Annotated in this window: 55 protein-coding genes (2 of these 55 only partly in view); 29 read left to right on the top strand and 26 right to left on the bottom strand. The window is 63.7% G+C overall.

The window, feature by feature from the left end; translation table 11 throughout:
* A protein-coding gene (locus ACSVIE_RS05060; protein WP_442423205.1) for an acyl-CoA thioesterase crosses the window boundary here: on the bottom strand, nt 1-819 show its 5' portion. The gene continues 156 nt to the left of window position 1, outside the view; only the first 819 of its 975 coding nucleotides appear in the window; the start codon lies at nt 817-819; its stop codon lies beyond the left edge, outside the window.
* 95 nt (nt 820-914) lie between these two features.
* Here ACSVIE_RS05060 and aztD point away from each other — a divergent pair, with 95 nt between their 5' ends.
* The gene (aztD, locus tag ACSVIE_RS05055; RefSeq protein WP_442423204.1) at nt 915-2,210 is read left to right on the top strand and encodes a zinc metallochaperone AztD; all 1,296 of its coding nucleotides are present in this window, start codon (nt 915-917) and stop codon (nt 2,208-2,210) included.
* Between the two features lie 342 nt (nt 2,211-2,552).
* Here aztD and ACSVIE_RS05050 read toward each other — a convergent pair whose 3' ends face one another.
* Nucleotides 2,553-2,987 (bottom strand): DoxX family protein, encoded by a 435-nt coding sequence (locus ACSVIE_RS05050; protein ID WP_426004920.1) that lies wholly within the window; start codon nt 2,985-2,987, stop codon nt 2,553-2,555.
* A 40-nt stretch (nt 2,988-3,027) separates the two neighbouring features.
* Nucleotides 3,028-3,609, bottom strand: coding sequence for an antibiotic biosynthesis monooxygenase (locus ACSVIE_RS05045; RefSeq protein ID WP_426004919.1), 582 nt, complete (start codon nt 3,607-3,609; stop codon nt 3,028-3,030).
* Between the two features lie 41 nt (nt 3,610-3,650).
* Between ACSVIE_RS05045 and ACSVIE_RS05040 the strand changes: the two genes are divergently transcribed.
* From ACSVIE_RS05040 to ACSVIE_RS05030, 3 genes are all read left to right on the top strand, one after another.
* Nucleotides 3,651-4,991 (top strand): MATE family efflux transporter, encoded by a 1,341-nt coding sequence (locus ACSVIE_RS05040; RefSeq protein ID WP_442423203.1) that lies wholly within the window; start codon nt 3,651-3,653, stop codon nt 4,989-4,991.
* Nucleotides 4,992-5,000: 9 nt separating this feature from the next.
* Nucleotides 5,001-5,573, top strand: coding sequence for a hypothetical protein (locus tag ACSVIE_RS05035; RefSeq protein WP_426004915.1), 573 nt, complete (start codon nt 5,001-5,003; stop codon nt 5,571-5,573).
* Nucleotides 5,574-5,648: 75 nt separating this feature from the next.
* Nucleotides 5,649-5,999 carry a hypothetical protein gene (locus tag ACSVIE_RS05030; RefSeq protein WP_426004914.1) on the top strand — a complete coding sequence of 117 codons (351 nt, stop codon included), beginning with the start codon at nt 5,649-5,651 and terminating at the stop codon, nt 5,997-5,999.
* 97 nt (nt 6,000-6,096) lie between these two features.
* On the opposite strand, the gene ACSVIE_RS05025 is transcribed toward ACSVIE_RS05030, so the two are convergent.
* The gene (locus ACSVIE_RS05025) at nt 6,097-6,645 is read right to left on the bottom strand and encodes a CGNR zinc finger domain-containing protein (protein ID WP_426004913.1); all 549 of its coding nucleotides are present in this window, start codon (nt 6,643-6,645) and stop codon (nt 6,097-6,099) included.
* Between the two features lie 71 nt (nt 6,646-6,716).
* Between ACSVIE_RS05025 and ACSVIE_RS05020 the strand changes: the two genes are divergently transcribed.
* The gene (locus ACSVIE_RS05020; protein WP_426004912.1) at nt 6,717-7,763 is read left to right on the top strand and encodes an EamA family transporter; all 1,047 of its coding nucleotides are present in this window, start codon (nt 6,717-6,719) and stop codon (nt 7,761-7,763) included.
* A gap of 99 nt (nt 7,764-7,862) precedes the next feature.
* On the opposite strand, the gene ACSVIE_RS05015 is transcribed toward ACSVIE_RS05020, so the two are convergent.
* Nucleotides 7,863-8,126, bottom strand: coding sequence for a WXG100 family type VII secretion target (locus ACSVIE_RS05015; RefSeq protein ID WP_426004911.1), 264 nt, complete (start codon nt 8,124-8,126; stop codon nt 7,863-7,865).
* 158 nt (nt 8,127-8,284) lie between these two features.
* Here ACSVIE_RS05015 and ACSVIE_RS05010 point away from each other — a divergent pair, with 158 nt between their 5' ends.
* The gene (locus tag ACSVIE_RS05010; protein ID WP_426004909.1) at nt 8,285-8,557 is read left to right on the top strand and encodes a DUF2277 domain-containing protein; all 273 of its coding nucleotides are present in this window, start codon (nt 8,285-8,287) and stop codon (nt 8,555-8,557) included.
* Nucleotides 8,558-8,584: 27 nt separating this feature from the next.
* Here the strand turns inward: ACSVIE_RS05010 and ACSVIE_RS05005 are convergent, their stop codons facing one another.
* The 4 genes from ACSVIE_RS05005 to ACSVIE_RS04990 form a co-directional block, all read right to left on the bottom strand.
* On the bottom strand, nt 8,585-10,963 hold the full coding sequence (locus ACSVIE_RS05005; RefSeq protein ID WP_442423202.1) for a heavy metal translocating P-type ATPase: 2,379 nt from the start codon (nt 10,961-10,963) through the stop codon (nt 8,585-8,587).
* Between the two features lie 9 nt (nt 10,964-10,972).
* Entirely contained in the window at nt 10,973-11,206 is a 234-nt protein-coding gene (locus ACSVIE_RS05000) for a heavy-metal-associated domain-containing protein (RefSeq protein WP_426004906.1), read from the bottom strand.
* A gap of 49 nt (nt 11,207-11,255) precedes the next feature.
* On the bottom strand, nt 11,256-11,618 hold the full coding sequence (locus tag ACSVIE_RS04995) for a metal-sensitive transcriptional regulator (protein WP_442423201.1): 363 nt from the start codon (nt 11,616-11,618) through the stop codon (nt 11,256-11,258).
* 81 nt (nt 11,619-11,699) lie between these two features.
* Complete coding sequence (locus ACSVIE_RS04990) at nt 11,700-13,568, bottom strand: FG-GAP-like repeat-containing protein (protein WP_442423200.1); 1,869 nt, start codon at nt 13,566-13,568, stop codon at nt 11,700-11,702.
* Nucleotides 13,569-13,763: 195 nt separating this feature from the next.
* Between ACSVIE_RS04990 and ppk2 the strand changes: the two genes are divergently transcribed.
* From ppk2 to ACSVIE_RS04975, 3 genes are all read left to right on the top strand, one after another.
* Nucleotides 13,764-14,699: a polyphosphate kinase 2 gene (ppk2, locus tag ACSVIE_RS04985; RefSeq protein ID WP_426004902.1), complete on the top strand. Its 936-nt coding sequence runs from the start codon at nt 13,764-13,766 to the stop codon at nt 14,697-14,699.
* Between the two features lie 162 nt (nt 14,700-14,861).
* Complete coding sequence (locus tag ACSVIE_RS04980; RefSeq protein ID WP_442423199.1) at nt 14,862-15,134, top strand: RNA polymerase sigma factor; 273 nt, start codon at nt 14,862-14,864, stop codon at nt 15,132-15,134.
* Entirely contained in the window at nt 15,131-15,877 is a 747-nt protein-coding gene (locus ACSVIE_RS04975) for a hypothetical protein (RefSeq protein ID WP_442423198.1), read from the top strand. The genes ACSVIE_RS04980 and ACSVIE_RS04975 overlap by 4 nt, the downstream gene beginning before the upstream one ends.
* Before the next feature lie 49 nt (nt 15,878-15,926).
* Here the strand turns inward: ACSVIE_RS04975 and treS are convergent, their stop codons facing one another.
* A complete protein-coding gene (treS, locus tag ACSVIE_RS04970; protein WP_426004899.1) occupies nt 15,927-18,224 on the bottom strand; it encodes a maltose alpha-D-glucosyltransferase in 2,298 nt (765 codons plus the stop codon).
* Between the two features lie 185 nt (nt 18,225-18,409).
* Here treS and ACSVIE_RS04965 point away from each other — a divergent pair, with 185 nt between their 5' ends.
* On the top strand, nt 18,410-19,723 hold the full coding sequence (locus ACSVIE_RS04965) for an LssY C-terminal domain-containing protein (RefSeq protein WP_442423197.1): 1,314 nt from the start codon (nt 18,410-18,412) through the stop codon (nt 19,721-19,723).
* Between the two features lie 562 nt (nt 19,724-20,285).
* Entirely contained in the window at nt 20,286-20,387 is a 102-nt protein-coding gene (locus ACSVIE_RS04960) for a GntT/GntP/DsdX family permease (RefSeq protein ID WP_442423196.1), read from the top strand.
* Nucleotides 20,388-20,691: 304 nt separating this feature from the next.
* Here ACSVIE_RS04960 and ACSVIE_RS04955 read toward each other — a convergent pair whose 3' ends face one another.
* From ACSVIE_RS04955 to ACSVIE_RS04945, 3 genes are all read right to left on the bottom strand, one after another.
* Nucleotides 20,692-21,198 (bottom strand): universal stress protein, encoded by a 507-nt coding sequence (locus tag ACSVIE_RS04955; RefSeq protein ID WP_442423195.1) that lies wholly within the window; start codon nt 21,196-21,198, stop codon nt 20,692-20,694.
* Nucleotides 21,199-21,303: 105 nt separating this feature from the next.
* On the bottom strand, nt 21,304-21,666 hold the full coding sequence (locus ACSVIE_RS04950) for a CU044_2847 family protein (protein ID WP_426004894.1): 363 nt from the start codon (nt 21,664-21,666) through the stop codon (nt 21,304-21,306).
* The gene (locus ACSVIE_RS04945; RefSeq protein WP_442423194.1) at nt 21,663-24,251 is read right to left on the bottom strand and encodes a CHAT domain-containing protein; all 2,589 of its coding nucleotides are present in this window, start codon (nt 24,249-24,251) and stop codon (nt 21,663-21,665) included. Before ACSVIE_RS04945 ends, ACSVIE_RS04950 begins: the two co-directional genes overlap by 4 nt.
* A gap of 138 nt (nt 24,252-24,389) precedes the next feature.
* On the opposite strand from ACSVIE_RS04945, the gene ACSVIE_RS04940 reads away from it, so the two are divergent.
* The gene (locus tag ACSVIE_RS04940) at nt 24,390-24,590 is read left to right on the top strand and encodes a hypothetical protein (RefSeq protein WP_426004892.1); all 201 of its coding nucleotides are present in this window, start codon (nt 24,390-24,392) and stop codon (nt 24,588-24,590) included.
* Here ACSVIE_RS04940 and ACSVIE_RS04935 read toward each other — a convergent pair whose 3' ends face one another.
* From ACSVIE_RS04935 to ACSVIE_RS04910, 6 genes are all read right to left on the bottom strand, one after another.
* Nucleotides 24,591-25,613, bottom strand: coding sequence for an LLM class flavin-dependent oxidoreductase (locus ACSVIE_RS04935; RefSeq protein ID WP_442423193.1), 1,023 nt, complete (start codon nt 25,611-25,613; stop codon nt 24,591-24,593).
* Between the two features lie 120 nt (nt 25,614-25,733).
* Entirely contained in the window at nt 25,734-26,513 is a 780-nt protein-coding gene (locus ACSVIE_RS04930) for an isocitrate lyase/PEP mutase family protein (RefSeq protein WP_442423192.1), read from the bottom strand.
* A 264-nt stretch (nt 26,514-26,777) separates the two neighbouring features.
* Nucleotides 26,778-27,362 carry a hypothetical protein gene (locus tag ACSVIE_RS04925; RefSeq protein WP_442423191.1) on the bottom strand — a complete coding sequence of 195 codons (585 nt, stop codon included), beginning with the start codon at nt 27,360-27,362 and terminating at the stop codon, nt 26,778-26,780.
* A gap of 13 nt (nt 27,363-27,375) precedes the next feature.
* Nucleotides 27,376-28,524, bottom strand: a complete 1,149-nt coding sequence (locus ACSVIE_RS04920) for a zinc-dependent alcohol dehydrogenase (RefSeq protein WP_442423190.1) — start codon at nt 28,522-28,524, stop codon at nt 27,376-27,378.
* Nucleotides 28,525-28,571: 47 nt separating this feature from the next.
* Nucleotides 28,572-29,720: a glutathione-independent formaldehyde dehydrogenase gene (locus ACSVIE_RS04915; protein WP_442423189.1), complete on the bottom strand. Its 1,149-nt coding sequence runs from the start codon at nt 29,718-29,720 to the stop codon at nt 28,572-28,574.
* A gap of 385 nt (nt 29,721-30,105) precedes the next feature.
* Nucleotides 30,106-32,325 carry a catalase gene (locus tag ACSVIE_RS04910; protein ID WP_442423188.1) on the bottom strand — a complete coding sequence of 740 codons (2,220 nt, stop codon included), beginning with the start codon at nt 32,323-32,325 and terminating at the stop codon, nt 30,106-30,108.
* Between the two features lie 227 nt (nt 32,326-32,552).
* Between ACSVIE_RS04910 and ACSVIE_RS04905 the strand changes: the two genes are divergently transcribed.
* Nucleotides 32,553-32,774, top strand: a complete 222-nt coding sequence (locus ACSVIE_RS04905; RefSeq protein ID WP_426004885.1) for a hypothetical protein — start codon at nt 32,553-32,555, stop codon at nt 32,772-32,774.
* Between the two features lie 49 nt (nt 32,775-32,823).
* On the opposite strand, the gene ACSVIE_RS04900 is transcribed toward ACSVIE_RS04905, so the two are convergent.
* From ACSVIE_RS04900 to ACSVIE_RS04890, 3 genes are all read right to left on the bottom strand, one after another.
* Nucleotides 32,824-33,339: a flavin reductase family protein gene (locus ACSVIE_RS04900; protein WP_442423187.1), complete on the bottom strand. Its 516-nt coding sequence runs from the start codon at nt 33,337-33,339 to the stop codon at nt 32,824-32,826.
* 132 nt (nt 33,340-33,471) lie between these two features.
* Nucleotides 33,472-34,788 (bottom strand): MFS transporter, encoded by a 1,317-nt coding sequence (locus tag ACSVIE_RS04895; RefSeq protein WP_442423244.1) that lies wholly within the window; start codon nt 34,786-34,788, stop codon nt 33,472-33,474.
* A gap of 70 nt (nt 34,789-34,858) precedes the next feature.
* Nucleotides 34,859-35,605, bottom strand: a complete 747-nt coding sequence (locus ACSVIE_RS04890; protein WP_442423186.1) for an aspartate dehydrogenase domain-containing protein — start codon at nt 35,603-35,605, stop codon at nt 34,859-34,861.
* A 131-nt stretch (nt 35,606-35,736) separates the two neighbouring features.
* Here ACSVIE_RS04890 and ACSVIE_RS04885 point away from each other — a divergent pair, with 131 nt between their 5' ends.
* The gene (locus ACSVIE_RS04885; RefSeq protein ID WP_442423185.1) at nt 35,737-36,504 is read left to right on the top strand and encodes an IclR family transcriptional regulator; all 768 of its coding nucleotides are present in this window, start codon (nt 35,737-35,739) and stop codon (nt 36,502-36,504) included.
* Nucleotides 36,505-36,654: 150 nt separating this feature from the next.
* Here ACSVIE_RS04885 and ACSVIE_RS04880 read toward each other — a convergent pair whose 3' ends face one another.
* Together ACSVIE_RS04880 and ACSVIE_RS04875 are read right to left on the bottom strand one after the other, a co-directional pair.
* Nucleotides 36,655-36,975, bottom strand: coding sequence for a hypothetical protein (locus tag ACSVIE_RS04880; protein ID WP_442423184.1), 321 nt, complete (start codon nt 36,973-36,975; stop codon nt 36,655-36,657).
* A 112-nt stretch (nt 36,976-37,087) separates the two neighbouring features.
* Complete coding sequence (locus ACSVIE_RS04875) at nt 37,088-38,095, bottom strand: amidase domain-containing protein (RefSeq protein ID WP_442423183.1); 1,008 nt, start codon at nt 38,093-38,095, stop codon at nt 37,088-37,090.
* Nucleotides 38,096-38,493: 398 nt separating this feature from the next.
* Here ACSVIE_RS04875 and ACSVIE_RS04870 point away from each other — a divergent pair, with 398 nt between their 5' ends.
* Complete coding sequence (locus ACSVIE_RS04870) at nt 38,494-39,738, top strand: WD40/YVTN/BNR-like repeat-containing protein (RefSeq protein ID WP_442423182.1); 1,245 nt, start codon at nt 38,494-38,496, stop codon at nt 39,736-39,738.
* 7 nt (nt 39,739-39,745) lie between these two features.
* The gene (locus ACSVIE_RS04865) at nt 39,746-40,033 is read left to right on the top strand and encodes a MoaD/ThiS family protein (RefSeq protein ID WP_387439476.1); all 288 of its coding nucleotides are present in this window, start codon (nt 39,746-39,748) and stop codon (nt 40,031-40,033) included.
* 41 nt (nt 40,034-40,074) lie between these two features.
* Here ACSVIE_RS04865 and ACSVIE_RS04860 read toward each other — a convergent pair whose 3' ends face one another.
* Nucleotides 40,075-40,311, bottom strand: coding sequence for a hypothetical protein (locus ACSVIE_RS04860; RefSeq protein WP_426004858.1), 237 nt, complete (start codon nt 40,309-40,311; stop codon nt 40,075-40,077).
* Nucleotides 40,312-40,562: 251 nt separating this feature from the next.
* On the opposite strand from ACSVIE_RS04860, the gene ACSVIE_RS04855 reads away from it, so the two are divergent.
* Nucleotides 40,563-43,295 (top strand): FG-GAP-like repeat-containing protein, encoded by a 2,733-nt coding sequence (locus ACSVIE_RS04855; RefSeq protein ID WP_442423181.1) that lies wholly within the window; start codon nt 40,563-40,565, stop codon nt 43,293-43,295.
* Nucleotides 43,296-43,410: 115 nt separating this feature from the next.
* Here the strand turns inward: ACSVIE_RS04855 and ACSVIE_RS04850 are convergent, their stop codons facing one another.
* Nucleotides 43,411-44,733, bottom strand: a complete 1,323-nt coding sequence (locus ACSVIE_RS04850) for an MFS transporter (RefSeq protein WP_442423180.1) — start codon at nt 44,731-44,733, stop codon at nt 43,411-43,413.
* Nucleotides 44,734-44,934: 201 nt separating this feature from the next.
* On the opposite strand from ACSVIE_RS04850, the gene ACSVIE_RS04845 reads away from it, so the two are divergent.
* The 12 genes from ACSVIE_RS04845 to ACSVIE_RS04790 all read left to right on the top strand — a co-directional run.
* Nucleotides 44,935-45,705: an IclR family transcriptional regulator gene (locus ACSVIE_RS04845; protein WP_442423179.1), complete on the top strand. Its 771-nt coding sequence runs from the start codon at nt 44,935-44,937 to the stop codon at nt 45,703-45,705.
* Nucleotides 45,706-45,914: 209 nt separating this feature from the next.
* Nucleotides 45,915-46,811 (top strand): shikimate dehydrogenase, encoded by an 897-nt coding sequence (locus tag ACSVIE_RS04840; protein WP_442423178.1) that lies wholly within the window; start codon nt 45,915-45,917, stop codon nt 46,809-46,811.
* Nucleotides 46,811-48,682 carry a bifunctional sugar phosphate isomerase/epimerase/4-hydroxyphenylpyruvate dioxygenase family protein gene (locus ACSVIE_RS04835; RefSeq protein WP_442423177.1) on the top strand — a complete coding sequence of 624 codons (1,872 nt, stop codon included), beginning with the start codon at nt 46,811-46,813 and terminating at the stop codon, nt 48,680-48,682. The genes ACSVIE_RS04840 and ACSVIE_RS04835 overlap by 1 nt, the downstream gene beginning before the upstream one ends.
* Nucleotides 48,683-48,723: 41 nt before the next feature.
* Nucleotides 48,724-49,593 (top strand): protocatechuate 3,4-dioxygenase subunit beta, encoded by an 870-nt coding sequence (gene pcaH / locus ACSVIE_RS04830; protein WP_442423176.1) that lies wholly within the window; start codon nt 48,724-48,726, stop codon nt 49,591-49,593.
* Between the two features lie 4 nt (nt 49,594-49,597).
* Nucleotides 49,598-50,188 carry a protocatechuate 3,4-dioxygenase subunit alpha gene (pcaG, locus tag ACSVIE_RS04825; RefSeq protein ID WP_442423175.1) on the top strand — a complete coding sequence of 197 codons (591 nt, stop codon included), beginning with the start codon at nt 49,598-49,600 and terminating at the stop codon, nt 50,186-50,188.
* Nucleotides 50,185-51,603, top strand: a complete 1,419-nt coding sequence (locus tag ACSVIE_RS04820; RefSeq protein WP_442423174.1) for a class-II fumarase/aspartase family protein — start codon at nt 50,185-50,187, stop codon at nt 51,601-51,603. Before pcaG ends, ACSVIE_RS04820 begins: the two co-directional genes overlap by 4 nt.
* A complete protein-coding gene (locus ACSVIE_RS04815) occupies nt 51,596-52,399 on the top strand; it encodes an alpha/beta fold hydrolase (protein WP_442423173.1) in 804 nt (267 codons plus the stop codon). Before ACSVIE_RS04820 ends, ACSVIE_RS04815 begins: the two co-directional genes overlap by 8 nt.
* Nucleotides 52,396-52,863 carry a 4-carboxymuconolactone decarboxylase gene (gene pcaC, locus ACSVIE_RS04810; protein ID WP_442423172.1) on the top strand — a complete coding sequence of 156 codons (468 nt, stop codon included), beginning with the start codon at nt 52,396-52,398 and terminating at the stop codon, nt 52,861-52,863. Before ACSVIE_RS04815 ends, pcaC begins: the two co-directional genes overlap by 4 nt.
* Nucleotides 52,864-52,943: 80 nt before the next feature.
* Nucleotides 52,944-54,161, top strand: a complete 1,218-nt coding sequence (locus tag ACSVIE_RS04805) for a thiolase family protein (protein WP_442423171.1) — start codon at nt 52,944-52,946, stop codon at nt 54,159-54,161.
* Between the two features lie 5 nt (nt 54,162-54,166).
* Nucleotides 54,167-54,871, top strand: a complete 705-nt coding sequence (locus ACSVIE_RS04800; protein ID WP_442423170.1) for a 3-oxoacid CoA-transferase subunit A — start codon at nt 54,167-54,169, stop codon at nt 54,869-54,871.
* Between the two features lie 2 nt (nt 54,872-54,873).
* Complete coding sequence (locus tag ACSVIE_RS04795; RefSeq protein ID WP_442423169.1) at nt 54,874-55,542, top strand: 3-oxoacid CoA-transferase subunit B; 669 nt, start codon at nt 54,874-54,876, stop codon at nt 55,540-55,542.
* 24 nt (nt 55,543-55,566) lie between these two features.
* Nucleotides 55,567-55,982: the 5' portion of an IclR family transcriptional regulator domain-containing protein gene (locus tag ACSVIE_RS04790; RefSeq protein ID WP_442423168.1), read on the top strand. Its footprint extends 382 nt past the window's final position; only the first 416 of its 798 coding nucleotides appear in the window; the start codon lies at nt 55,567-55,569; its stop codon lies beyond the right edge, outside the window.

Here is a 55,982-nt window from a genome sequence, read left to right as displayed (position 1 = left end):
ACGGGCCACCATGACTGTCAGGCAGTAGGTGGTGAGGTTCATGTCCTTGGTCTTTGGATCACCGGAGCGGACATGTACCGCGATGTGCATACCTTTGGCACCCGTGTAGACGAGCCGTGCTTCGACCTCCACCACGTGTCCGATCAGGAGGGGACGGTAAAAGCGGACGCCTCCCGAGAACACGGCCACCGTGTCCTTGCCGCAGTAGCGTGAGGCGCATACGTAGGCGGCCTCGTCAATCCACTTCATGACGATGCCGCCGTGGACTTTGCCGCCCCAGTTCACATCGGTGGGGGACGCCATGAACCGCAGCGTGACGCGCTCGGCGGTACCGGCGTCGGTATATTCCTGAGCGTTCATGGCATTGACGATCTGCTCGCGGACTTCGATACGCGCCAAGGCATGGTCCCGGGCTTCGATTTCACCGGGTGTCTTTGGTTCGAACTGGGGGACGGGGATCGGCTTGCCGTCCGGGCCAACTGCCACGAAGATCACCATGCACTGGCTGTGCATCGTTTCCGGTCCGCCCTTGGGATCGTGGGAACTCACCACGGTGTGGATGTGCATTGAGGAGCGCCCCGTGTAAACGATGGTGGAGGTTACCTCCACCATGTCGCCGCTGTTGACGGGATCAGCGAAGTGGATGTTGCCCACGTACGCCGTCACGCAATACGACTTTGCCCAGCCCACAGCCGCCGCGTAGGCCGCTTTGTCCACCCACTCAAGGACGGTTCCGGCGTCGACGGAGCCGCTGTGGCCCACGTCCATGGGGGCCGCGAGGAAGCGGAGGGTCACAGAATTCGCGGGGGACTCGCTCATGCTGGAAGTTTACTGGCGGGGTGGGTTTGTTACGGCTCTGCTCCTTGGTCGGCAGCGGATTTGCCCCTTACATGAGAATGAATATCATTTAATTCATGTCACTCCCTTCATTTCCTTCCTTGAGCCTGCCCGGACGCCGCCCCGGGACCAAGTCCATGATCGCCGTCGGGCTTTCCGCGCTTCTCCTGGCCGGCTGTGCCGGACCGGCCGCCAACCCGGGCGCCGCCCCCACTGAGACTTCGGCCTCCAACGCGAAGGAGGCCGGCGCGCCTACGCCCCGCCTCGTGTACACCTACGACGGCGGTGTGGCCGTCCTCGACGCAAAGTCGCTGGAGCCGGTAGGTGCCGCTGCGGAACTGGACGGATTCAACCGGCTGAATCCAGCCGGCGACGGACGCCATGTCTTCATCTCCACCGGCGATGCGTTCCGCGTGTTCGATGCCGGATCCTGGAGCGAACCCCATGGCGATCACAGCCACCATTACGTGGCCGATCCCAAGCTCACCGATCTCTCCTTTGAAGCGAACAAGGCTGGGCACGTAGTGCGTCATGCCGGCAAGACGGTCCTGTTCAGCGATGGATCAGGCAAGGTGGAAACTTTCACGTCAAGTGAGCTCTCGGACGCGGCAGAAGAGGGCAAGCTCCCCGCCACGGACGTCTACACCACGCCTGAAGCCCATCACGGCGTGGCGGTGGAGCTGGAGGACGGCAAGCTGCTGGTCACCCTGGGAAATGAGGAAGGCCGCTCCGGGATCGCCGTCCTGGATGCCGGAAAGGGACAGGAGCGCAAGGAAATTCTCCGGAATGAGGAGTGCCCAGGCGTCCATGGTGAAGCTGTTGCTGCCGACGAGGCCGTGGTGGTTGGCTGCGAAAACGGCATGCTGATCTACAAGGACGGCAAGATCACCAAGGTGGCCAGCCCGGATGCCTACGGGCGAATGGGAAACCAGGCCGGCTCGGAAGAATCGCCGGTCATTCTGGGCGACTACAAGGTAGACAAGGAAGCCACCCTGGAACGGCCCACGCGCATCTCCTTGGTCAACACGGAAACCGCGACGCTCCAGCTCGTTGACCTGGGTGCGAGCTACTCCTTCCGTTCCCTGGGCCGTGGTCCGGCGGGCGAGGCCTTGGTGCTGGGAACGGACGGCGCGCTTCGAGTGATCGACCCTGCTTCCGGAGTCATCACGTCCACCATCCCGGTGGTTGGCGCCTGGGAAGAGTCCGAGACATGGCAGGACCCGCGGCCCACGCTCTTCGTCCAGGGCTCGACGGCGTTCGTCACCGAGCCTGCCACGCAGACCCTTCACGCTGTGGACCTGAAGGTTGGAAAGGTCGCCAAGTCGGCCAAGCTCGAGCACGTGCCCAACGAGCTGACCGGCGTTAAGGGCTAGCGTCCCTCTCTCACCTATCGGCAGCGTGAGCCGGATGCTCTCTCACCTATCGGCGCCGTGAGCCGGATGCTCTCTCACCTAACGGCAGCGTGAGCCGGATGCTCTCTCACTTATCGGCAGCGTGAGTCGGATGCTCTCTCACTTATCGGCAGCGTGAGCCGGATGCTCTCTCACTTAACGGCGCCGTGAGCCGGATGCTCTCTCACTTATCGGCAGCGTGAGCCGGATGCTCTCTCACTTTCTTCAGGTAAGTGAGAGAGCATCGGCGTTTTCGCGGTGTTAGGTGAGAGAGCGTCGGTGGAAAGGGGGTGTTAGGTGAGAGAGCGTCGGGGGGTGGGGTGGTTAGGCGAGGACGCGGAGCTTGGAGCCCGGGCGGCCGAACAGGGCGTTGTCGGCGGAGATCCGGCCTGCGCCTGCCAGGGCGAGTGCCAGGGCAGCTCCTGCGAAGAGTAGCACCAGTTCGTATCCGCCATTGGTGACGAAGACGCCGGCGGGGGCGTGCACCAGGAACAAAGCGCCCAGCATGTTGACGGTCAGGAGCGCCGCGAAGACCCTGGTCAGAAGGCCGACGATCAGCGCGATCCCGCCCACGAGTTCCAAAGTGGCGACGATGGGTGCTACCGCGGAAGCTCCGGGGACGCCCATCTGCGTGAAGGCTGCCTGCGTGCCGGCGATGGTGAATTCGTTGAACTTCTGCCAACCGTGTGCGGCGAAGAGAAATCCTGCAACAACACGCAGGATGGTCAGGGCTGTGGTGGTCAGGGTGGACTTGTTCATGTCTTCAACCCTCCCGAATAAAAGTTGAAGAGTCAACCAATCACGACTTAAAGTGACGCTTCCCACGCGGCCTTTGCAACCACGGCTGTAACAAACGGGTGGTGATGGGTAGGAAAATGTACGTCATCAGCGGCGTCAGAATCACGATCGTCAGCAGTACTTGCAAAACCAAGGGCCAGTCCTGTGTGAGCGGATGCAGGAGGAAGTTGGCCAGCAGGCTCAGCGGGAAAAATGGCAGGAAGATACTGACGGCCTGCTTCCAGCGCGGAGGCACCACGGTCTCCGGAACCACAACAGAGACATCCCCCGGCTGCGAGAACCAGCCCTCGATGCCGGTGCGGCGCTCCACCCGCGTGGTCTCCATCATGTCCCGGGCACTGTCGATCCACCACCGGCGTTCCTCCGACTGCTCCCAAGCCTGCAGGGTGTCAGCACTGGAGAAGCGGTACAGCATGTGCCATTCCGTGGAATCGTCGCCATTCCGAACCCAGCCCGACCCCAAGTATCCGGGCCATTCGCGGGCCAGCTCCTGGCCGGCATGTGCCCAAGCGTTGGCCTGCCGTGTATAGCCGGGAAGGATGGTGCGGGCTACGGAAACAGTGACGGGATGCTCGTGTGACACGCCCCAAATGTACCCGCCGTCCAGCGGTCTACCCTTGTTTAGTGCCTGAAACCACAACCACTCCCGCCCGATCCAATGCCCGCGAAATCCTGCGCCTTGCCGTCCCGGCCTTCGGAGCCCTCATTGCCGAGCCGCTGTTCCTGTTGGCTGACTCCGCGATCGTGGGCCATCTGGGCGTGGCAGAGCTGGCCGGCGTGGGGCTCGCATCCACTGTGCTGCATACGGCTGTAGGCCTGATGGTTTTCCTGGCGTACTCAACCACACCTGCGGTCGCCAGGGCGATCGGTGACGGGAAGCTCGGCAAGGCTTTGGCTGCAGGGCGCGACGGCGTGTGGCTGGCTGTGCTGCTGGGCGTGGTGCTGGCGGTCGTGGGGTGGATCATGGCCGGGCCGCTTGTTGGCCTGATGGGCGCCACTGGACAGGTGCGGGACTTCGCTGTCGATTATCTGCGCTGGTCCATGCCCGGACTGGTGGCAATGCTCCTGATCTTCGCCGGAACCGGTGTGCTCAGGGGTTTGCAAGACACCCGCACGCCGCTGTTGGTGGCAACTGCGGGGTTTGCCCTCAACATCGCCCTCAACTGGTTCCTGGTTTATGGGCTCGATCTGTCCGTGGCCGGTTCGGCAATCGGTACCAGCATTGCGCAGTGGGCCATGGCGGCGGTGTACCTGGTCATGGTGGGCCGCAATGCACGGAACCATGGCGTCTCCCTCAGGCCCGACTGGCGCGGCATCCGCGCCCTGACGAGGGTGGGCTCGTGGCTGATGCTCCGAACGTTGAGCCTGCGCCTGGCGATCCTGGCGACGGTGCTGGTTGTGACCGCCCAGGGCGAGGTGAACCTGGCGGCGCACCAGCTGGCCATGACCATTTTCTCGTTCCTGGCCTTCGCGCTTGATGCACTCGCCATTGCGGCCCAGGCCCTGATCGGCAAGGAACTGGGCGCGGGGAACGCGGTGCGGGTCCGGGAGCTGACCCGGACCATGGTCCGTTGGGGCCTCGGGTTCGGAGTGATCACTGGCGTCTTGCTGGCGATCGCTGCACCGTGGGCAGGATACGTCTTCACCTCCGACGCCGGCGTCATCAGCGCCCTGACTTTTGCCCTGTGGGTCCTCGCGGCGGGCCAGCCCCTCGCGGGGTACGTGTTCGTGCTGGACGGGGTGCTCATCGGGGCAGGTGACGCACGCTATCTGGCGATTGCCGGCGTCGTGAATCTTGCTGTTTACTTGCCGCTGTTGGCGCCGGTCCACTTGACGCAGCCCGACGGCGCGGCGGGGCTGGTGTGGCTGTGGCTCGCGTTTGCGCTGGGCTACATGCTGGCGCGGGGAGTGACCCTGGGGGTGCGTGCGAGGACCGATCAGTGGGTGGTGCTGGGTTCGCACTAAACTGGACGGGTGACTCTCCCCGCAAATTCGTCCCGGACTCCTTCTGCTCCTGCAGCTGATCTCTGGAAGCCCGTGCTGCTCCGGGCCGTGATTGCGCTGGTTTTTGGCGTGGTGACAGCTTTTTGGAGCAGCCCGTCGGTGCAGGTCCTTGCCTGGGCTGCGGGTCTCTACCTGCTGGCCACTGCCGGTGCCGTGTGGATGCTGCGCTCTCTTCCGGTTGTAGTTCCGGTGGTTGTAGCGCTGGGCGGAGTGGGTGCCTTGGTGACCCAGTCAGACGCCGGTGTTGCGTTGTCCGCGGTTGTTGCCCTGGGCGTCCTTGGCGTGGCCGAACTCGTGCAGGGGCTGCGCAAGCGCGATCAGCTGGCCCGCGACTGGCTGATCTCCGGCATTGTGGGTGTGGGCACGGCGGTGACTTTACCGTTCTTTATCGGGCTTGGTGCGCACGCGCTTCTGGGTGTTGCCGGGGGCGGCGCCATCATTGCCGGTGTGCTGTGGATACTGTCCGGGCTGAGCCTGCGGCACGATATGCGGTCGCGTAGCGGACACCATGCGCCCGGCGCTTCCCCGGAGGCCGTAAACTAGTAGCTGGACGTTCTACTGGCTGTAGAACTATTGCAAAACGGGCGGGAACCGAACAGTCCCGCCATCATTGGAGGAATGACCGTGGCTGACCAGACACCAGGAGAACCGCGCAAGATGCGGACCTCGGTCAAGGGACCGCTCATGTTCTCCGCGTTCTTCGGCGTCCTCGCGTTCTTCGCCGTGCTGATCTTCGCGTCCGGCGGCAGCGCCCGGGCTCCGCGGTTCGACCTCGCCTTCACGGGCGCGGGAATCGCGTTTATCGTGAGCCTCGTGATCGCAGCGATGTTGTCCATGAGCCACAAGGAGAACGCCGAGCACCTTGGCAAGGGGTCCGGCGTCAACCTCAGCTCCAAGCGTCCGGGCCATGGCGGTTCGCCCGCGCCTGGTGCCGCGGACCAGCCGGAAAACCCCGACGCCGACCGCTGAGTCCCAGCGCTTCTCCACTTCTGGTGGGGGAGCGCTTTTGTTTTCCCGCCAGCCTTGGTTGCTCCGGTAGCGCAGTCTGCCGGCCGTCAATGCGGAGCTAGTCCCCCTGGGCGGCTTTCCTTTTGCGGTAGGCCGCCACGTGGGCCCTGTTGGCGCAGTTGCCGGTATCGCAGTAGAGCTTTGAGCGGTTCCGGCTGAGGTCGAGCAGAATGGCGTCGCAGTCGTCGGCAGCACAGACGCGCATCCTGTCCATTTCCTTGCTGCGGATGACGTCGATGATGGCCATGGCGGCTTCCGTGCCCATGCGGTCCGCGAGTGGTGCTTCCGGGGTTGTGGCGTGAAGATGCCAGTCCCAGTGATCGTGTTTGACCAATTGGGGAAGGGCTTTGGCATCGGCCAGGAGCTTGTTCACTGACTTGGCGGCGGTATTTTCCTCGGCGGCCCAGAGTGCTGCCAATTCGCTCCTGAGGCGTTTGATGCTGCGGAGCTCGGCAGCGTCGTGGGTGCGTGAACCGGAGAATTGCTCGGCTGCAAGGAACGCATCCAGGTCGGCAGGGGTGGCCAATGCTTCTTCGCCGTTCGCGGCAGTGTTGACCAGGTTGACGACGCTGCGGAGGGCAACCTCAGTGTCAGGCGCAAAAAGCACTTTGACTCCTTACATGGTTCGGGAGTAATGTCATGACCATAAGCCCACTTTACTCCTGACAGGAGGCTGCTGTGTCAGCTGCAATGACCCCGGCTGATGCAAAGGGTTTCCTCGCATCGGGACTCGGCATCGCCCTCTTCTCATCCGCTGTCTTCGGCACCTCCGGTTCGTTCGCAAAGTCCATGCTGGAAACCGGCTGGTCACCCGGCGCGGCCGTTGCCGTGCGCCTCACAGGTGCGGCACTGATCCTGGCGATTCCCGCCGTCGTGGTTTTGCGCGGCCGCTGGCACCAGCTCAAGGACAACTGGCTCACCATCCTGCTGTTTGGCCTGATCGGTGTAGCGGGCTGCCAGCTCTTTTACTTCAACGCCGTGGCCCGGCTTTCCGTAGGTGTTGCGCTGCTGCTTGAGTACCTGGCACCGGTGATGATCGTGCTGTGGCTGTGGATCTCGAGCCGGCGCCGTCCCCGCGCCCTCACGTCCATCGGCGCGCTGCTTTCCCTGGGCGGCCTGGTCCTGGTTCTCGACCTGACGGGTGCCGTGAAGGTGGACTTCATCGGCGTGCTCTGGGGGATGGCCGCGGCTGTCTGCCTGGTGATCTACTTCTTCATCACTGCCAAGGAAAACGACACACTGCCGCCATTGGTGCTCGCTTCGGGCGGGCTGGTGGTGGGTGCCGGCGTGATGTGGTTGGTGGGCCTGGCAGGGCTGCTGCCCATGTCTTTCAACACTGCCGACACCAAGCTCGGCCCGTGGACCACGCCGTGGTGGGTCTCGGCCGCGGGATTGATCATCCTTGCCACCGTGCTGGCCTACGTCTCAGGCATCATGGCAGCCCGCAGCCTGGGTTCCAAAGTCGCTTCGTTCGTGTCGCTGACCGAGGTTTTGTTCGCAGTCGTGTGGGCCTGGCTCCTGCTGGGTGAGCTGCCCGGGCCGATCCAGCTGATGGGTGGGGCGCTGATCGTTGGGGGCGTTGTCCTGGTCCGTGTTGACGAACTACGGGGTGATCGGCGCAGTGGTGTGTCCCTGGCCGACACGGAGGCGTCGCGGGTGCTTGACCACGCCAACGACGTCGAACCGGTCCCATCCGGGCCCGTCACCAAGGGACCGCGCACTTAGCTCGCAGCGGCCTGAGCCACGAAACGCGGTTTCAAGCCAAGAACGCTTAAAAGGCAAAATGCCCCGGACGACCATGCGTCCGGGGCATTCCCAACTGTCTTAGTTGGAAGCCTGCTGCTGCTGCTCGGCGTTCTTCTGAGCGCGGTCGCCGGCTTCGCGGAGGGCGTCAGCCACCTTCTTCAGGTTGGAAGCGTGCTGGCTGTCCCACTCGCCGCGGAACTTGTCAGCGTCCGGGCCCTTCCAGTCGGTGCCGTCAAGAGCGCCCTTGAGCTGGGAGCGCTGCTGCTCGATGTTCTCGGCACCGGCCTTCAGCTTGTTGCCGAGCTGGCGAAGCTGTTCAACGTCTGCACCCCAAATAGCCATGAGATATCTCCTTCTTTGTTCGGACCCGAGCTCTTCGGCATCCCCAGCGGCCTCCGGCTCATCCGGAAGATCCAATACCTAAAACCTATCCCGGGATTCCGAACATCGTCGATGGGCACCCCTCCCCATGCACGTCTGCCCATGGTTAGCATGGGTTTATGTGCCGCAATATCCGGACCCTCCATAACTTTGAACCGCGTGCCACCACGGAGGAAGTGGAGGCCGCAGCGCTGCAGTACGTGCGCAAGATCAGCGGTTCCACCAAACCTTCCAAGGCCAATGAGGAAGCCTTCGCCGAGGCTGTCCACGAGATCGCCCACATTACGCAGCACTTGCTGGACTCCCTGGTGAGCCACGCACCTGCCAAGAACCGCGACGACGAAGCGGCCAAGGCGAAAGCCCGGGCGGCCGTCCGTTTTGGAACGGCCTAGCCCGGACCTCTGTTTTTGCAGTGGCTGCTACTTCCCGAAGGAGCGCAGCCGCAGGGAGTTGGCGACCACCAGCACCGAGCTTGCAGCCATTGCTGCGCCCGCGATCATCGGATTCAGCAGACCGACCGCTGCCACCGGGATGCCGATCGCGTTGTAGAAGAAGGCCCAGAACAGGTTGGTGTTAATGGTGGCCAGCGTCTTCCTGGACAGCTCGATGGATTGCACCAGTTGGTGCAGATCGCTGCCCATCACCGTAAGGTCCGAGGCCTCGATGGCCACATCCGTGCCTGAGCCCATCGCGATGCCGAGATCCGACTGTGCCAACGCTGCGGCATCGTTCACGCCGTCGCCGGCCATAGCCACGGTAGCGCCGGTTGATTGGAGCTTCCGGACGGCTTCCACTTTGCCTTCGGGCAGCACTCCTGCGAACACGTCCCCTTGCGGGATTCCGACGGCGGCCGCCACCTGCGCGGCCACTGCAGCGTTGTCGCCGGTCAACAGCATGGGGCGGATTCCAAGGTCCTTGAGCCGCTGAATGGCGGCGGCCGAACCGGGCTTGATGGTGTCCGTCAGGCTGATGATTCCAGCCGCTTGACCATCCACCGCTACCCAGATGGCGGTAGCTCCGAGGTTCTCCTGCTCCGTCAGGGCTTCACGCTGTTGGGCGTCCACGGTGATGGAGTTTTCCTCGAGCCACCCGGTACGTCCAACGACCACGCTCCTCGTGGTGCCATCAAGGGCGACGGTGCCGCGGACGCCACCGCCCGGTGCGGAGGTGAATCCGTCCACGTGCGGGAGGGTTGCGGACCCGGGAATCGCGGCGTGGGCGGCAGAAGCGATCGCCTGCGCAATGGGGTGTTCCGAGGCGGCTTCCACAGCGCCCGCCAGTGTCAGGACATCGGCGGGGGAGTGGCCGTTCAAGGCAGTGGTGTGGTCCACGGCCAGTTGGCCGGTGGTGACTGTCCCCGTCTTGTCCAGCAGGATCGTGTCAACATGGCGGGTATCCTCAAGGACCTGTGGCCCCTTGATGAGGATCCCCAACTGGGCTCCCCGCCCCGTGCCCGTCAAAAGGCCCACTGGTGTAGCCAGGCCCAAGGCGCAGGGGCAGGCAATCACCAGTACCGCGACTGCGGCGGTGAACGCTGCATTAGGATCGCCGGTCAGGATCAGCCACGCCAGGAAAGTGACGAGGGCGATGGCCAGTACGATCGGCACGAACACGGAACTGATCCTGTCAGCCAGTCGGGCGATAGGTGCCTTTCCCGTCTGGGCCTGGCTGACCAGGCGTCCCATCTGGGCCAGCGTGGTGTCAGCCCCGACGCGGGTGGCCCGCACCAGGAGACGGCCCGAGGTGTTGATGGTGGCTCCGGTGACCGAACTGCCGGGTCCCACGTCCACTGGCACGGATTCACCAGTGACCAGGGAGGCATCGACGGCTGAAGCACCTGCTGTGACAACCCCGTCCGTGGCGATCTTCTCGCCCGGGCGGACAACGAAGACGTCGTCCACCAGAAGCTGGTCGGCAGGGATTTTCTGCTCACGGCCGTCCACCAGGAGGGTGGCATCCTTGGCGCCAAGGTTCAGCAGTGCCTTCAGGGCATTGCCTGCTTTGGCTTTTGCGTTGGCTTCAAGATAGCGGCCCAGAAGCAGGAAGGTGGTGACCACAGCGGCAACCTCAAAGTACAGGCCTCCTCCGGACATGCTCTCCATGCCTGGGTGCTCGGTCATCCGGGGATCACTGAACAACTGCCACGCTGAGTAGAGATAGGCCGCGATGACACCAATCGACACCAGGGTGTCCATGGTGGAGGCGAGGTGCCGGGCATTGACTGCAGCGGCCCGGTGGAAGGGCCATGCCGCCCAGCTCACCACAGGCAGGGCGAGTGCTGCGGCAACCCATCCCCAGTGCGGGAACTGGAAGGCCGGAATCATGGACAAGGCAAAGACCGGGACTGTGAGGATCGCGGCAAGGACGAGCCTGGGGCGCAGGGTGGACGCCGCGGGGCCGTGGTCCATGTGGTTCTGGTGTGCTTGGTGGTCTGTGGGTTTGTGTCCCGCATGTTCGGGCTGGTCAGGGTAATCGGACTGCTCAGGCTGCCCAGGCTGCGGAGGCTGCTCAGGGTGCGGAGGCTCCCCAGGCTGCGGGCGCGCATGCGCGGCAGGGGTTTGGCGGATGGTGGCCTTGTAGCCCGTGGCGTTGACCGTGTCTACGAGTTGCTGATCCGTGACGGTCGACGGGACGGTGACATGGGCTGACTCCAGGGGAAGATTGACGGTTGCTTCGACGCCCTCAAGCTTGCCGAGCTTCCGTTCTACTCGATTGACACATGAGGCACACGTCATGCCTTGGATGTCGAGTTCAACGACCCGGGTATCGGGTTTGCTGAAAATCTCCTGGTTGGTCAACAGAAACTCCTATGCCTGGTTGGCTACCACCACGTAGCCGGCTTCAGCCACGGCCTCGCCGATTTCCGACGGCGAGAGCTCGCTGGTGGATGTGATGGTCACGGCGGACAGGCCGCCGGGATTGAGGTCCACCTTGACGTCCTGGACGCCGCTGAGTGCCTCGAGTTCTTCACTGACGCTGGATACGCAGTGACCGCAGGTCATGCCGGAAACGTTGATGTTGGTCTGGATGGGCTCGCTCATGATGCGCTCCTTGGTTGAGAGTTGGATGGAGTGGTGTGTTCCGGCGGAGTTACCGCAGCAGGCGCCCGATGGCATCGGTAGCCTCCTTCACCTTGGCGTCGATATGTTCGGCCCGAAGGTCGGGGTCCGGCTCAGAGGCGGCACCCACCACGCAGTGGCCGATGTGCTCCTCAACGAGTCCCAGGCTCACCGCATGCAGCGCCTTGGTGGCTGCAGCCACCTGCGTGAGGATGTCGATGCAGTACTTGTCTTCATTGACCATGCGGGCGATGCCCCGTATTTGGCCTTCTATGCGCTTCAGGCGGCGCAGGTAGGCGTCCTTGTTGCCCGTGTAACCGTGGGGTGCTGCATGTTCAAGATCCACCTCCACGGTGGGCAGCGCACCCGGTTGGGTGAGGTCTGCGTTGGTCATGTAAACCAACATATACCCCCAGGGGGTACCGGATCAAGTACCCCCGGGGGGTATATTCCCAGCTGTGGCCAAGAAGTGAGATCACAAAAGGAACCGCATGAACTCCCAGCCTTGCCCAACCCGGGAAACGGGAAGCCATCCGCCCGCACCAGCTCCCGGATACAGGATCAGCGCACCGCCGGCATCCCGTGCCAGCACGTCCGGCCGGCCATCTCCGTTGAAGTCACCAGGCGCAACGAGTGCATTCATCACATTCCAGCCCTGGCCGACCTGCCGGCGTTCGCTGAGCCATCCTCCCTTGCCGTTCCCGGGGTGCAGCCACAACGTTCCCGAGCCGTCGCGGGCCAGGACATCAGGCGCACCGTCCGTGTCGAAGTCACCCGGCCCCAGAATCGCGGTCGTTGCATTCCAGCCCGTACCAAGGCTGGCCCGCGGCAACCATCCTCCCTTGCCGTTTCCGGGGTACAGCCACAATGTTCCCGAGCCGTCGCGGGCCAGGACATCCGGGTGGCCGTCGCCGTTGAAGTCGCCCGGTGCGGCAAGGGCAGACATGTCATTCCAGCCTGAACCGACCTGCAAGCGCGGCAGCCATCCGCCGGAACCATTGCCCGGATACATCCACAGATAGCCGGCACTGTCCCGGGCCAGCACGTCAGGTTTCCTGTCGCCGTTGACGTCGCCGGGACTGACGACGGCGGTCATCGGGTTCCAGTCGGAGCCCACCTGGGCGCGGGGGAGCCATCCGCCGGCGCCGTTGCCGGGATAAAGCCACAGCAAGCCCTGGGGGTCGATGGCAAGGAGGTCCGATGTGCGGTCCCCGCTGAAGTCGTTTTTCAGTGGGGTGGGCATGTCGCCGTCGATCACTGCCATGGGACCCTGGGACGTGGTGATGTATGCCTTGTTGGTGACGTAGTTGACCGCGAGATCATTGACGGGGCCTGTGCTGAACGTGGACAGCGCCGACGTCGCGGGGTCGTAGACTCCAGCCCCTGCGCCCAATTTGAGGTATGCCTTCTTTGTCATGCGGTTGACGGCAACATCCCCGGGAGCCGACCCGGTGGGCACGTGCTTGGTGCCTGACCCGCTGAAGATCGACAGCACGCCTGTCTGCGGCAAGGCTGCGGACCCGCTGTTCTGTGAGCGGCCAAGGTACACGGTATTCGCCGTCTCGTCGACAGCCAGTGCGGTCGGGTAGGAGTTGGAGTCGGAATAGAGGACAGTGGCGGCGTTGGTGGCGCCGTCGACAACCTCCAGCACCATGGTCGACCGGAGGCTTGAGGCGACATAGACCTTGTTGTTTGACTGGGTGAGTGCAAGCTCCCTGATGGGCAGCACGCTGTTGCCCAGCGGGATGGACGTCACCGCGTGGGTGATGCCGTCTATCGCTTTGAGCCCGCCGGCCACGGCATACACCCGGTTGCTTGCTTGATTGACCACCAGCTGGGACGGCCGGTCCATGCCGATGGCGACGGTGGAGTTGGTGTTTCCGTTAATGACGGAAACACCTGCGTTGGTAGCTACATATATCTTGTTGGTGAGCTGGTTGACGGCGACGGTTTTCGGCTCCGGACCTACGGCCACTTTGGTGACGGAGAGTGTGGCGCCGTTGAGCACCGCCACCGTTCCGCTGCCGGTCATGCTGGCGTAGATCCTGTTGCTGGCCGCATTCACGGCTATCGCCGCCGGCGCCCCACCCAGCGCCACTGTCCTGGTGGCGTGGGTCTTACCATCCACCACGGTCACCCCGGTCCGGGTGGCAACGTACACCGTGTTGGTGAGCGGATTGACCGCAACCCCTGCGGCACCGGACCCGGCGTTCACCCGGTGAGTGACGTCGTCGGCGTTTGCAGGACCGCCGGTAAGGCTGGAAGCCAGCAACAACGCCGTGGCCAATGCGCCAAGCAGGACACGCCTGAAGCCGTGGCCCGCGCCCCTTGTAACAGGTTTCACCGCAATCCCCCCACCGCGCCGGTTACCGTGGTCGTGGCCCGGATTCTACCGGGAGTCGGAAGGCAGGAACAGCCCCGACGGCGGTACCAGCCCCGGTGCGCCCCGCGCCGGGGCCCGTTCATGTTTCCTTCACCATCAGTTGCTAGGCTGCCGCGCACAAGCCTGACGCAGAGATCGGCCGACCAGGAGGAACGCATGACGGACGCTACCCCGCCAACTACGGAACTTGACGATTGGTGGGTCCGGGACAACCTGCGTGAAACCATCGACCACCTGGTGGAGCTGGGTTACACCATCAACGGCGGGCAGGGCGAGGACCCGGACCTCATTGATCCCGGCGGATCCGCAGTGCAAACGTGGCACGAGGACTATCCGTACGAACAACGGATGACCCGCGAGGAGTACGAGATCGAAAAGTACCGCCTGCAGATCGAGCTGTTGAAGTTCCAGTACTGGGGGCAGGACCTGGGACTTAAGCACGTGATCGTGTTCGAGGGCAGGGACGCGGCCGGCAAGGGCGGAACCATCAAACGGTTTACCGAGCACCTGGATCCCCGGTCCGCGCGCACGGTGGCACTCGGGAAACCGTCCGACCGTGAGCAAGGCCAGTGGTACTTCCAGCGCTACGTCCAGCACCTCCCCACGGCCGGTGAGATCGTGATGTTCGACCGCTCTTGGTATAACCGCGCCAACGTTGAACGCGTCATGGGTTTCTGCACCGAGGACGAATACACCACGTTCATGGGTCAGGCGCCGGTCTTCGAAAAGATGCTGGTGGATGCGGGAATCCACGTCACCAAGTTCTGGTTCTCCGTGACGCGCCAGGAGCAGCGGACCCGTTTTGCCATCCGCCAGATCGACCCGGTGCGTCGGTGGAAGCTCTCGCCCATGGACCTCGCTTCGCTGGATCGGTGGCACGAATATACGGACGCGAAGGAACAGACCTTCCTCCACACTGACTCCGACCACGCGCCCTGGACCACCATCAAGTCCAACGACAAGAAGCGGGGCCGCATCAACGCCATGCGCTACTTCCTCAACCAGTTCGACTATGAGGACAAGGACACGTCCGTGGTCTACGCTGCCGATCCCCTGATCGTCCGCCGCGGCCGCGACGCCGTAGGCGACTGACGCCAGGCCGCGCCTTGGCCGGCCACCGGTAAACCACGACGCCGGCACTCAACGCGAGTGCCGGCGTCGAGCCTTGGCGGGTAGATCTGGAAAGTCCGTTACATTTTTCGGATTGCCGGACATTAACCGGTTATGAGCTTGCAAACGGGCCAAGGAGATCGCGTGGAGACAGCGAGGGAGAAGCGCTTTCTCGCAGCCCACACAGCCTGCCATGACGAGGTTTACCGCTACTTCCGGCGTCGGACAGAAGGAATAACAACAGCCGAGGACCGCGAGGTTCTCCTGCTGACGTACTGGGACGGATTCACCTCCGCCGAGGTGTCCCACCTGCTCAATGTCACCGCGCCGGCGGTAAGGATGCGCCTGCACAGGGCACGGAAGGAACTCAGCCGACTGCTGCTGTCGGATCAAGCCACGGAGGAACGCCAGCAATGAGCAGTAAGAAGATGTCAGCGCTTGACCGCCTCACGGCAGCCGATCCGGCCATGTTGGTCACCGAAGAAGACCTGGTCCGCAGCCGCCGGAAAAGCCTGGCCGTCATGCACAGTGATGCTGACCAGCTCACCGTGAACGCCTCCGGGGCGGATCTTCACCACCGGCCTTCGTCCCGCCGTTTTCGGGTGACGGCGGGGATTGGGCTGGTGGCGGCCACGGCTGCGGTGTTTGCCGGAGTCGTTATGTCAGCCGTGCCGGCACCGCTGGCCGGAGTGCCCGCGCCGGGTGTGGCAGAAACTCCTGCCACGGAGCCTGGTATTGCCCCGGAAACAGGATCCACCGACCTTCCGCCGATGCCCGTGGTGACGCCCGCCCCTTTGCCGACAGTTGAGGCCGGGATCGTTACCGGCCGTGCAGGGACGGTGGCCGTTTCCACGCCGGACATCGACCGTCAAATGACCGAGGGCATTCAGATGCGTCCGGATGTTCTTCGGCACCTGAAACTTGGCGCGGACCAGAACGGCTGCATCGGTCAGGGCTTCCTATTCCCCACCGGCACCAAAGTCTCCGACAAAGGCTTGGTGATGCCCGACGGAAAATCCTTCAGCATGGGTGACGTCATCCAGTTCGGAGGGATCGAGCTGGAATCAAAGGCCGTGGGAGTGTGCTCGGACGGCCGTCCGCTCGTCTATGTCGAGGATGTGCGGGCTGCCGACCAGGGCATGCCAGGACTTGGCGGGTGACGCCAAAACCCGACGCCGGCACCCGGCTTGAGTACCGGCGTCGAGCGCTTTATTCGGCGGGCTCGTCCTCTGCGACCGGCTCCCTCAAGACCAATGCCGTCCCCTGGAAGGCACCCAGTTCCAGGAAGAAGCTGTGGAGATCGTCCACCTGGCCCACGTCCTCGCCGCTGAAGAGGTCGTGGACGATGGATCCTGGCACAAGGTGCGGGGACTGGATGCTGCCGGAGATGTCCTGGTCCGAGAAATTCAGGACCGTCACCTCCAACGCCCCGGAACCAAGCTGGTTGACCAGGACCAGAAGGCCGCGATGTGAAACGTCCGGGACATCCAGGAGCGTGCTGGTGGCGATGCCCGATTCCTCACGCACCGTGAGGATCTTCTGCAGCCGCCGCGCGTAGGACTCCGGGTCCTTGAGCTGGTCAGGCAGTGAACCATAGAGGCTCCGGGCGCGGGGCATGCCCGCCAGTGAGGTCTTGGCTTCCGGGCTGGTTCCCATGAGGTCGTGTGCGCCGCGGTTGATCCAGCGGGTGTCACCCTGTGAGGTCAGTTCGGCCACCCTGTTGCGATCCAGGGCGGTGACACCGGTCAGGTCCCAGCCGGAGAGCGCGAACACGCCCGGCTGCAGGGCGTTGTACATGGACAACAGCACGTGCGCGTCGAGAATCCGGGCTTCCTGCTCCTTGGTGATGGCCTCGGGATCCTTGATGCCCAGGGCCGCCATGATGAAACTGACGGTGGTGCAGGCGATGCCGTTGGTGGTGAAAACGGCGTTGTAGGGACCGTTTTCCCCGGTCAGCCGTTCGCGCATGGTGTTCTGGACCTTCTCCGCCACCTCGGCTCCGGTGAGTTCCTCACCGCCGAGTTCGAAGATGTCTTCCCGGTGGCCGGCGGCGAAATGCAGCAACTCGTAGGTCAGCTCATCGTGGTTCTGGAGCGCATGGACCAGGGAGGCCTGATCAACGCCGATCTCCATGGCGAGCTTGATGGTGAGGCGCAGGAACTCGGTGTCGGCAGTGACCAGTGCGTAGTGGTACGCCGGCCTGGTGATGAAGTCGTAGGACAGATCGGCGCCGGACACCGACTGGGCTTTGATGTCGTCGATGGTCAGGTTGAGTTCCTGGAAGGAGAAACCCCCCACCTTGCGGATCATCGAACCGATCAACTGGTTCGCGGCCTCGGACAAGGGGTGGCCCTCGGACCAGCCCGGCTGCTCTTCCGCACTCTTTTCCACACCCAGGAATCCGTTGGCATCCAAGCGCAGGGCGCCGGTTCCGAGGTCCAGGAGTGAGTGCAGCGCATCGCCCACCACCAGGCGCATGCCGGCGAAGGTGGGGTCAAGCCAGTTGATGGACGGTTGCCCGGCTTTGAAGTAGTGGAGATAGACCCAGCGGCGCGTCTTGCCGGTGGTGTCCACGATGGGACGGGTGGCGCTCCAGTTGGTCTCCTTGACGCCCGGTTCGTAGAAGATGACGCGCTGGAGGCGTCCGATGATGTACCCGGCCTGCTGCAGCGCTTTCTCGGCCTCGGGACTGATGTTCACCGAGTCCGCACCCTCGGGAACGTCCGGCAGCAGGTGCCAGTCTTCCTCCGGGATGTCCACCATGTGGTAGATGCCGGGGTAGTCACGGAAGTTCATTTCGGCGAGCCGGAAGTCGGCTCCCTTGCCCGTGTGACCCGGGACAATGTCGTCGATGATCGTGCCGTCGTGGTCTGCGGCAACCTCGCACATCTGGCGGAACTCTTCCTCCGTGCCGAAGGCAGGATCGATCGCCATGCTGATGCGGTCGAAATGCCCGTCAACACTGGGCGTCTGCGACCATCCACTGATGCCGCCGGCCAGCTTGACCGGACCCGTATGGAGACCGCGGATGCCGATTTCACGGAAGGCTTCCCACAATTCCGGATCGCCCAGGGCGGAGAGGAAGGACTGGCCATCGCCGGTAATGAAGGACAACGGGTAAGCGGTGAACCAGACAGGTGCACGCTCGACCGCGGACCGTGGGTTGGGACGGGCGTAGGCGTTCTGCCACATGCTGGCCTGCCCGGAAAGCTGCCGCGCCAAGGTGTTGGCGTCGCCCAGCATGGACTGGTTGCGCAACCAGTCGACATAGGTGGCGTTGCGGCCGTCCAGTTCCAGCGACGGACGGGCGGCAAAGAACTGGCGACGGCGGGCGATGGGCCGCAGTGCCTTGGGCCGGGCCGGGTAGAACTGTTCGTCGAAGGTGATCTCGGCGGCGTCGCTGGCCGGGGTTTCTTCCGTTGCCTCCACGTCCTCCGCTTGGCTGGGGGCTTCCGCAGGCCCCGCAGTTGATTCCGACACACGCTCGCTGACTACAGGCTCCCGCACAGCATTCTCCTTTACGTGGCCACCGCGTCTACGGCGACCGTCCGAGGGGTCGTTCAAGAGGTCACGTACCCAGGCTTGCCGGGCGTATTCATGCTAAGCATCCTTGGCAGCTGTTTGTCGAGCCACCCATGTACATCCCACTTCACAACCCCGAAGCTTAAGGAACGCAATCCGGGGGAGCATCCATGTACAAGGCACCCAGCAAGGAAGCCACGGACACGTGGCTGGACCACGGTTTCTTTGTCCTGGCCGGAGCAGCTGCCGTGTGGCTGGCATTCCTGTTGGCGGGCGAAAGCCTCCAGCTCGGCTGGGGCCAGCTTTGGTCCTGGTTGGTGTTCTGGGCGTTCCTTGCCTACCTGCTTTTGCCGCGCCTCCACCGGATCCTGACCACGATCTATGTGCCGGGCTATTTCATTGGCCGGGCCCGGACCAGCGACGGACTGCTTGGTGATCCCGTCAATGTGGCACTCCTTGGGACCGAACGGCAGATCCACGCCATCATGAACCGTGCCGGCTGGACCATCGCGGACGACGTCACCTTTGCCAGCAGCCGCCGCATCGTCACCTCCACGCTCTTGCGGCAAAGCTACGAGCAGGCTCCGGTCAGTCCGCTGTACCTTTTCGACCGGCAACAGGACTTCGCGTACCAGCAGGAAGTGGACAACAACCCCGGCAAACGGCACCATGTGCGCTTTTGGCGCTGCCCCGAGGGGTGGATGCTCCCTGGTGGACACAAGGTGGATTGGCTTGCGGCCGGAACCTACGACCGCAGCGTCGGCTTCTCCCTGTTCACCCTGCAGATCACGCACAAGATCGAGCAGAATACCGACGTTGAGCGCGACCACATTGTCCGGACAGTGTCCGAGGGCGAGCCTGCGGTCACCGTGCGGGTCATTAAGGACTTCTCCACGGGTTACCACTCGCGGAATGGGGGCGGCGATTCCATCTCCACGGACGGTGACCTTCCCGTCGTCGACGCCCGCTCGGTTCCGGTGTCCGTCCCCAACGCGCCGCAGCAGACGGACAGCCGGGACCGTCGGCCCGCCCCCACGATCGTCGGTGCCGCCCTTGTGGTGGTGAGGGCGCTCGCCGCGCTCGCTTTGGCGGTCACGTTGTTCTCCTCTTCCAGCGAATTAGCCGATGTCACCCTTGGAGACGGTCCGGCGGATGCGCAAACCACGACGGCGGCAGTCACCTTCGTGGGTATCGCCGTCCTGGTGTTCGGCTTGGGTGAGGTGTTCCTGGCATGGCGGATCTTCCTTGGCAGCAATGGTGCGCGCGTGATCGCGATGGGGCTGAGCTCGGTCTCCATCGTGGTCCAGGCCATTGATGCCTCCACCGGAACCACCAGCATCACCCTGGAAGCCGGCCTGGCGGGCTTGGCCACTGACATTCTGGTGCTGCTGGCACTTTCCAGCCAGCGTTCCCGCGTGTACGCCAAACGCCAACGGGTCCCGGCTGTCCCGCCAAACCTCACCCCAAAGCGCCTCGCTTCCTGAGCCGGACTTTGCGCCGCGGGCGCAGGGACCGTAGCCTCACAAGGGTGAATGGGGACACAGAGCAAACATCAGGGCCGACGGCGAACAAGGATCAACGCGGGGGCTCGGCATTCCTGCCTGTGGGCATCGTCTTCGCAGTCCTTGCGGTGGCCATGGCCGTCATCGGAAACCCGGCCTGGATAGCCTTTGCAACCATGGGAGCCACCTTCTTGATCCTAGGATTTAGGGGCCGCGCAAAGAAGCAGCCCACAGACACGCCGCCGGACTAAACGGAACCGTAAGCGCCGTACTGCCACCACCAACTTTGAAGCCCGGCGCCGTCGAGGTCGCGGGAAAAGTCGGCGTGTCGTCTGGGGAGCCGGGCCAAAGTAGGTGGTGGCGGCACACGGCCCCTGGCCAACCACCCTTAAAACCCCGACGGCGGCACTCAGGTCGAGTGCCGCCGTCGGGCTTCCCGTTGGGTGAGAGAGCGTCGGCTCAACGCGTCGGGAGGTGCGAGAGCGTTCCCCAGAAAGGGGGTTTAGGTGAGAGAGCGTCGGTGGTTGCCCGATGCTCTCTCAACATGTCCGTGAAGGACACCCTGAAGACGTGGACCGTGCTTGAGACGGTGTTGTCCATTGTGGGCTTCGGGATGGCGGCCCTCCTGTACACCTTCGTGAGGTAGGCCTTCGCGCCTGAGGTGAGTGCCGCCGTCGTACGCTTGTACCGTCGCCACCAACTTTGAACCGAAACGGCCCCGACACGTCCGTCCCAGCGGCGTGTCGGGGCCGTTTGTGCGTCAAAGAAGGTGGTGGCGGTACGCCACGATCCCATGGAAACGCCGGGTATTAAACAAAAAGCTCCGGAGTGCGTTATTGGGGGATACGCACTCCGGAGCAGCCTTTGAGCAGGCGCTTTCGCTGACCTGCAGTCATTACTCTACGTGGGCCGGGACGGCATTGCCACCCACATGAATAAGTACTTTCACTTTAGTTTCTCGGTGGGCTGTCCGGCCGCCTTTTCTGGGGAACGATCAGCACGGGACGGCGTTGATGATGGCTTAGCCACGCGGCCACAGAGCCATTCAACGCCTCGGAAATGCGGTGCCCCAAGCCGGGTTCCGGGGTGCCGACAATGATCATGGAAGCATCGATGTCAGCCGCAAGCCGGCCGAGGGCCCGGGCAGGATCACCGGCCAGCAAGCGCAGGGTCCAGTCGGCGGAACCGCCATCCATGGCTTCTCCGATGACCCGTCCCAGATCACCGCGCATGGCGGCAATGTCTTCGTCGTCCTTCTCTGGATGCAGCGACATCCTGTGGGTTTCCCGGGAGGGATCCCATTCAACCAGGTAGCTCGCCTCGTCCACGTATGCGCACACCAAGGGCACGCCGAGTTGCTCGGCCAAGGTCCGGGCGGTTTGCAGGACCTCCACGTGCTGATCCGGCAGGACACCCACCACCAGCGGAATCCGTCCACGGAAATTCTCGGCAGCCATACCTACATTGTTGCGCCGCGGCATGTGCTTGAACAGGCCGCACGCTCACCCAACTGGGTCGCATTTGTGCGCGTTATGAGCGCTCAAAACGCGCACTAATGCGACCTACTTGGGTGAGGGGGGTGGGGCGGGCGGGTCAGGTTTGTTCCAGGTCAGGCTCACCCTGAAGTTGGACGCCGTGCTGGCCGAAGCAATGAACGCACCCGCCTCCGCATGAAGGTCGATCCCGAACTCCACGCTCACCTGGTCCGGCCGGTTTTCCAGGCTCAGCAGTTCATCGATCACACCCTGCACGGCGGGACGGACATGCGCCAGGGCACGCTCGAACGTCTGCTGCGCCCGTGCAAAAACCCCCGAGTGGTCCCCGACGTGGTCACCACCCCTGGTCACCAGGCTCCCGGCGGTGCTCGCCACCTCCACGACCACCGTGCCGCCGTCGTGGGTGCTGAACTCCACCAGCCGACTCATGGCGCGGTTCCCGCACCCACAGCCGGCCGCAGGCGCCGGGCATTCACAAAGAACGCAATACCAACACCGCACAGCAGCACCAGATGCAGCAGCAACGGCAACGCCTGCGTCATGTACCAGCTCTCCATGAAAACGCCTTTCCCTTGGATCCAAATGATGGGTTGCAACACCGTGGGCAGCAGCAGGAGCCAGGCCAGGGTCTGCTGCGCCGGATACTTCATGGCCAGCAAACCCGCCCACAGGCCGAATGCTGCCACCGCGAAACTGCCGTAGACCGTGGCCGCTTCCACCGTGTAGTTGAGCCCCGCCAGCCCGAAGACCCCTTGCGATAGCACCAGTCCGGCCATCGCCAGGCGACCCTGGCCGGTGTTGTCCGGCAGCCCGGCGATGACCAGCAGCAGATACCCGAAGGCAGTAACCACGCCGTAGATGATGCGGAGCACGATGTCGCCGCCGACGTCCTGCCAGAAATACGTGTCGAACCAGATGAAGAACACCGCGAAACCTGCGCCAACCGCGCCTGCGGCCGCCAGCACAGCACCGGCCCAGGCCAGCGGGGAAGCGGCCAACTGCGGCGGTTCCTTCCGGACGGCTTCTTTAACGCCCTTAACGCCCGACGGCGGAACTCCCGCGGGTGCCTTGGCTTGGGTTGGTTGCGTGGTGGGGCGGGTACCGGCGGCTGGATCCGTCGGTGCTGACGGGCGGGGTTTTCGCGGCGGGAGGTCGATGGCCGTGAAGGATCCACGTTCTTCCTCTTCCGGAGCCGGGGCGGCCCCTTCCGAGTCCTCGGTCTTCCGGAGTTCCGCCCGGGCAGCCGTGGCAAGACCATCCGGGTCGGCAGCCTTCGGATCCACTCCGGCCAGTTCCTGTGCGACGTCCACCACCGCCTCCCACGCACCCAGGGACGAGTGGTAGCGCAGCTCACCCTGAAGGTCTGAGACGCGTTGCCGGCGCTCGCAGTCCCTCTTTCGCTGGGCCGCGTCGGGGAAGGCAGGGTCGTCCTCGACCTGTGCAAAGCCATCTGCGGCAGCCAGCCAGTCCCCGGCCTCCTCGGCTTCCAGCGCCGCACGGTAGGCCATGGTCAGCTCCAGCCGTTTCCGGGCGTTGTCCCTCAAAGCTGCGGCATCCCGGTAGTCCGGCTCGAGGGTCAGGAGGTCCTCCAGCAATTCAAGGGCCGGTTCAAAACGCCGTGCCCGCAACTCCGCTGATGCCTGGACGTAGAGTGCACGCAACTGAGCACGCTTGCGGGCTTCGGCTGCATCTTGTGCAGGGACCGGTTGGTCCGCTTCCCGGGCGGGGCGCGCCTGCTGGTGCGGGACGTCCTGCCCCGGTGCGAAGGCGGGCTGCCCGGTCAAGGTGCCGGCCGGCGTCGCGGTTTGATCGGTTGGGGTGGGCCGGGCCGGTACGGTGCGTACCGGCGTCGTACCTTCCGCAGAAGCAGCCGCGCGCGGGGTGCCGTTGAGGGTGAACAGTTGCGTGGAACCGCCCCGGACGTAGAGGGCGGGCGTGACCCATTCGAGGGTGCCGTCCGGGCTGGCCATTACGGAGATACGGCCGATCCGTGCGGCCTCATCAACGGTGCGGCCGTTGGCGATGGCTGCGTAAAAGCCGTGGGCGAAGGCGATGGCGGCGTAGTCGCTGATGGCGAACTGCATGGCAGCCACGGCCCCGATACCGCTCCTGACCAGTGATGATGCCGTGCCGGAGAAGAGATCGCTCTGGCCCATCTCGCCTGAAGAGCAGGAGTTAAGGACCACCAGCCGCGGGCGCGGTGCGGCGACGCTGAGGAGGGCCATGAGCCTGACGGCACGCACCATGGCCGCGCGGCCATCCTGGCCGACCAAAGCGATCCTGCCTTCGTCGGTGCGTGAGTCGTAGTCGCCGTGACCCACGAAATGCACCACATGCCACGGTCCGGAAAGCAGCGTGGATTGGATGTCGTCCCACGTGCCGCTCCTGGTCCAGACAAGTTCCACCCGCCCCTCGTCCACAGGACCGGCCAAGGCGCGGCCCAGGTGGTCCTTTTCCGCCTGGACATCCAGGGCAGGGAGGTCGCGGGGCGAGGCGACGATGCCCAGGATCCTCAGTGGGGGAGCAACATCCAGCGGATTCTGATGGTAATCCGGGGCAGGAACGTGGCGCAGCAAGGGTTCGGTCTGACAGAGGTACGTTTCCGTTTCGGGGTCGAACAGCGTCTCCCAGGGCATGGTCGCAAGCTCCGGCGCGGCGAGCCTCAGCACCACGCGAAGCTGCTGGCCGGCGTGCTGGGCCGCGCCGAGGCTGGCCCTGTACGTCCCGTACACCTCGCGGGTAAACAGCGACTGGAAGAGTTGCCGGCCCACGTCCCGGACCGCCACCTCGGCCACCGGCAGCGTCCTCCGGGCCGCGACCGCAGACGCGAGGACCGTGGCCTCCAACTGGGGGAGCCGTTCAATAATCGCGTCGACATCCAGGGTGAAGACGCCGGAGGCGTGGCCTCCCGCCGGCGCACGGACCACGTGCACCGTATATTCACCGCGTGCAGAGCCGGCGCCGATCTCCAGCTCGATGTCACAGTCCATCGCGGGTCCCTTGTAGCGGCCCATTGCCCGGGCCCTACGTACAGATTGGCCCTGGACCGGGTTGCTTACAAGGGTTTGCCGGGAACTCTTGCTGGTGAATCCGGCCCGTCCTACGGTTAATCCGGGGTGTTGATCCGGGTCTCCAGTGGAAGGTGGCGTTCGATGGAAATCTTCATGTGGTGGCTGGACCTGCCCTTGGCCAGCAAGGAATGGCTGCGCGAAAACCTGCGCGCCGAGGAGCTCCCGCTACAGGTCCTGCAACACATTGCCGAGGCCGGCGGACCCCACCCGGACAGCCTCGGCGGCGGGCTGACGGAGCGGGACTGGGACTTCATCGAGACGCAATCGGAGTTTGTGGACTGATCAGCCCGCCGGCTTCCACCCCAAGGCCGGGCCGAGCTTTTCCGCGATGTCGGTCAGGATCTGCACGTAGTCCTCGTGGTCGAAGCTGAACGGCAGCGCGAAGGCAACCTCGTCGACTTCCTGGAAGCCCTGGTGGGCGTAGAGCTGATCCGCGATTTCCCCGCTGGTGCCAATAAGGTCCTGGGCGAACATCATGCGCTTGGGACCCTGCGGCGTTGTGGTGCGCGGCGTGCGTTCGTCCACGTAGCGCCGGTACTTTTCTCGCTGCGCATCTGTTGCGGAGTCGGTGGGGATCACCACCAGGCCTTGGGACACGCGACCCTTGTTGCCGGATGCTTCGCGGTAGGCACGGATCTGCGCCTGCTGGACACGGGCGAAGTCCGGCTCCTGCCCTTCTTCGGGGAAGATGACGCTGCTGGAGAGCAGGTTGAAGCCGTTCGCTCCCGCCCAGATGGCTGACTTGAGGCTGCCGGCGCCGTACCACAGGCGGTCCCGGAGACCGGGGGAGTGCGGTTCCACGCGGTTGGAGAACTCCTCCACCACCCCCTGCTTACCGGAGAAGTCCCTGACTTTGTCTCCCGCGACCAGCCGCGCGAACCGTTCCACGCGGGCGTAACTGAAGTCCTCCGTGCCGGCGGTGTCCGGGTAGAGCTCGTGCCTGACGGTGTCGTAATTCATCGGTTCCCCGACGCTGACTCCGGGGTTGATGCGCCCACCGCTCAACAGGTCCACCGTGGCCAGGTCCTCCGCCAGGCGAAGCGGGTTTTCCCAGCCGAGCGGGGTCACCGCCGTGCCCAGCTCAATTCTGGACGTGCGCTGGGTGGCGGCGGCCATCACGGCCACGGGGGACGAAATTCCGAACTGCAGGTGCCGGTGCCGCAGCCAGGCGCTGTCGAACCCGAGCCGCTCCCCGAGTTCGATGACCTCCAGCGTGGACCTGTGGCCTGCCGCCGGGTCAGCGGGATCAAACAGGCCGATAGTGAGGAAGCCAAGCTTGAGGAGCGGCTGGTCGGGCTTGGGCATGCGGATTCCCTTCACGTCTCTGGCGGCGGCTACTGCCCACGATATGCCCACCAGCAGAGCACGACGGCGGGAGGTTACCTTTTGTGATGGGGCTGCGGCTCCGGCGTTCTGGACTGCGTCCTAGTTCAGTGCAGGGGTGTCCTTCGGGATGACGCCCGAGCCATACAGGTCCGTGGCGAGATCCTGCAGGGCACGCAGCGCAACACGCTGGGTGAAAGGTCCGTAGGAAACGCGTGCTACTCCGAGCTGCTGCAGTTCTGCGGCCGGCAGTGCTCCCGGTGCACCGATCACGGAAAGTTTGCCGTGGCCGAGTTCTTCCACCAGCGGTTCGATGACATCACGCGTCAGGGCGCCGGGAACGAAGACCAGCGAGGCTCCGGCATCGAGGAAGGCGCGGCCACGCGCAATGGCGTCGTCGATGCTTTCCTGGATCGGCCGGTCGCCGCCCCTGGCGATGGCGTCGGTACGTGCGTTCAACTGGAAGGGAATGCCTTCATCGTCCGCTGCCTTGACGATGGCCCGCACGCGGGAGACAGCTTCGTCGAAGGGCCGCAAGCGGTCTTCCACATTGGCACCGACCACACCGATCGCAATCGCCCGGCGGATGGTTTCGGCAGGGTCTTCGTAACCGTCGTCGAGGTCTGCGGTGACCGGGAGGTCAACTGCCTTGACGATTCGTTCCACGCCGCCCAGTGCGACATCCAGCGGCATGGTTCCGTCGGCGTAGCCAAACGCCGATGCGATGGAGTGCCCGGCCGTAGCGATTGCCTTGGTTTCCGGGAGGGCGGCAATGGTGGTTGCGCTGACGGCATCCCACACGTTGACCACGCTCAGGATTTCCGGTGCCTCATGAAGGGCCTTCAGTTGTTCTGCGCGGGCTTTGGTACTTGTTTCGGTCATGGTGTTCTCCGTCATCCTCGGTTGGGAGTTGTGCCAAAGCCAGCCTAGACGGCAGGAGCCTTTGCAGGGCAAGGCGGGGTCAGGCGGCGTAACAGGGGTATCAGCGTGGGCCCCTGCAGCAGTGGTCCTGCCGTCTATCCCTTCCTTGGTCTGCTTCCAGTCATGAATCCCGCAACCCTTCAAGAAGGGGTCGGAGGCTGACGTGCAGGTGCCACCAGCATGTGTCTGCTGGTGGCACCTGTATGGCAAGCGCTGCCGGGCCTGTCAGGCTCTGCGTTTCCGCAATCCACGGAGCAGGATGGCTGCGAGGCCTCCTGCCGCCAGGACCCAGGGTGCGCCGACGATGATCGGATCCATCCACTGGTGGCTGAGGTCGGTGCGCTTTTGTCCCACCCGGGAACGGACCCCTCCACGGGTGAACTCACTGAGCACCCCCGTCTCGGTAATGGGGTTGTCGGGCCGAAGGGTGGCGAATGAGCGGAGGTGGTGCTCAAACGCGTCAACCCTGTCTGCTGCGACGAGCAGCAGCCAGTGGGCTGCCCGGCCCTCGCTGTACTTGTAGGCGTACTTCCGGATAGCTCCCGAGACTCCGGCCGGAGGCGTGGACGTCCCGAAAACCGGAGGCAGGAAGGCGTGTTCCACCGACCTTTCACGCGGCCATTTCTCCGGCTGGCGTTCCGGGAAATCCCAGCGCGCACCCGTCTCGATGCCGGGTTGTTCGCGGGGGTAGGAGGGGCGGTCAGTGGGGTCGAGGTCGGCGCCCCACCCCGGGATACGAGCCCGCAAAGCCTCTGCGGACTCCTTCAAGCCAGACTTGCTGGCGACGTATGGTGTGGCTGTTTCAGTCAAGATGCGCTTCCCTTCAGGACTGGTCGGCGACAACCAGCGGCTTGATGATGTTGTCCAGCTTGGCGGAGAACATGTGGTAGCCCTCCGCGATATGTTCAAGCGGAATGCGGTGCGTGACAATGTCGCTCGGCTTCAGGTACCCGTTGCGGACGTGCTCGAAGAGCCGGGGCCAATGACGTTTCACAGGACACTGGTTCATGCGCAGGGTCAGGCCTTTGTTCATGGCGTCGCCAAACTTCACGGCGCTGAAAAGCGGACCATAGGCGCCTACCACCGAGACCGTGCCACCCTTCCTTACGGAGTCGATGGCCCAGTTCAAGGCGATGGGAGAGCCGCCCTGGAGCTTGAACTTGCTGCTGGTGACGTGCTGCAGGAAGTTTCCGTCGGCCTCGGCCCCCACGGCGTCAATAACGACGTCGGCACCCAGGAAGTCGGTTTCCTTCTTGAGGTGCACCACGATGTCGCCGTACTCGGTGAAGTTGTACGTCTCGGCGTGGGCGAAGCTGCGTGCCTTCTCCAATCTGTACTCCAGGTGGTCAATGACGATCACCCGTCCCGCGCCCATGAGCCAAGAGGACTTGGCGGCAAAGAGTCCCACTGGGCCGGCGCCGAATACCACTACGGTGTCGCCTTCCACTATGTCCCCAAGCTGGGCGCCGAAGTAGCCGGTGGGCAGGGCGTCGGTCAGCAGGACCGCGTCCTCTTCCTCCATCCATTCGGGAATCTTTGAAGGTCCCACGTCCGCGAATGGTACGCGGACGAACTCGGCCTGGCCGCCGTCGTAACCACCGCAGGTGTGTGAGTAGCCGTAGATGCCGCCCACCGCCGTCGCGTTCGGATTTACGTTGTGGCAGTTCGAGTACAGTCCCCGGGAGCAGAAGTAGCACGAACCGCAGTACACGTTGAACGGCACCATGACCCGGTCGCCTACGGCGAGGTTCTCCACGGACGAGCCCACTTCGTGGACAGTTCCCACGAACTCGTGACCGAAGGTCATGCCAACCCGGGTGTCCGGCATCATGCCGTGGTACAGGTGCAGGTCGGAGCCGCAAATGGCGCCCGCGCTGACCTTGACGATCGCATCGTTCGGATGCTCGATTTTGGGAATGTCCTTCTCTTCGACCCTGACCTTGTATGGGCCGCGATAAACCATTGCTCGCATCAGTACCCCGTTCTGGACATTGCTTGTTCAGACATCTGAAGAGTCCCTCAGACTCCGGCTGGGTGGAGGACAACCTTCGTCCAGCCGTCTTCCCGGCTGTCGAAGTTCCGGTAGCCCTCTGGAGCCTCGTCAAGGCTCAACTCGTGGCTGACGATGAAGGACGGGCTGGCCTTTCCGCCGGCTACGAGGTCCCGCAGTGCGCGGTTGTACTTCTTGACGGGACACTGGCCCGAGCCCATGGTCTGACCCTTGAACCAGTAGTTTCCGTAGTCGAAGGCAACCTGGCCTTGCTTCTCGAGTTCGTCGGGGGAACCCGGATCCTGCGGCAGGAAGACACCCACCACACCCAGGCCGCCCACAAAGCGGACTGAGTCTACGAGCCGGTTCAGGGTTTGGTTTGGGTGTTCGTTGCCTTCGGGATCGTGGGCCTGGTAGCCCACGCATTCGCATCCCCGGTCCGCGCCGAATCCCATGGTCTGGTCCTTGACGAACTCCACAGGATCAACTTCGGCGTCATTGACGGGAATGGCGCCGATCTGTTCGGCCAGCTTCAGCCTGTCTTTCTGGCGGTCCACCACCATGACCTTGCCTGCACCTTTCATGATGGCGGAGTAGGCGGCCATGAGTCCCACCGGTCCGCCGCCGTAAATGACCACGGAGTCGCCCGGGTAGACGCCTGCCATTTCGGTTGCGTGCCAGCCTGTGGGGAAGATGTCTGCGAGCATGACGTAGTCGAGTTCCTTCTCCTCGGCGTCCTCCCCCAGCCGCAGGCAGTTGAAGTCGCCGTAGGGAACCCTGAGGTACTCAGCCTGTCCACCCTGGTAGGGACCCATATCCGCGAAACCGTAGGCAGCGCCGGCAAGCTTTGGCTCGGGCTGCATGGTCAGGCAGTAGTTCGTGAAGCCGCGTTCGCAGTTCTTACAGAATCCGCAGGCGATGTTGAAGGGCAGGACCACCCGTTCACCCACTTTGACTTTGCTGACCGCGGGGCCAACCTCAACCACCTCCCCCAGGTTCTCGTGTCCGAAGGAGCGTCCCGGTTCAAAGCTCGTCCTGCCCTCGTACATGTGCAGGTCCGAGCCGCAGATATTGGCCGAGGTGATCCTCACCAATACATCGGCCGGGTGTTCGATCTTGGCATCGGGGATTTCTTCGACGCTGACATCGTTTGGTCCTTTGTAAACTACTGCCTTCACTGTTTCGCTCTCTTCCTTGGTTTATCCCAAGGGCCCTGCGTGGCATCCGCGAAGCTGTTTGGGGGCGCGCGCCATCAGGCCGCGAAGGAATGTGATACGTAGAGGACCTCGGGTGCCCGGAAGGCGTGAGGCCCAGGATTCAAGACGACTGGCTGCCCCGGCACATTCCCGGTTGCCCAGCCTGTTTACAAGGTGAAACCGATCAAGACTTAATAATAAGGAACCTTATTAACGATGTCGAGGGGTTACGCAAATGGATCCGGCGCAACCCCCACCGGCCGCCGGCAACATCCTCCCGCAAGCTATGGAAGCTGCTGGTTGATGCTCGCCGGTTGGACCGATGGGAGCCCCCGTCGAACTACCCCTGGTGCGCTGCCGGTGGCCGTCAGGCCGATGCTGCCGGGAAGCGCTCCCACGCCCGGTGGGCAGCCAGCAGGCCCGTCAACTCTGCCACCACGGCGTCTGCGTCCTTTCCGGCAACAACGCCAGGTGCATCCTGCGGGATACCTGCAGCCGTCACGGCCGATGCGGCGCTGTCCAGGGAGGCAATGGCCTTTGAGTGCCGGAATGCCTCACCAAGGAGCAATCCAGCCCGCGGATCCAAGGTGCCGGCGGGAGTGCCGGCCTTGGCGTCCAACCCGGGCTCGGCATCGGCAGCCGGCGTGGCGGCCGTGGCCACGATGACGGCGTCGAACTCGGTTGAGCGGGCGGTGAGGTAAGTACGCTGAACGGGGATCCCGCCGTCGTCCTCTGATCCCAGGAAGCCGCCTTCCGGGGCGATGACCAGCGGGACGATGCCCTCTGCGTCCAGGGCTTTTCGTGCCGCGGCCACCGCAGAAAGGTCGCTGTCCTGGTCGGCCAGAATTCCGACAATGCGGCCGGCGACGGGCCAGGTCTTCCCGACCTGCGACAGCGCTGGGCTGGGTTCGACCTCCGGCACTTCGACGGTTGCAGACGGCGCCGGGAGGCCGAGGCCCTTGGCTACCGCGGCGCACAATCCAGCGTCCACGTTGGCCAGAGCTGCAAGCTGGCGTTCGCGGATCGACTTCTCGTAGCACTTGCCGAGCTCAAACGTGTAAGCCTGGATCACGTGGTCCTGCTCGATCGGGCTGAGGCTGCGGAAAAACAGCCTGACCTGGCTGTAGTGGTCGTCGAAGGAGGCAGGGTTCCGGCGTTCCTTGAGGGACGCGGCGAGTTCCTCCGGGACATCGATGAACGCTCCCATGTCCTGGCCGGCGTGGAACGGGCAGCCGCCGTCGAGGGAGTTGGGGCGGTACGGCGCAACGCCACTGTGGTCTGCCTGCTGGTGCATGCCGTCGCGCAGCATGTCGTTGACCGGAGTCTGCGGCCGGTTAATCGGAATCTGTCCAAAGTTCGGCCCGCCCAGGCGTGAGATCTGGGTGTCCAGGTAGGAAAAGAGGCGTACCTGCAGCAGTGGGTCATTGGTGACGTCGATCCCGGGGACAAGGTGGCCGGGGTGGAATGCCACCTGCTCGGTTTCGGCGAAGTAATTGGTGGGATTGGCGTTGAGGGTCATGACGCCGATGGGCTGGACCGGCGCCAGTTCCTCCGGCACGAACTTGGTGGGATCCAGCAAATCGATCCCTTCGAACATCTGGTCCTCGGTGTCCGGGAACGTCTGGACCCCCAGCTCCCATTCCGGATAGGCACCGGCCTCGATGGCGTCGGCCAGGTCGCGGCGGTGGAAGTCGGGGTCCATGCCGTTGATGATCTGCGCTTCTTCCCACACCAGCGAGTGGACGCCTTGCTTTGGCTTCCAGTGGAACTTCACCAAAGTGGTGCGGCCCTCGTCGTTGATGAACCGGAAGGTGTGGACGCCGAAGCCTTCCATGGTCCGGTATGAGCGCGGGATTCCACGGTCAGACATGTTCCACATGGTGTGCGCCTGCGCCTCGGTGTGCAGGGAGACGAAGTCCCAGAAGGTGTCGTGGGCACTCTGCGCCTGCGGAATTTCGCGGTCCGGATGCGGCTTGGCGGCATGCACGACATCGGGGAACTTGATGCCGTCCTGGATGAAGAAGACGGGAATGTTGTTGCCTACCAGGTCATAGGTTCCCTCGTCCGTGTAGAACTTCGTCGAAAAGCCGCGGGTATCACGGACCGTATCCGCTGAACCGCGGGAGCCGAGGACGGTGGAGAATCGGACGAAGACGGGAGTTTCGACATCCTTGGCCAGGAACCCTGCCCGGGTGATGTTGGCGGCCGTCCCGTAGGAGCGGAAAACTCCGTGGGCTCCCGCGCCGCGGGCATGCACCACACGCTCCGGGATGCGCTCGTGGTCGAAGTGGGTGATCTTTTCCCGCAAATGGTGGTCCTGCAACAGAATGGGACCGCGCGCACCTGCCTTCAGCGAGTGGTCGGTGTCGCGAAGGCGGAGACCCTGGGCTGTTGTCAGGTACTGGCCTGACTGGGCGCGGGAGGTGGCGGGGGCTCCCGTGGGCGTACCGGTCGGGGAAACCGCCTCGGGTCCGCGCTGATCCTGCTTGGGCGGCAAGGGTTCCCTGGGTGTCGTGGGTTCTTCCAGGCTGGCCGGTTCGCTTCCCGGCACGCCTGGAATGTCGATGCTGTTCTTCTTTTCCGCCATGAATTTCTCCTCAGGATGGGCAAAACCAGCAGTATTCGACCGATGGCCGAAATGCTAAGCATACTTAGCATGCTCTGCACCCTAGGGAAGATTCTTCAACTCCACAGATTTTGCCCGGAATCCGGACCGGGCATACGCGACAGGAAACCAAGCCCCGCACTCCTCATCCGTCACGTGCGCCAGCCGCGTCACCACGTGGCCGTTCCGATGCTGTGGATCCGGGATGGATGCCCACCCGCATGGGAGGAGCAGGCGCCCCCGACGATCTCCGGCTGGGACACCTCACGCAAGCCTGGCTTGCAGCCGGCTCAGGGCCGGAAACGCACGGAACCGGCCAGTACTGGTACCACCGGAAAACCCTTGAACCGCACCCGTCGGTCCACGATCATCGCTTTCAGGACGCGTTGCTTGCCTCGCTGTCCGAACACACGGGAAGCGCCATCCGTTGAACCACGACGGCGGATGGTCACCCAGGCGACCATCCGCCGTCGGGCGTTTCTAGCCGATGCGGGACGCGTCCGTGAGCCGGTGGAACCACCGGTCGTGATAGACCAGCGGGTCGGCTGTGCCGGGCTGGCCCAGGATCTCCAGTACCTCTGCGGCCAACAGGATGGACGTACCCACCGGCACACGGTGCGTGATCCGGCAACGCAACGCCCACGGTGCTGCCCGGAGCAGCGGCTCACCCGTGGGCAGCGTGGCCCAGTCCATGGCCGTGGTGAAGCGCTCTGTACCTGGCTTGGAGAAGGTCTTCACGAGGTCCAACTGTCCGGCGTCCATCATGTGGACCACCACTGTTTCGGCCTGGATCAGCTGCTCGGCCGACCTGCTCCCGGACAGGGAGAAGGAAAGCGCCGGCGGCTCGGCGGACACCGATGCTATGGAGGACGCGGTGAGCCCCACTGGCCCCACTTCACTGGCCGCGGTCACTATGGCAACGCCGGCAGGATGTGAGCGGAAGGCGCTGCGGAAAAGGTGGTGTGTTGTGTCGGCCGGGGCGCTGGAGAGGGGCATAACCTGTGCTTTCGTTGCGGGCCCAGGATTTTCGGGGCCGTTACAACCCTAAAACCTCAACATTTGTTGAAGTCCAATCGAGGCAGGCCGGTCGTTGGTTCCCGGCGCCACGCCGTCCCCTCTCCTTGGAAATCATGCATCCACGGTTGACGATTCCTTTCGTCCTGTATTGGGAAGGAGGAGGAGGCACACAATGCTGATGGCGGCCGTCACGGCCAGATAGAAGGCTACTGGATCAGTGCTTTTCCCGTTGGCCGCAAAGAGCGCTGTGGCAATGACTGGTGCTAGCCCTCCGCCGAGCACGTTGCCCAGCTGGTAGCCCAGGGAGATTCCGCTGTAGCGGACGCCGGTGCCGAAGAGCTCGGCGAAGAAGGCAGCCATGGGAGCGTGGATCGCGGCGGATCCGCTGTAGGCCACCACGATCGCCGCAACAATGATGCCCGGATTCGCGGTACGGATCAGCGGGAACAACGCAAAGGCAAAACTGACCAGGAACACTCCGCCCAGCAGCATCACCGGTTTACGGCCGATCCGGTCCGAAAGAGCGGCCCAGGCAGGTACGGTAACGACCTGCAGCAGCAGGCCAAGCATCGAAGCGTTGAGCAGCAATGTCCGTGGCAGACCCAGCTCCTGCGTGCCGTAACTGAGGAGGAAGGTGAAGACGATGTACACGAACGTCGAGTATCCGATCAGTGCTCCGGTGGACAGCAGGATCGCCTTTGGCTGGTCACGGATGACCTGGACGATGGGCAGTTTTGCCGGTTTCGCGGCTTTGGCCTTCAGGAAAGCCGGTGTCTCCTCAATCCCGAACCGGACCAGCAGCCCAATGGCGCCTATGACGATGCTCGCGAGGAAGGGCATCCGCCAACCCCAACTCATGAACTCTTCCTTCGGCAGACCGCCAAGCAGCGCGAAGGCTCCGGTCGCCAGCAGTGCGCCAATGGATACGCCAAGGATTGTCCAGCTTCCGTAGAACCCTTTCTTCCCGGAAGGCGCATGTTCGATCGCGATCAGTGCGGCTCCCGCGAATTCGCCGCCTGCCGCGAATCCTTGAAGGAGGCGGAGGAGCACCAAAGCTATGGGCGCCCAGATGCCGATCTGGGCGTAGGTAGGAAGTGCGCCGATGAGAACAGTGCAGGCACCCATGACGATAAGCGTGAGGAGCAGCATCTTCTTGCGCCCCAGCTTGTCGCCGAAATGCCCGATAACGATTCCACCCAAGGGACGTGCGATGAAGCCTGTTGCAAACGTCGCCAGAGACAACAGTGTGCCGATCAGTGGGTCCGTGGCCGGAAAGAAGACCACGTTGAAGACAGTGGATGCCGCGATGGCATACGCGAGGAAATCGTAGTATTCGATGGCTGTACCGGCGCATGACGCTGTGGCCAGTTTGACGAGTGATGGGCGGGACTCCGGCTTGTGGTCCGGCGCAGCCTCGTGGGAGATCATTTCCTTCACAGTTCACCTCGTTGTTTGTCAGGCGTCCGCGGCGTCGTTGCCGGGGCGGAGTGGATAGTGACTAACCGAAGACCAGGCCGGGTCGCTGTTCCATGGCTTGTTGCAGGCTGCCGAGGACGGAGCCGGCCATTTCCGTGCCGGAGACGCCTTTCATCGGCTGCTCCTTAATGATGTGGAGACGTGACCCGTCGGCTCCTGCGGCGCTTGTTTCCAGGCGTCCCACGGTTGCGTCCGGGTCGCTGACCAGCCGGGCACGGCAGTGATCCAGTCCCACCGTTGCCAGCGCATAGGTCACCATGGCGTTGACGTTCCTTGGGTACAGAGCGGCGATTCCCCGCACGGGTCCGTCGTACAGGACCATCCGCCTTTCCGCGTGCTTAGGTGCCGGCTCAAGGCTGGACGGGGACTTCACAAATTCGATGGTGGCTGAGTCCCATTGCCGGGAGAGATGGCTTTCAACACCCACCAGCGCTCCGTGCGGCAGGATCAATCTGGTCCCGTGCTCTGTTGCCGTTTCAGCGAGGGCCAACCGCACGTCGTCGTCCACCAGGGCGCCGCACGACAGGACCATGAGGTCCGAGGTTGCCAGGATCCGCGCCCCGTATTCCTTGACCACCTCCGGATGGGCTGCCTCAACCACCAAGTCGGTTTCCCGGAGTTCATCATTGGTTGCCCGTGTGGTTGTGGCTATGCCGGAGCCGAGGGAGCGCCCCTGAACGAAGGTCAGCTGGTGGCTCGCCGTTTGCAAAACATAGGACGCGATGCTGGTTGCTATTCCGCCGCCGCCAAGTACACCGATTCGCGCCACAACCAACTCCTGATCATTGATGGGTTCGCCGTCCGATGATGGCCGGTGTTGATCAATGTAGCTCTAAGCTCCGCATGAAGGAATAGCTTGAAATAGTATTCCTTTATGCGGAATTTTGGGATGATGCTCCTATGAGCGACACCTTGCAGTCAGTCCAGCAGGCCCTTCGGATCCTCGATACGCTTCAAAGCAGGTCAGAGCTCGGCGTAACTGACGTGGCCCGGGAACTCGGGTGTGCCATGTCCACGGCGCATCGACTCATTTCCACGTTGGCCGAGGCCGGCTACGTACAGAGAGCCACCACCGGGAAGAAATACAGGCTTGGTCCAGCCATGCTGGGTGCCAATGATGCCGCGGCCATTGAGCATTGCATCGAAAAGGCCCAACCCCATATGGAGAGCTTGCGGGACTCATCCGGTGAGACCGTCCAGCTGGCCGTGTTGCACAAGGCATCGATTCGCTTCGTTGCCGGCGTCGAATCCCGAAATATCATGCGCGTGACCAGCCGCGTGGGGATGTTGATGCCTGCCCATGCCACGGCATCCGGCAAACTCCTGCTGTCCCTGAAGGATGACGCCGAAGTGGCTCAGTTGTATCCGGACGGCCTGCCCTTGCCGCTGACACCGGCGGGTGCGACGTCGATGGAGGGGGTCGTGAGTGAGGTGCGCCGGGCCCGCGTCCAGGGCTTCGGGCAGAGCCTCAACGAAGTGGAAACGGGCGTAGCCGCGCTCGCGGTTGCGGTGAATCGTCCGAAGGGGCGGGTTCTCTGCGCGCTCACGGTGAGCGGTCCGTCGGCGCGTTTCGAGTTGGATGGGCCGGCAGGGACTTCGCGTCGGGACTGGCTCTTGGAAGAACTCCGGACCCAGGCCGGGAGGATCGCCGCGAACCTGACTTTCTAGGCCCAGTGATTCGGCAATCTGTCCAAATAGCCCTGAACGGTTGCCTGTGCGCGGCGGGCGGTTGGGTTGGGGGGCGGAGATATCGCCCGCCCAGGATACGACCCGGGCGGGCGACATCTTTGAATGCTTGACAGGGAATTGTTCGAGTATTCAGGGGCTGGGCGATGCAGCGGGAGACCTGGCCGGACTGGCTGTCCCCAGAGCAAGTTGCCACTTCGCGTCGAACCAATCGAGTTCGAACGAGGCTGCATCTCCTTCGGCATCTGTAGCGGTGACAATGTAATTGTCTGGAGCCCCGTGATGCTCCCGGTATTCCACCGAGTATGAAGAGCTCAACCGGCCAGCTTGGACGATCAGGGCATCTGCTGCGGCGTCCCGTTCCTGCATTTCCGACAGAGCGAGGTCGAGCAGTTCTTGCCTGTCGCCGTTCCGGGCGGCCTTGATGACTTTCTCCGTTGTAGCATCACGCATTTTCATATCGGGCTCAAATGTTCTGTCGCAGCCGCTCAGCACCAACCCAAACCCAAGAACTGCCGCCACGATGGCATTCGGTCTCATGCTGTGCACGTCTGCTAACCTACTCCTAGGTCCTTAGCGCATACCACGTTGCGTAGGGGAATGAGGAGTACAAATTCCAGATGCTCCTGTCGAGGGTATCCGTCGTGTGGTAGCTGACCCGGATGCCACGTGTGCCAGCACTCCATGGCGAATACGTGACAATCATTGAGTGATCAACATCGGGGGTGCCCTCCCAGTGCACCTGCAGCACGTCCGCGGGTCCGAGGTCGTTGAGGTAGCCAAGGTAGGAAACCCGGCCTTGCGATACGGCGAAGTTGTGAAAGTGCTGGGCTCCGGTCCACGACCAAGTCTGATTGGCCCAGCTGTACCACCAGCTGCTGTCGTATTGATACCAGCCTCCCACGTGCTGCCATCCTCCAGCATTTAAGGACTGGGAGACGAAGTTTTGGCAATCGTTACCGAATTGCCTGTATGCACCGTTTCGGCCGAAGGCCCAGTAACGTGCGTAATTTACCATCGCCGTGTAGTTGTAACCTGCGGCGCGCGAGATTTCCTGACCACTTTTCTGAGGTACAGGCGACTGCTTGACTTGTGGCGCATGGCTGTTCGCAGCCTCAGCCTTCGCTGGGTCCGCCTTTTGGCCGGACTCAATATGGAGTGCGGCGTTAGAGCCAGGCGGGTTCTTCGAATAGGAAAGCTGCTCCGCGCTGACAACTGTAGATGGAGGAATTCCTTCCGAAGACTTTGGTTTGATGGCATCGATGACCCAGCCTGTGCCTGATCTTGAGAAATCCACGACCTGTTCGTACTCGTAACTTTCTGGAGGTCCGCCAGTTGTGTATGTCAGTTCAGTTCGTTCAGTGACCTCTGCGGTGGCGCGGTCTCCAGTGACTTGGAATTTCTCCGATTCAAAGTTCGTACTAATGCCGGAGTAGCCCTGGCCATACCCTGCCAACCTCTTCTTTCGAGCCTTGAGTTCGCTGTACTCAGCTGCGACCTTACTTTTGGACTTGGTACTAAATCTTTGCAGACTCATCTGGTCAGTGGAGTCAAGGCTTTCGCCAACCAGCATCTGCTGGTTTCGCTCATTGATGGCCGACTGCAGGATCGCTGATAGCTCCTAGATTTCGGCCGGTGTTGTCTGAACGGGTTCTGGAGAAGCAGATGCAACTGCAGGTTCGAATGCGCTCAAACCTACGACCACTGCTACTAAAGCGGCGCCTACATGCTTTGCTCTCGTCACTACTTGTCCCCTCTGCGAATGCGGCCGGAGTTTGCAATGCTGAAGCCGGGAATCGATTCATACGTGGATGTCGGCAACCTTCAGTGTTACTCCGCTGATGATCTGAAGTGGCGGCCGTCACCATAACGTGATGCGTCTCACTGGAAATGGTTTCAACTCGTTGGGTTCGCCGCTGACTATCCACATAGCCGACAAACCCATTGCCCTCCCCAGCCCGCGATGGTTCGATGGGACTCATGGCAACCCCAAATACCGCAGAGAGTTATGTCTTGGCGATCGGGACCAAGAAAGGTCTGTGGCTGGCAACCAGCCCGGACCGCAAGGATTGGTCCCTCTCCGGCCCGCACTTCCTGATGAGCGAGATACCAAGCATCGGGATTGATACGCGGGACGGCACAACACGAATCATGGTGGGTGTCCGTTCCGAGCACTGGGGACCCACTGTTGCCCACTCCGACGACCTCGGCAAGAGCTGGACCGAGCCTGAACACGGCGCCATCACCTTCCCGGACGGCACCGACGCCGCCCTGGAGCGAATTTGGCAGATCTACCCCGACGCCGACTCCCGCCCTGGTGTGGTTTGGGCCGGTTGCGAACCAATTTCGGTGTGGAAATCCACCGACGGCGGGGAGCACTTCGAGCTGAACCGCGGTCTGTGGGACCACCCGCACCGGAGCGAGTGGGGCGCCGGCTACGGCGGCGCGGCCGCCCACTCGATCGTGGTGGACCCGTCGGGCGAGAAGGTGCATGTCGCCATGAGCACGGGCGGCGTCTACAGATCGCTCGACGGCGGTACCTCCTGGGAGCCCCGCAACAAGGGGATCTCGGCCTACTTCATGCCGGATCCCAACCCCGAGTTCGGCCAGTGCGTCCACAAAATCGCAGCCGACGCCACTGTGGAAGGCCGTTTGTACGCGCAGAACCACCACGGCGTCTACCGCACGGATGACAACGGTGACAATTGGAATTCAATTGCCGAGGGGTTGCCGGCGGACTTTGGCTTCGTCATGCTGACACACCCCCGCCGGGAAGGGACAGCCTGGGTGATCCCGCTGAAGGCAGACGGCGAACGCATCCCGCCGGGCAGCAAACTCAGCGTTCACCGGACCGCTGACGCGGGAAATTCCTGGACGGAACTGCACACGGGCCTGCCGGACCACGAATACAACGCGGTGCTCCGCGACGCCGCCTCCGTGGATACGGCAGAACCCGTGGGTGTGTACTTTGGAACCCGCGGAGGGTCCGTCTATGCCAGCGCCGACGAGGGCGGGACCTTTACTGAAGTGGCCTCGCACCTGCCGGACGTGCTGTGCGTGAGGGCCGCCGTCGTGGTTGGAAACCCAACGGGCACGGACCAGCCGCTGGCAGTCGCGGAAGCGACGGTGCTGGCAGAGGCTGCAGAGGTCGTCGAGACAGCTGCGAAAGCAGCCGGGACGCCCGGGGACACTGCCAGCGCTCCGGTACCCGGTTAGGTCCGTTGTGGCTGACATTACGGTCCTGCTGCCTGGCGTCCTGCAGCCGCTCGTCGGCGGACAGTCCTACCTGACTGCGTCCGCCGACGGTGCTGTGACCGTTGGACAGTTGCTGGACACCGTGACCGGTGAATACCCGGTGCTGGCCCGGCGCCTGCGCGATGAAACCGGTGCGCTCCGCCGTTTCGTGAATATTTACGTGAACGGCGATGAGGTCCGGAGGCTGAAAGGGCTTGATACGGAAGTTGCGGGCGGCCAGGAGGTCTTGATAATCCAGTCCGTGGCCGGCGGCTGAGCTGGTGTTCGGGGTCGGGCCAGGCTCACTGTGACGGTAGTTCAGGCGACGCGCCAAACACTGCATTCGTCGGTGTTGATGGCTTTCCTCATCCCGGAGATGCGGTCCATGATCCAGACAACACCGATTCCCGGCGCTGTTTCCTGGACGAGTCCGCGGCGGACCACCACGTCATCGTAGGCGGGGCCCACGGACAGTCGGGCCTCGATTTCGTCTCCGCGGTGAAGCTGGCTGACGGCTCGGATTCGTGTGGTTCGGGTTGTGGCATCCTTCAACATGGTGTCCTCCTCCTGACTGGAGCTTGTGCCTGCAGTTGCCGGCTATTCCAGTGTGGAGGGGCAATGTTGCCGACGTATTTCGGCGTGGTTAGGGTCCGGTAAGCATTGCGGGCTGGTCGCGTTGCGGGCTGCTGCCAGAAGACGCGCCGAGTGTTGGCCCGGACTTCCGCGGGCTGGTGCGGACCCCGCTGTAACCTGATGTCGGTTCTTGAGACTCACAGGAACCACAGCCTCCGCCCCCGGGAGATTTCATGGGTTTCTTGCGTCGTTCCATTGCGTTGTCCACAGGCTTGGTGGTGTTCGCCACCGGCCTGTTTTTCGTTCAGGCGCCGGCCACCGCCGTGCCGGCACCAACACCGGACAATCCCAACGTCAGGTTCGTCGAGGGAACCCCGCATTCGGAGCATACGTTCGAGGGCCCGGCCGGGGTGGCGACGCAACCAGCCGACGAATCCGCCGATGTCGAATCCCTCCTGCGGGACGGTGCGGCCGCAACCGGCCCGGGCGGCAATATCCGCGTGAAGCTCGTGACAGCCAAGCTGGCCGACAACACGAATGCCGTCTCCATGGCCGGGGCCGAGCAGGCAGTTGTTGCCACCAGTAATTACTGGAAAGCCATGACGGACAACAAACTCTCCATGTCCGTGGCCAGCAAGGTCGCCGGCTTCCAGTCCAAGGCGAGGTCCACGGACAGCTACAGCACCATCATGTCCACCATCACCAGCGAACTGACCTGGGCTCCGAATCCCTACACGGCACTGGTGATCTTCATCCCCACCAGCACCCTGTCCGGCAATGCCCTGGGTGCCGGCTACAGCAGTGGCAGCTACAGCGGCAGGGTCCTGCTGCCGCAGATCAGCAACTTCACCAACAACGTGATCAGCCACGAGTTCGGGCATGTCATCGGCTTGATGCACGCCGATGCGCTGCAGTGCGGCAGCGGAGCCTCGGACGTGGGCGTCAACAGCAACGGCCAGTTCACCGATCCCTCCTGTTACGTCCGCGAATACGGCGATACCACTGACATCATGGGCGCGGCGCAGTTCGCATCACCGGTGGTCAGTTCCACCCTGTGGGACTATGCGGGCTTGGGCCGCGGAGATGAGATCCGCGACGTCGGTGTGGCCACGGGTGTCAAGAGCTATACCCTCAAGCCGTGGGGAGGCACGGAAGCCCAGCGGGCCATCAAGTTCACGGACCCCGTCAGCAAAGAGGTCTACTACCTTGAACTGCGGCAACCGGTCGGCTACGACAGCTACCTTTCCGGCGCAGGCCGGGAAGGAAACCGCGGCGTAAAAATTGTCCAGCGTGGCGGCGCCACCATTGCCTCCTCCCTGATTCTCATGCCGGACACACGGCCATTCAGTGGCTGGTACAGCTCCAACCATGCCTGGCAGGCGGGCTCGACCTTCACCACGTACACGGGCACACAGGTGACCATCAACTCTGTCAGCTCCACGTCCGCCACGGTCACCATCAACGCCGACCCCAAGCTGAAGGCGCGCATGCGCTTCTCGGCCGGGGATTTCGACGGCGACAAACTCGCCGATGTCATCTCCCGCGAAACCGACGGCTCCCTGCTCCTGTACGCGGGCCTGCCCGGGAACCGGCTGGCCAACCCGGTCCAGATTGGCTCCGGCTGGGGGATCTTTAATTCCGTGATCGGCACCTCTGATTTCAACGGTGACGGTTTCCCGGACATTCTGGCCCGGACCAGTGACGGCGCACTCTGGCTCTACCCCGGCAACGGCAAGGGCGGATTCCTGGCCCGGAGCCAGGTGGGTGTTGGATGGCAGGGCTTTACGAGGTTGCTGGCCGTTGGCGACTTCAGTGGAGACGGCCGCGCGGACCTGATGGCCACGACCACCGACGGCCGGCTGTGGCTCTACCCGGGCAACGGCGCAGGAGGCTTTCTGACGCAGCAGCAGGTTGGACAGGGATGGGATGCCTTCACCAGCCTTACCCCTGCAGGCAGCTTCGGCGGCGGGAAGGCCGGGCTCCTCGCCCGCACGGGCGATGGCACCCTCTATGTCTACCCCGGCGATGGCAAGGGGGGCTTCCTGCCGCGTGCCGCCGTCGGGAGCGGTTGGAACCAGGCCGGTGACATTGTTGGCGGGCAGGATCTGACCGGTGATGCAACCGCCGATGTTCTGACCGCCAGCGGCGCGGACATGCGCGTCTACCCCGGCGACGGGTCCGGCTTTGCCGACCGGCTCGCCATCGGTACCGGATGGAGCGCGTTCCGCCAGGTATGGGAAGCCGGGGACTTCGACGGCGACGGCGTGGCCGACATCCTGGCCCGCGGCACTGACGGCGCACTCTGGCTCTACCCGGGCAACGGCTCGGGCGGCTTCCTGCCGCGGGTCCAAGTGGGGAGCGGGTGGAACATGTTCACCGCGGTTCTGTCGGCAGGTGATTTCGACGGCGATCGGCGCCCGGACCTGGTGGGCCGGGCCTCCGATGGAACGCTGTGGCTCTATCCGACCGACGGGTCGGGGCGATTCCTGCCCCGGAAACAGATCGGCACAGGCTGGCAGGGCTTCACGCAGTTGCTGGCTCCCGGCGACTTCACGGGTGATGGCAAGCCGGACATCGTGGGCCAGACCGGCGACGGTGTGTTGTGGGTCTACCCGGGCAATGGCTCGGGCGGGTTCCTGGCGCGGAAACAGATCGGAACCGGCTGGAACATGTTCAACCTGGTGCTTCAGGCAGGGGACTTCAACGGCGACGGACGTGAAGACCTGCTGGGCCGCGCAGCCGATGGCGGGTTGTGGCTGTACCCGGGCAATGGTTCGGGCGGGTTCCTCCAGCGCTCGTACCTTGGTTCCGGCTGGAACATGTTCTCCGGCATGGCCGCCCTCGGCAACGGGTTCACGGGTACCGGTGATCCTTCCGTTGTGGGTGTTGCCGGAGACGGCACACTGCTCATGTATTCCGGAACCGGGCGCGGGGCCTTCAAACCGGTGGTGCTGAACCCGCGGTAGATGGTTTTTCCTGTGGGAAACGCGGGAATGCCCGGCATGTCGGGGAACATGCCGGGCATTTTCGCGTGTCGTCACCGATGGACGCGCCCTGGAACCGGGAAGGGCGCAGCGGGTGTTACTTGTGCAGTCCCAGCTGGGCCGTGGGGACCTTGGCAGATTCACGGGCAGTCAGCGCGGAGACGGCAGCGATCACGCAGATGACACCGCTGAAGATGGTGATCTGGACCCATCCGCCGGGCTTGGTGCCGCCCATGGCCGTGACGATCGCCGGAGCGAAACCTGCCATGAGGAAGCCGAGCTGGGTGCCGATGGCCAGGCCGGAGAAGCGGACCTTGGTGCTGAACATTTCACCGTAGAAGGACGGCCATACGGCGTTGGCTGCTGCGTATCCGAAGGAGAAGAACACCACGGAGACCAGGAACATGAGCGGTACGTTGCCGGATTCCAGCGTCAGGAGGAAGACCGGGGTCATGATGGCACTGGCCAGTGCGCCATAGATGAAGACTGGCTTGCGGCCGATCTTGTCGGCGAGCATGCCGAACAGGGGCTGCGTGCCCAGAGCCACGATGTTGGCCACCACTACCAGCCAGAGGGTGATCGTGCTGCTGACGTGGGCCACATCCTGGGCGTACTTGATGGCCAGGGTGCCGAAGACCGTGCTGACTGCGGCAATGAAGGCGCAGCAGATGACGCGGAGAACGTCCCGCCAGTGCAGTCTCAGGAGGTCGGCCACGGGAAGTTTGGCGATCTGGTTGTTCTTCTTGGCTTCTGCGAAGGCGGGCGGCTCATGCAGTGTGCGGCGGATGAAGTAGGCAACGATGACCACCACGGCGCTCAACCAGAACGGGATGCGCCAGCCGATGCCGTACTTGATGTCGTCGGGCAGTGCCACCACCGGGATGAAGACCAGTGCTGCCAGGATTTGGCCGCCCTGGGTGCCTGTCAGCGTCCAGGAGGTGAAGAAGGAGCGGCGGTTGTCCGGCGCGTGTTCCAGCGTCATGGATGAAGCGCCGGCCTGCTCGCCGGCCGCGGAAAGGCCCTGGCAGAGACGGGCCAGGACCAGCAGGACCGGAGCCCACCAACCGATGGTCTTGAAGTCGGGAAGGCAGCCGATCACGAAGGTGGCCGCACCCATGAGGACCAGGGTAAACATGAGGACTTTTTGCCGGCCGATCCTGTCACCGAAGTGACCCAGGATGATGGCGCCGACCGGACGTGCGACGTAGGCGAAGCCGAAGGTCGCGAAGGACATGATGGCTGCATTGGCGTCAGCGTCAGGGAAGAAGACGTGCGGGAAGATCAACGCTGCGGCGGATCCGAAGATGAAGAAGTCGTAGTACTCAACGGCGCTGCCCAGGAAGCTGGCGAGTGCGGCTTTCTTGGGTGTACCCGTTGTTGATTCAGTGCCGGGCGTCGCTGACGGCATTGTTTGGCTCATGGGAGGTTCCTTCTGTGACAACGATGTCGCGGGTAAAGCAAGGAGGGATCGCGAGCGAGGTGCGGCTGGCTTATCCCGACAGTAACCACATGGTGAGAGCTACTTGTGCAATACAGCAATAGTGGCTGTGAGTGCGGTCACTTGTCAAGAGAAGTAATCACCATCTAGAAATAGCTCTCACTATGTGGGAGCATTTCCCTTATGAGTGTGAAAGAGGACACAAAGACCGACATGGTGGGCAAGGCTCTGAGCCTTTTGGTTTTGCTTGGCGACGAACCGAAGGGCGCCAGCGCCGCGGACCTTGCGCGAAGTGCGGGGTTGCCGTTCAGCACCACTTACCGACTGCTTGGCTCGCTGACACGCGACGGGTTTGTGGACTATGAGGCGGATGGTCGCCGCTATCACCTGGGCCTTCGTGTATTCCAACTTGGGCAGCGGGTTTCCAACCATCACGGTTTTGCCGCTTCTGCACTGCCCGTGCTCCAGCGAGTCACCGAGCGAACACATGAGGCCACCATCCTGTCAGTGCGCGACGGCGACCATCATCTGACGGTCAACAAGGTCGATGGCCCCAAGACTTTCCGGGTGACCAGCGATCCGGGCCATCTCGGAGCCCTGCATACGACGTCGGTTGGCAAAGCGATCGTTGCCTTCGAAGAGGACGTGGAACGCAAGCGTCTTCTGGAGGAGCTTCCGCTGGAGGCCTTGACGGAGCACTCCATCACGGACCGCGACAAGTTCCGCGAGGAGATCGAGCAGGTCCGCCGCCAAGGCTACGCAGTGATGGATGAGGAAAACGAGATAGGGATGCGGGCAGTGGCTGTCCCGGTCCTCAATTCCCAGGGCCATGCCTTCGCTTCGATCGCCACCGCTGTTCCCGTGTTCCGCCTGACCATGGAGGAACTCATCGCCCATGTGCCCACCCTGCAGGAAGCCGCTGCCGAACTCGCGGCCCGCCTGCCCCAGCGCTGACCCAACTGGGTCGCATTAGTGCGCGTTTTGACCGCGCTAAACGCGCTTAAGTGCGACCTAGTTGGGGCGAGGGGGAGCTGCAGGGGAAAGATGTTCGCGATAAGAACAAGCGTGCGGAATATGAACAACTGTAGTAATCTGAATCATACGTTCGGTCCGAACAGCGTTGAACGCTTCGGGCAGGCCGTGAAAGTAAAAGGAGCTTGAGGATGAGCAACCGAGCCGAATCCGTTCTGGTGGGCCTGATTGGCGAAGGCGTGATGCCCTCGCTGACTCCGCCCATGCATGAACGCGAGGCCGATGTGCAGGGCCTTCGCTTGCTGTACCGCCCCATCGACCTGCTGGAGCTCGCGCTGCCGGCCACCGCCGTCGGGGATCTCCTGACAGCAGCCCAGCGGATGGGCTTCAACGGCCTCAACATCACTCATCCGTGCAAGCAGTTGGTGCTGGGGCACCTTGACGAAATTTCCGACGACGCCGCTCGCCTGGGTGCCGTAAATACGGTCCTGATCCAGGACGGCCGGTTCGTCGGCCACAACACGGACTTCTCCGGCTTCGGCGCGGCACTCAGCAATGGACTCCCGAAGGCCAAGCTCGACCATGTAATCCAACTGGGTGCCGGAGGTGCCGGATCCGCCGTCGCCTATGCCCTGCTCAAGGCCGGCGCCAAGCACCTTGACCTTGTGGACATGGACGCAAGCCGTGCCGCCGAACGCGCTGCCGAACTCGGCGAACTTTTCCCGGCCGCAAGCATCACCCCGCGCAGCACCTCTGAGCTGAGCCAGATTATGGCCCTCGCCGACGGCCTGGTGCACTGCACCCCCGTTGGGATGGCCGCCCACCCCGGCCTGCCCCTGGACATCGACCTCCTGGAACCGCGGCACTGGGTGGCGGACATCGTCTACCGCCCCATTGAAACTCAACTGGTCCGCGAGGCGCGCGCCAAGGGTTGTGACGTGCTCGACGGCGGTCGCATGGCAGTTGGTCAGGCGGCGGACGCGTTCAAGATCTTCACTGGCAGGGACGCTGACCGCGACCGCATGCGTGAACACTTCCTGGACCTCATCGCCGCCGAAGAATCCGCACTCGTGAAGGCGGCCCACTGATGCGCACGGGAATCGCCACGGTCTGCCTGTCCGGGACGCTCAAGGAGAAGATGCAGGCCTGCGCCATCGCCGGGTTCGACGGCATCGAGATCTTCGAGCAGGACCTCGTCACCTCCTCGCTCAGCCCGGAAGACGTTCGCAAGATGGCGGCGGACCTGGGTCTCGGCCTTGATCTGTACCAGCCGTTCCGCGATTTCGACGGCGTCACACCGGACCTGCTGAAAGCCAACCTCAAGCGCGCGGAAGCCAAGTTCAAGCTCATGGCCCGCCTGGGCATGGACACCATCCTGGTCTGCTCCAACGTGGCCACAGCGACCATTGACGATGACCAATTGCGGGCAGAACAGCTCAGCGAACTCGCCGGACTGGCGGGCGACCACGGCGTCAAGGTCGCCTACGAAGCCTTGGCCTGGGGCAAGTACGTCAACGACTACGAGCACGCCTACCGCCTGGTGGAGATGGTGGACCACCCCAACCTGGGCACGTGCCTGGACTCGTTCCACATCCTCTCCCGCGACTGGGACACGGCGCCGATCGAGGATATCAACGCGGAGAAGATCTTCTTCGTTCAGGTAGCCGACGCCCCCAAGCTGAGCATGGACGTGCTGTCCTGGAGCCGCCACTACCGGGTTTTCCCCGGGGAGGGCCAGTTCGAGCTCGCCAAGTTCATGGGACATGTGGTCCGCGCAGGCTACACGGGCCCGGTTTCCTTGGAGGTCTTCAATGATGTGTTCCGCCAATCGGACGTGGAGCGGACAGCCGTGGATGCCATGCGTTCGCTCATCTGGCTGGAAGAACAGAGCGCCAAGTGGCTGGCCAGCAGCCCGGCGTCCGGCTCGGCAGGAGCCCAACAGAACTCCCGCCGTCGTTATCCCATGGAACTGGCCACCCTGCCCAAGGTGAACGAGCCCGCCGGGTTCAACTTCGCCGAGGTCAAGGCTGACGACACTGCGCAGCTGGAGAAGCTCCTGGGCCAGCTCGGCTTCGAGTTCGAAGGCCGGCACCGGACCAAGGACGTGCAGTTGTGGACCATGGGCCAGGCCCGGGTCATCATCAACGAGCAGGCGGCCTCCCATACGGAACCGGCTATTGCCGCATTGGGGTTCGACGTCGACTCTCCGGTCATTGCCTCCGCTCGCGCCCAGCAACTCAAGGCACCAGTGGTCGCCCGCAAGGTTCAGGCGGACGAGGAGGTGTTCCAGGGCATCTCTGCTCCGGACTCCACCGAGATCTTCCTGTGCCAGGGCAACCCGGACGGAACAGCAGCATGGACGCAGGAGTTCGGCGAGGGGCTGGAGCACCCGCGTGCACGGCAAAGCGCCGTGATTGATCACGTGAACCTGGCCCAGCCATGGCAGCACTTCGACGAAGCCGTCCTCTTCTACACCAGCGCCCTCGCCCTGGAACCGCAACCGTTCGCCGAGGTGCCCAGTCCCAGCGGCCTGGTCCGCTCGCAGGTCATGGAGACCAGCAATGGTGCGGTGCGGCTGGTGCTGAACCTCGCCCCTGCGCAGCAGGCCGAAAAGGCACGCAAAACGTATCAGGAACACATCGCCTTCGCCGTCGACGACCTCGTGGCAACAGCCCGGTCGGCGCGGGACCGCGGCCTTGAGTTCCTGCAGATTCCGGCCAACTACTACGAGGACCTGGATGCGCGGTTCGATCTTGAATCCGGATTCCTGGACACGCTCCAGGAACTCAACCTCCTGTATGACCGGGACGCCAACGGCGAATTCCTCCACTTCTACACCGCCACGGTTGGCAGCGTGTTCTTTGAAATGGTGGAGCGCCGCGGCAACTACAACGGCTACGGAGCCCCGAACGCCCCAGTTCGCCACGCCGTCCAATACGACTCACTCCACCGGGCGTAGCTGCCCGGACCCGACAAAGAATCCATAGAAAGGAGCCGGCTGTGCCGCAAGACAACACCGCACAAGCCCTCGAATCGGAGGAACTGGTGCCGCCAGCTGAGCCACACGCCGCGCATGAGTCCAAGAAGGTGGAAACGCAGGCGGACCTCAGTGCCGAGATCAAGGCGATCGGCGACCGCTATGCCGAGGCACTGAAGAACGGCAAGGCACCGGAAACCATGCCGCGCCTGGACTACGCGCCGTACCGCAGTTCCATCCTGCGCCACCCCACCAAGAACCTGCACCACGCAGATCCGGAGACCATCGAGCTGTACTCGCCGGCGTTCGGCCACCAGGACGTGCACGCGCTGGAGTCGGACCTGACCATCCAGCACAACGGCGAGCCGCAGGGTGAACGCATCATCGTCTCCGGCCGGGTCCTCGACGGTGACGGCCGCCCGGTTGCCGGGCAGCTCGTGGAAATCTGGCAGGCCAACGCCGCCGGACGCTACATCCACAAGCGCGACCAGCACCCCGCCCCGCTCGACCCGAACTTCACCGGCGTCGGACGTTGCATCACGGGTGCCGACGGCTCCTACTCCTTCACCACCATCAAGCCCGGTGCGTACCCGTGGAAGAACCACCTCAACGCCTGGCGCCCGGCCCACATCCACTTCTCCATGTTCGGTTCGGAGTTCACCCAGCGGATCGTCACCCAGATGTACTTCCCGGGTGACCAGCTCTTCCCGTTGGACCCGATCTACCAGTCGATCGTGGACCAGGACGCCCGTGACCGCCTGGTTGCGCAGTACGACCACGAGCTGACCAGCCCCGAATGGGCCCTCGGCTACAAGTGGGACATCATCCTGACCGGTTCCAAGCGGACCTGGACCGAGAACGAAGCATACGGCGACGCCGGGGACGAGGAGTAAGCACATGAGCAAGCTGACGCCCACACCGGGCCAGACCGTCGGACCCTTCTACGGCTACGCCCTTCCCTTTAACAAGGACAACGAACTGCTGGCACCGGGCAGCCCCGGCAGCATTCGCCTCCAGGGCACGGTGTACGACGGCGCGGGCAACACCATTCCCGACGCAATTCTGGAAATCTGGCAGCCGGATTCCGACGGCAACATCGTCCAGCGCACCGGCTCACTGGTCCGCGATGGCTACACCTTCACCGGCTGGGGCCGCGGTTCCGTCGGCAACTCCGGCGTGTACACCTTCACGACGGTCAACCCGGGGCCGCTTAAACCCGGAGCGGCGCCGTTCATCTCCGTGGCAGTCTTCGCCCGTGGCCTCATGAACCGCCTCTTCACCCGCGTCTACCTGCCGGAAAACGAGGAAGCGCTGGCGAACGATCCGCTGCTGAGCTCCCTCGACCCCGAGCGCCGCAAGACGCTCATCGCACGCCGTGACCCCGACGGTGGACTCACGTGGGACATCCGCCTGCAGGGTGGCGACGAGACCGTGTTCCTGGACTTCCAGCAGGACGGTTCGCTGGATCTGGCCTCGGACCAGTCATGACCGACGGCGACTTCGGCCTCCTCAGCCCCGTCACTACCTCGCCTGCGGTGACGGCGTTGACGGGCGACCGTGCCGTGATCGCGGCCATCCTCGACGTCGAAGCCGCTTGGGCGGCTGTCCTTGAGGAAGCCGGGCTCGCACCCGAAGGTTCGGCAGCTGTGGTGGCCGAAGCCGCCGACCCCGGTCACTACGACCTCGCCGTCATCGCCGAACGCGCCCAAGGCGGCGCCAACCCGGTAATCCCGCTGCTTGGTGAACTCCGCGCCCATGTGCGCAGCCTGGATGCAAACGGGGTCGGCGCCGGGAAAGCCGTCCACACCTCCCTCACCAGCCAGGACGTGCTGGACTCGGCACTCATGCTGCTGGCCAGCCGCACCGTTTCGGCGTTGCTCACTGAAGTGAAGAGCACGACGACGGCGCTCGCCACCTTGGCGGAACAGCATGCGGACACGCTGTGCGTGGGCAGGAGCCTGACGCAGCATGCCCTTCCTTACACGTTCGGGCTTAAGGTGGCGCAGTGGTTCCAAGGGGTGGCTGCGGCTGCGTCGCGGTTGGCTTCGCAGGAGTTGCCGGTGCAGTTTGGCGGTGCCAGTGGAACGTTGGCATCCGGGTCCAAACTGACCGCCGGTTCCGGCTCCACGCCGTTCGCACTGGCGGATTCCTTGGCTTCGAAGCTCGGCCTGGCCGCAGTTCCGGCACCCTGGCACACCAACCGTTTGGCCGTCACGTCCCTCGGGGATTCCCTGGCTTCCCTGCTGGATGCCTTTGGCAAGATCGCCGTGGACCTGGTGTTCCTGAGCCGCCCGGAAGTGGGCGAACTCGGCGAACCCCTGGCTGCCGGGCGTGGGGTGTCGTCCGCCATGCCCCAGAAACAGAACCCTGTGCTGTCCGTGCTGATCCGCAGTGCGGCCCTCCAAGCTCCGGGTCTTGGTTCCCAGCTCCACATGGCCGCTGCGAGCTTCAACGACGAGCGGCCGGACGGTGCCTGGCACACGGAATGGCCGGCGCTGCGTCGGCTCCTCGCGCTGGCGCTCGGTGCCGCACTTCACCTTCGGGAACTCGTTGAAGGTGTCCGGGTATTCCCCGAGGCCATGCGCAGGAACCTGGAGATCTCGGGGCCGTTGCTCCTCAGCGAAGGTGTGGCGGCCGCCGTCGCACCTCTCCTCGGCGAGGACGGGAAGCAAAAGCTGCAGGCCGTCGTCGACGAAACACTGGCAGTGCCGGGACCCGAGCAGGCGGACACCTACCGGAAGCTCCTCCGCGAGGCAGTCCCCTCGGACAAGCTGACCGACGCAGAGCTCGAAGCCTTGCTGGATCCCGCGAGTTACCTCGGTGAGGCCCGGGAAATCAGCCGCCGCATCCTCGCCGCCTACGCGGACTTCACCGCTTCAACGAACGGAGCCTCTGATGACTAAGCCAACCGTCAAGGCCGTGCTGCTCTCACCGCAGCGCGAGCTCGGCGCCAAACCGCTGCTGGTGGTGGGTCCCTCGCTGGGCACGTCCACTGTTCTCTGGTCCGAAACCGCCGCCTTGCTCGGCGACGAGTACGACGTCATCGGCTGGGACCTCCCCGGCCACGGCATCTCGCCGGCCGCCACGGAAGGTTTCGATGTCCCGGAACTGGCGGACGCCGTCGTCGATCTTGTGGAATCTGTTGCGCCGGGCGCGAGGTTCCATTACGCGGGCGTCTCGCTGGGCGGGGCCACGGGCCTGCAGCTTGGCATCAAGCACGGCGACCGCCTCCGCAGCCTGTCCGTGCAGTGCTCCGGCGCCAAGCTCGGCACGCCGGAAGGTTGGCTGGAGCGCGCGGAAACCGTGCGAAAACTAGGCACTCCGGTGATGATCCAGGGCTCGGCAGAGCGGTGGTTCGCCAAGGGGTTCATGGACCGCCAGCCGGACATCAGCAGCCGGCTCCTGCACGCCCTTCGCGACGCGGACCGCTTCGGCTATTCGTTCTGCTGCGAAGCCCTTGCTGCGTTTGATGTCCGCGAGCAGCTCGGCAGCATCACGGTTCCCACCCAAGCGATTGCCGGCGTCGAAGACACAGTGGCGCCGCCGCCGTTCGCCGAGGCGGTGGTGGCCGGCGTGAGCGCCGGTGGCACGTTCGCTGTGGCGGAAGCGCTCGACGGCGTGGGCCACCTCGCGCCCGCCGAGGCGCCTGCCGTCGTAGCTGGTTTGATGCGGAACTTCATGAAGGAGAACGGACTGTGAGCACTGTTAACCCGGAGCGGAGCGGCGACGCTTCCCGCTATGGCGCCGTCCAGCCCGAGGCTACCGGACAGGACATCTACGACGCCGGCATGGTGGTGCGGCGCGAAGTGCTCGGCGACGCGCATGTGGACCGGGCGAACGCCGGCATCGACTCCTTCACCGAGGACTATCAGGACATGATCACCAGGATCGCCTGGGGTGGGATCTGGACACGGCCGGGGCTGAGCAGGCAGATGCGTTCCGCGGTCACCCTCACGGCGCTGGTGGCGCACGGTCACTGGGAGGAGCTGGCCATGCACGTCCGGGCCGCCCTCAACAATGGCCTGAGCAGGGACGAGATCAAGGAAATCCTGCTCCAGACCGCGATCTATTGCAGCGTGCCGTCGGCCAACTCGGCGTTCAAGACGGCCCAAAAAGTCTTCGCTGAGATCGACGCTGCATCCACCCCCAACTCACCCAACTAGGTCGCAGTTAAGCGCGTTTAGACCCCTCAAAACGCGCACAAATGCGACTCAGTTGGGTATCAAGAAACGAAGGAAATCCTATGAACCAGGCTTTTGTGTACGACGCAGTGCGCACGCCCTTTGGCAAGTTCGGGTCCGGTCTTGCTGCTGTCCGACCGGATGATTTGGCTGCGCATGTGGTCCGGGAGTCGGTTAAGCGTGCGCCTGGGCTGGACGTTGAGCGGATCGACGAAGTGGTGTTCGGCAACGCGAACGGCGCCGGCGAGGAAAACCGCAACGTTGCCCGCATGGCCACGCTGCTGGCCGACCTGCCCGTCTCGATTCCGGGGACCACGGTGAACCGCCTTTGTGGTTCGTCGTTGGATGCGGCGATCATCGCATCTCGGCAAATCAACGCCGGAGATGCTGATGTGGTGCTGGTTGGCGGGGCCGAGTCGATGTCGCGTGCGCCGTGGGTGCTGCCGAAGACGTCCAAGCCCTACCCGGCCGGTGACATGACTCTGGCGTCGACCACTCTGGGTTGGCGTTTGGTGAACCCGGCCATGAATGAGGACTGGACCATTTCCCTGGGCGAGGCCACCGAGCGCTTGCGCGAGAAGTACGGGATCACCCGTGAGCGGCAAGACGCCTTTGCGGCGGATTCGCACAACCTGGCCGACGCTGCGTGGAACGAAGGCTTCTACGATTCTTTGGTCACGGCGGTTCCGGGGACGGACCTGGTCCGTGATGAAGGAATCCGTGCGGGATCTTCGGCGGAGAAGCTTGCCGGGTTGAAGACGGTGTTCCGTCCCGAAGGTTCAGGGCCCGACGGCGGCACGGTCACCGCCGGGAATGCCTCGCCGTTGTCCGACGGTGCTTCGGCTGCGTGGATCGGGTCGGAGGCTGCTGCTGGGATTCTGGGGTTGGAGCCGTTGGCCCGCATTGCAGGCCGTGGCGCGCACGGCAACGATCCCCAGTTCTTCGGGTTTGCCCCGGTGGAGGCCGCCAACAAGGCCCTCGCGAAGGCGGGCATCGGCTGGGACCAAGTTGGCGCCGTCGAACTTAATGAAGCGTTCGCCGCGCAGTCGCTGGCATGCATTGATGCGTGGGGAATCGACCCCTCGATCGTGAACCGCCACGGCGGTGCGATCGCGATGGGCCACCCGTTGGGAGCCTCCGGTACCCGGATCCTTGGCACGCTGGCCCGTTCGCTGCAGGCCTCCGGCCAGCGCTGGGGTGTGGCTGCGATCTGCATCGGCGTTGGGCAGGGCCTGGCCGTGGTGCTGGAAAACGTAACCTCTGGCGTTGAAGGAGCGTAAGGGCGATGTTGAATTTCATTGACACTGTTGGCGAGGCCGTTGCCGGGATCAAGGACGGTTCCACGGTGATGATCGGCGGTTTCGGCAATGCCGGGCAGCCGTTCGAGCTGATCGATGCGCTGATGGATTGCGGCGCGAAGGACCTGACCGTGGTGAACAACAACGCCGGCCAGGGTGACCAGGGCCTGGCGTTGCTGATCAAGGAAGGTCGGGTCAGGAAGATGATCTGTTCCTTCCCGCGGCAGTCCGATTCCTGGCACTTCGACGCCAAGTACCACGCGGGGGAGATCGAACTGGAACTGGTCCCGCAGGGAAACCTGGCCGAACGCATCCGTGCTGCCGGTGCCGGTATCGGTGGGTTCTTCACTCCCACGGGCTATGGAACTACGCTGGCCGAGGGCAAGGAAACCCGGTTCCTCGACGGGAAATGGCAGGTCTTCGAGACGCCGATCCACGCCGACGTTGCCCTGATCAAGGCACTCAAGGCCGATGGTAAGGGCAACCTCGTGTACCGCAAGACCGCCCGGAACTTCGGGCCAATCATGGCCGCCGCGGCGAAACACACCATTGTGCAGGTTTCCGAGATCGTGCCCACGGGTTCGCTGGATCCGGAGAACGTGGTGACACCGGGAATTTACGTGAATTCGGTGGTCCGGGTTGGCGCTGTTTCTGAAGCAGCTGCTGGTTCTTCGAACGGAAAGGTGGCCTGAGCATGGGCACGCAGACAAGCATCCAGACCTCGGAGAAGCCGCTGGGCCGCGATGAACTGGCCCAGTTGGTGGCCCGCGATATCGCCCCGGGCTCGTTCGTGAACCTGGGCATTGGCCAGCCGACGCTGGTTTCGAACTACCTCACCGAAGACCAGAACATCACCCTCCACACGGAGAACGGGATGCTCGGTATGGGGCCGGCAGCTGAAGGGGATGCCGTTGACGGAGACCTGATCAACGCCGGCAAGATCCCCGTCACCGAACTGCCCGGAGCGTCCTACTTCCACCACGCCGACTCGTTCGCGATCATGCGCGGCGGGCACCTGGACATCTGCGTCCTCGGTGCCTTCCAAGTCTCCGCCACCGGTGACCTCGCGAACTGGCACACCGGCGCACCCGACGCGATTCCCGCCGTCGGGGGCGCCATGGACCTGGCCACCGGCGCCAAGGACGTGTTCGTGATGATGACCCTGCTGACCCGTGACGGCGCATCCAAGCTGGTCGAGGCATGCACCTACCCGTTGACCGGCGTCGGCTGCGTCACCCGCGTGTACACCGACAAAGCCGTGTTCCTCACCGGACCCGAAGGCGTCACCGTCCGTGAAACGTTCGGCTGCACCTTCGAGGAAATCCAGGAACTCGTCTCGCTGCCTTTGAAGGCCGGGGCCTAGCTCTCCAAACTAGGATTGGTAACCATGAGCGAATCCGCAACGACCCCGCAGGCCAGCGACCAGTACGTACAGTCGTTGGCGCGGGGTCTTGCGGTGATCCGGGCGTTCGACGCGAACAACCCGGTCATGACGCTCAGCGAAGTCGCTGCCCGCACGGATCTGACGCGGGCCACGGCCAGGCGATTCCTGCACACCCTCGCGGAGCTTGGCTACGTCCGGACCGAAGGCAAAACGTTCGCGCTCACGGCCAAGGTGCTGCAGCTGGGATATTCGTACCTTTCAGCGCTGTCTTTGCCGCAACTCGCCCAGCCGCACCTGGAGGAACTGAGCCTGAAGCTGGGGGAGTCCACTTCGGCCGCAGTCCTGGACGGGCAGGACATCTTCTACGTAGCCAGGGTAGCCACCAAGCGCATCATGAATGTGGGCATCACCGTGGGCAC

The organism is Paenarthrobacter sp. NCHU4564, from assembly GCF_052156435.1.
Taxonomy (GTDB): Bacteria; Actinomycetota; Actinomycetes; order Actinomycetales; family Micrococcaceae; genus Arthrobacter.
The sequence above is the reverse complement of the archived record's forward strand: the minus strand, read 5'-3'. Positions and strand labels throughout refer to the sequence as shown.

What these genes read in the sequence shown, in the direction of transcription:
- aztD (WP_442423204.1), top strand. Translation starts at nt 915, where the DNA reads ATGTCACTCCCTTCATTTCCTTCCTTGAGCCTGCCCGGACGCCGCCCC.
- ACSVIE_RS05050 (WP_426004920.1), bottom strand. Translation starts at nt 2,987, where the DNA reads ATGAACAAGTCCACCCTGACCACCACAGCCCTGACCATCCTGCGTGTT.
- ACSVIE_RS05030 (WP_426004914.1), top strand. Translation starts at nt 5,649, where the DNA reads ATGACCGTGGCTGACCAGACACCAGGAGAACCGCGCAAGATGCGGACC.
- ACSVIE_RS05015 (WP_426004911.1), bottom strand. Translation starts at nt 8,126, where the DNA reads ATGGCTATTTGGGGTGCAGACGTTGAACAGCTTCGCCAGCTCGGCAAC.
- ACSVIE_RS05010 (WP_426004909.1), top strand. Translation starts at nt 8,285, where the DNA reads ATGTGCCGCAATATCCGGACCCTCCATAACTTTGAACCGCGTGCCACC.
- ACSVIE_RS05000 (WP_426004906.1), bottom strand. Translation starts at nt 11,206, where the DNA reads ATGAGCGAGCCCATCCAGACCAACATCAACGTTTCCGGCATGACCTGC.
- ACSVIE_RS04995 (WP_442423201.1), bottom strand. Translation starts at nt 11,618, where the DNA reads ATGACCAACGCAGACCTCACCCAACCGGGTGCGCTGCCCACCGTGGAG.
- ppk2 (WP_426004902.1), top strand. Translation starts at nt 13,764, where the DNA reads ATGACGGACGCTACCCCGCCAACTACGGAACTTGACGATTGGTGGGTC.
- ACSVIE_RS04975 (WP_442423198.1), top strand. Translation starts at nt 15,131, where the DNA reads ATGAGCAGTAAGAAGATGTCAGCGCTTGACCGCCTCACGGCAGCCGAT.
- ACSVIE_RS04965 (WP_442423197.1), top strand. Translation starts at nt 18,410, where the DNA reads ATGTACAAGGCACCCAGCAAGGAAGCCACGGACACGTGGCTGGACCAC.
- ACSVIE_RS04960 (WP_442423196.1), top strand. Translation starts at nt 20,286, where the DNA reads ATGTCCGTGAAGGACACCCTGAAGACGTGGACCGTGCTTGAGACGGTG.
- ACSVIE_RS04955 (WP_442423195.1), bottom strand. Translation starts at nt 21,198, where the DNA reads ATGGCTGCCGAGAATTTCCGTGGACGGATTCCGCTGGTGGTGGGTGTC.
- ACSVIE_RS04950 (WP_426004894.1), bottom strand. Translation starts at nt 21,666, where the DNA reads ATGAGTCGGCTGGTGGAGTTCAGCACCCACGACGGCGGCACGGTGGTC.
- ACSVIE_RS04945 (WP_442423194.1), bottom strand. Translation starts at nt 24,251, where the DNA reads ATGGGCCGCTACAAGGGACCCGCGATGGACTGTGACATCGAGCTGGAG.
- ACSVIE_RS04940 (WP_426004892.1), top strand. Translation starts at nt 24,390, where the DNA reads ATGGAAATCTTCATGTGGTGGCTGGACCTGCCCTTGGCCAGCAAGGAA.
- ACSVIE_RS04935 (WP_442423193.1), bottom strand. Translation starts at nt 25,613, where the DNA reads ATGCCCAAGCCCGACCAGCCGCTCCTCAAGCTTGGCTTCCTCACTATC.
- ACSVIE_RS04930 (WP_442423192.1), bottom strand. Translation starts at nt 26,513, where the DNA reads ATGACCGAAACAAGTACCAAAGCCCGCGCAGAACAACTGAAGGCCCTT.
- ACSVIE_RS04920 (WP_442423190.1), bottom strand. Translation starts at nt 28,524, where the DNA reads ATGCGAGCAATGGTTTATCGCGGCCCATACAAGGTCAGGGTCGAAGAG.
- ACSVIE_RS04910 (WP_442423188.1), bottom strand. Translation starts at nt 32,325, where the DNA reads ATGGCGGAAAAGAAGAACAGCATCGACATTCCAGGCGTGCCGGGAAGC.
- ACSVIE_RS04905 (WP_426004885.1), top strand. Translation starts at nt 32,553, where the DNA reads ATGCCCACCCGCATGGGAGGAGCAGGCGCCCCCGACGATCTCCGGCTG.
- ACSVIE_RS04900 (WP_442423187.1), bottom strand. Translation starts at nt 33,339, where the DNA reads ATGCCCCTCTCCAGCGCCCCGGCCGACACAACACACCACCTTTTCCGC.
- ACSVIE_RS04895 (WP_442423244.1), bottom strand. Translation starts at nt 34,788, where the DNA reads ATGATCTCCCACGAGGCTGCGCCGGACCACAAGCCGGAGTCCCGCCCA.
- ACSVIE_RS04885 (WP_442423185.1), top strand. Translation starts at nt 35,737, where the DNA reads ATGAGCGACACCTTGCAGTCAGTCCAGCAGGCCCTTCGGATCCTCGAT.
- ACSVIE_RS04880 (WP_442423184.1), bottom strand. Translation starts at nt 36,975, where the DNA reads ATGCGTGATGCTACAACGGAGAAAGTCATCAAGGCCGCCCGGAACGGC.
- ACSVIE_RS04875 (WP_442423183.1), bottom strand. Translation starts at nt 38,095, where the DNA reads ATGCTGGTTGGCGAAAGCCTTGACTCCACTGACCAGATGAGTCTGCAA.
- ACSVIE_RS04870 (WP_442423182.1), top strand. Translation starts at nt 38,494, where the DNA reads ATGGGACTCATGGCAACCCCAAATACCGCAGAGAGTTATGTCTTGGCG.
- ACSVIE_RS04860 (WP_426004858.1), bottom strand. Translation starts at nt 40,311, where the DNA reads ATGTTGAAGGATGCCACAACCCGAACCACACGAATCCGAGCCGTCAGC.
- ACSVIE_RS04855 (WP_442423181.1), top strand. Translation starts at nt 40,563, where the DNA reads ATGGGTTTCTTGCGTCGTTCCATTGCGTTGTCCACAGGCTTGGTGGTG.
- ACSVIE_RS04850 (WP_442423180.1), bottom strand. Translation starts at nt 44,733, where the DNA reads ATGAGCCAAACAATGCCGTCAGCGACGCCCGGCACTGAATCAACAACG.
- ACSVIE_RS04845 (WP_442423179.1), top strand. Translation starts at nt 44,935, where the DNA reads ATGAGTGTGAAAGAGGACACAAAGACCGACATGGTGGGCAAGGCTCTG.
- ACSVIE_RS04840 (WP_442423178.1), top strand. Translation starts at nt 45,915, where the DNA reads ATGAGCAACCGAGCCGAATCCGTTCTGGTGGGCCTGATTGGCGAAGGC.
- ACSVIE_RS04835 (WP_442423177.1), top strand. Translation starts at nt 46,811, where the DNA reads ATGCGCACGGGAATCGCCACGGTCTGCCTGTCCGGGACGCTCAAGGAG.
- pcaG (WP_442423175.1), top strand. Translation starts at nt 49,598, where the DNA reads ATGAGCAAGCTGACGCCCACACCGGGCCAGACCGTCGGACCCTTCTAC.
- ACSVIE_RS04820 (WP_442423174.1), top strand. Translation starts at nt 50,185, where the DNA reads ATGACCGACGGCGACTTCGGCCTCCTCAGCCCCGTCACTACCTCGCCT.
- ACSVIE_RS04815 (WP_442423173.1), top strand. Translation starts at nt 51,596, where the DNA reads ATGACTAAGCCAACCGTCAAGGCCGTGCTGCTCTCACCGCAGCGCGAG.
- ACSVIE_RS04805 (WP_442423171.1), top strand. Translation starts at nt 52,944, where the DNA reads ATGAACCAGGCTTTTGTGTACGACGCAGTGCGCACGCCCTTTGGCAAG.
- ACSVIE_RS04800 (WP_442423170.1), top strand. Translation starts at nt 54,167, where the DNA reads ATGTTGAATTTCATTGACACTGTTGGCGAGGCCGTTGCCGGGATCAAG.
- ACSVIE_RS04795 (WP_442423169.1), top strand. Translation starts at nt 54,874, where the DNA reads ATGGGCACGCAGACAAGCATCCAGACCTCGGAGAAGCCGCTGGGCCGC.